The organism is Conyzicola nivalis (assembly GCF_040548875.1).
Classification (GTDB): Bacteria; Actinomycetota; Actinomycetes; order Actinomycetales; family Microbacteriaceae; genus Conyzicola; species Conyzicola nivalis_A.
Window position 1 is genome coordinate 617898 of the sequence record NZ_JBEPSJ010000002.1, and the last position, 55664, is coordinate 673561.

56 protein-coding genes (2 of these 56 cut by a window edge) are annotated in these 55664 nt (G+C 70.1%); 22 read left to right on the top strand and 34 right to left on the bottom strand.

Annotation, left to right across the window (positions count from 1 at the left end; all coding sequences use genetic code 11):
* The 5 genes from ABIE21_RS11690 to ABIE21_RS11710 form a co-directional block, all read left to right on the top strand.
* Positions 1–118, top strand: partial view of an ATP-binding protein gene (locus ABIE21_RS11690; protein ID WP_354024981.1) — the final stretch only. It extends 554 nt beyond the left edge of the window; the window shows 118 of its 672 coding nt (coding positions 555–672); its start codon lies off the left edge, out of view; the stop codon is at positions 116–118.
* A 24-nt stretch (positions 119–142) separates the two neighbouring features.
* On the top strand, positions 143–1000 hold the full coding sequence (locus tag ABIE21_RS11695; protein ID WP_354024982.1) for a spermidine synthase: 858 nt from the start codon (positions 143–145) through the stop codon (positions 998–1000).
* 178 nt (positions 1001–1178) lie between these two features.
* Positions 1179–2444 carry a PQQ-dependent sugar dehydrogenase gene (locus ABIE21_RS11700; protein ID WP_354024983.1) on the top strand — a complete coding sequence of 422 codons (1266 nt, stop codon included), beginning with the start codon at positions 1179–1181 and terminating at the stop codon, positions 2442–2444.
* A 33-nt stretch (positions 2445–2477) separates the two neighbouring features.
* The gene (locus ABIE21_RS11705) at positions 2478–2999 is read left to right on the top strand and encodes a hypothetical protein (RefSeq protein WP_354024984.1); all 522 of its coding nucleotides are present in this window, start codon (positions 2478–2480) and stop codon (positions 2997–2999) included.
* Between the two features lie 9 nt (positions 3000–3008).
* On the top strand, positions 3009–3458 hold the full coding sequence (locus ABIE21_RS11710) for a SprT-like domain-containing protein (RefSeq protein WP_354024985.1): 450 nt from the start codon (positions 3009–3011) through the stop codon (positions 3456–3458).
* A 24-nt stretch (positions 3459–3482) separates the two neighbouring features.
* Here ABIE21_RS11710 and ABIE21_RS11715 read toward each other — a convergent pair whose 3' ends face one another.
* On the bottom strand, positions 3483–3911 hold the full coding sequence (locus ABIE21_RS11715; RefSeq protein WP_354024986.1) for an SRPBCC family protein: 429 nt from the start codon (positions 3909–3911) through the stop codon (positions 3483–3485).
* A 21-nt stretch (positions 3912–3932) separates the two neighbouring features.
* Between ABIE21_RS11715 and ABIE21_RS11720 the strand changes: the two genes are divergently transcribed.
* Positions 3933–4517: a CGNR zinc finger domain-containing protein gene (locus ABIE21_RS11720; RefSeq protein WP_354024987.1), complete on the top strand. Its 585-nt coding sequence runs from the start codon at positions 3933–3935 to the stop codon at positions 4515–4517.
* A gap of 55 nt (positions 4518–4572) precedes the next feature.
* Here ABIE21_RS11720 and ABIE21_RS11725 read toward each other — a convergent pair whose 3' ends face one another.
* Both ABIE21_RS11725 and ABIE21_RS11730 read right to left on the bottom strand, forming a co-directional pair.
* The gene (locus ABIE21_RS11725) at positions 4573–4875 is read right to left on the bottom strand and encodes a DUF427 domain-containing protein (protein WP_354024988.1); all 303 of its coding nucleotides are present in this window, start codon (positions 4873–4875) and stop codon (positions 4573–4575) included.
* Positions 4876–4911: 36 nt separating this feature from the next.
* Positions 4912–5430 carry a hypothetical protein gene (locus ABIE21_RS11730; RefSeq protein ID WP_354024989.1) on the bottom strand — a complete coding sequence of 173 codons (519 nt, stop codon included), beginning with the start codon at positions 5428–5430 and terminating at the stop codon, positions 4912–4914.
* A 33-nt stretch (positions 5431–5463) separates the two neighbouring features.
* Between ABIE21_RS11730 and ABIE21_RS11735 the strand changes: the two genes are divergently transcribed.
* The 4 genes from ABIE21_RS11735 to ABIE21_RS11750 all read left to right on the top strand — a co-directional run bounded on the left by ABIE21_RS11735 (position 5464) and on the right by ABIE21_RS11750 (position 8939).
* Complete coding sequence (locus ABIE21_RS11735; RefSeq protein ID WP_354024990.1) at positions 5464–5961, top strand: hypothetical protein; 498 nt, start codon at positions 5464–5466, stop codon at positions 5959–5961.
* 40 nt (positions 5962–6001) lie between these two features.
* On the top strand, positions 6002–6610 hold the full coding sequence (locus ABIE21_RS11740; protein WP_354024991.1) for a DUF1684 domain-containing protein: 609 nt from the start codon (positions 6002–6004) through the stop codon (positions 6608–6610).
* 249 nt (positions 6611–6859) lie between these two features.
* Entirely contained in the window at positions 6860–8344 is a 1485-nt protein-coding gene (locus tag ABIE21_RS11745) for a DEAD/DEAH box helicase (protein ID WP_354024992.1), read from the top strand.
* Positions 8345–8459: 115 nt separating this feature from the next.
* Complete coding sequence (locus tag ABIE21_RS11750) at positions 8460–8939, top strand: GNAT family N-acetyltransferase (protein ID WP_354024993.1); 480 nt, start codon at positions 8460–8462, stop codon at positions 8937–8939.
* Positions 8940–8954: 15 nt separating this feature from the next.
* Here ABIE21_RS11750 and ABIE21_RS11755 read toward each other — a convergent pair whose 3' ends face one another.
* From ABIE21_RS11755 to ABIE21_RS11790, 8 genes are all read right to left on the bottom strand, one after another.
* Positions 8955–10403 carry a GH1 family beta-glucosidase gene (locus ABIE21_RS11755; RefSeq protein WP_354024994.1) on the bottom strand — a complete coding sequence of 483 codons (1449 nt, stop codon included), beginning with the start codon at positions 10401–10403 and terminating at the stop codon, positions 8955–8957.
* Positions 10396–12738: an alpha-xylosidase gene (yicI, locus tag ABIE21_RS11760; protein WP_354024995.1), complete on the bottom strand. Its 2343-nt coding sequence runs from the start codon at positions 12736–12738 to the stop codon at positions 10396–10398. The genes ABIE21_RS11755 and yicI overlap by 8 nt, the downstream gene beginning before the upstream one ends.
* Positions 12735–14792, bottom strand: coding sequence for a beta-galactosidase (locus ABIE21_RS11765; RefSeq protein WP_354024996.1), 2058 nt, complete (start codon positions 14790–14792; stop codon positions 12735–12737). Before ABIE21_RS11765 ends, yicI begins: the two co-directional genes overlap by 4 nt.
* A gap of 57 nt (positions 14793–14849) precedes the next feature.
* The gene (locus tag ABIE21_RS11770) at positions 14850–15815 is read right to left on the bottom strand and encodes an aldo/keto reductase (RefSeq protein WP_354024997.1); all 966 of its coding nucleotides are present in this window, start codon (positions 15813–15815) and stop codon (positions 14850–14852) included.
* Complete coding sequence (locus tag ABIE21_RS11775; RefSeq protein WP_354024998.1) at positions 15812–16681, bottom strand: carbohydrate ABC transporter permease; 870 nt, start codon at positions 16679–16681, stop codon at positions 15812–15814. Before ABIE21_RS11775 ends, ABIE21_RS11770 begins: the two co-directional genes overlap by 4 nt.
* Positions 16678–17565, bottom strand: a complete 888-nt coding sequence (locus tag ABIE21_RS11780) for a carbohydrate ABC transporter permease (protein ID WP_354024999.1) — start codon at positions 17563–17565, stop codon at positions 16678–16680. Before ABIE21_RS11780 ends, ABIE21_RS11775 begins: the two co-directional genes overlap by 4 nt.
* A 135-nt stretch (positions 17566–17700) precedes the next feature.
* Positions 17701–18999 carry an ABC transporter substrate-binding protein gene (locus tag ABIE21_RS11785; protein WP_354025000.1) on the bottom strand — a complete coding sequence of 433 codons (1299 nt, stop codon included), beginning with the start codon at positions 18997–18999 and terminating at the stop codon, positions 17701–17703.
* A 98-nt stretch (positions 19000–19097) separates the two neighbouring features.
* Positions 19098–20117 carry a LacI family DNA-binding transcriptional regulator gene (locus tag ABIE21_RS11790; RefSeq protein ID WP_354025001.1) on the bottom strand — a complete coding sequence of 340 codons (1020 nt, stop codon included), beginning with the start codon at positions 20115–20117 and terminating at the stop codon, positions 19098–19100.
* Positions 20118–20253: 136 nt separating this feature from the next.
* Here ABIE21_RS11790 and ABIE21_RS11795 point away from each other — a divergent pair, with 136 nt between their 5' ends.
* On the top strand, positions 20254–20991 hold the full coding sequence (locus ABIE21_RS11795; RefSeq protein ID WP_354025002.1) for an alpha/beta hydrolase: 738 nt from the start codon (positions 20254–20256) through the stop codon (positions 20989–20991).
* A 54-nt stretch (positions 20992–21045) separates the two neighbouring features.
* Here ABIE21_RS11795 and ABIE21_RS11800 read toward each other — a convergent pair whose 3' ends face one another.
* Positions 21046–21588, bottom strand: coding sequence for an NUDIX hydrolase family protein (locus ABIE21_RS11800; RefSeq protein ID WP_354025003.1), 543 nt, complete (start codon positions 21586–21588; stop codon positions 21046–21048).
* A 99-nt stretch (positions 21589–21687) separates the two neighbouring features.
* On the opposite strand from ABIE21_RS11800, the gene ABIE21_RS11805 reads away from it, so the two are divergent.
* Both ABIE21_RS11805 and ABIE21_RS11810 read left to right on the top strand, forming a co-directional pair.
* Positions 21688–26424 carry an ATP-dependent helicase gene (locus ABIE21_RS11805; RefSeq protein WP_354025004.1) on the top strand — a complete coding sequence of 1579 codons (4737 nt, stop codon included), beginning with the start codon at positions 21688–21690 and terminating at the stop codon, positions 26422–26424.
* Between the two features lie 8 nt (positions 26425–26432).
* Complete coding sequence (locus tag ABIE21_RS11810; protein ID WP_354025005.1) at positions 26433–27209, top strand: Fpg/Nei family DNA glycosylase; 777 nt, start codon at positions 26433–26435, stop codon at positions 27207–27209.
* A 285-nt stretch (positions 27210–27494) separates the two neighbouring features.
* On the opposite strand, the gene ABIE21_RS11815 is transcribed toward ABIE21_RS11810, so the two are convergent.
* Positions 27495–27986 carry a CarD family transcriptional regulator gene (locus ABIE21_RS11815; RefSeq protein WP_188511323.1) on the bottom strand — a complete coding sequence of 164 codons (492 nt, stop codon included), beginning with the start codon at positions 27984–27986 and terminating at the stop codon, positions 27495–27497.
* A gap of 238 nt (positions 27987–28224) precedes the next feature.
* Between ABIE21_RS11815 and ABIE21_RS11820 the strand changes: the two genes are divergently transcribed.
* Entirely contained in the window at positions 28225–28863 is a 639-nt protein-coding gene (locus tag ABIE21_RS11820) for an alpha/beta hydrolase (protein WP_354025006.1), read from the top strand.
* A gap of 60 nt (positions 28864–28923) precedes the next feature.
* On the opposite strand, the gene ABIE21_RS11825 is transcribed toward ABIE21_RS11820, so the two are convergent.
* Entirely contained in the window at positions 28924–29376 is a 453-nt protein-coding gene (locus ABIE21_RS11825) for a hypothetical protein (protein ID WP_354025007.1), read from the bottom strand.
* 167 nt (positions 29377–29543) lie between these two features.
* On the opposite strand from ABIE21_RS11825, the gene ABIE21_RS11830 reads away from it, so the two are divergent.
* A complete protein-coding gene (locus ABIE21_RS11830; RefSeq protein WP_354025008.1) occupies positions 29544–30239 on the top strand; it encodes a hypothetical protein in 696 nt (231 codons plus the stop codon).
* A gap of 57 nt (positions 30240–30296) precedes the next feature.
* On the opposite strand, the gene ABIE21_RS11835 is transcribed toward ABIE21_RS11830, so the two are convergent.
* The 3 genes from ABIE21_RS11835 to ABIE21_RS11845 form a co-directional block, all read right to left on the bottom strand.
* The gene (locus tag ABIE21_RS11835; protein WP_354025009.1) at positions 30297–31172 is read right to left on the bottom strand and encodes an EamA family transporter; all 876 of its coding nucleotides are present in this window, start codon (positions 31170–31172) and stop codon (positions 30297–30299) included.
* A gap of 45 nt (positions 31173–31217) precedes the next feature.
* Positions 31218–31634 carry a MerR family transcriptional regulator gene (locus ABIE21_RS11840; RefSeq protein WP_354025010.1) on the bottom strand — a complete coding sequence of 139 codons (417 nt, stop codon included), beginning with the start codon at positions 31632–31634 and terminating at the stop codon, positions 31218–31220.
* Positions 31635–31726: 92 nt separating this feature from the next.
* Complete coding sequence (locus ABIE21_RS11845; RefSeq protein ID WP_354025011.1) at positions 31727–32338, bottom strand: LysE/ArgO family amino acid transporter; 612 nt, start codon at positions 32336–32338, stop codon at positions 31727–31729.
* 71 nt (positions 32339–32409) lie between these two features.
* Between ABIE21_RS11845 and ABIE21_RS11850 the strand changes: the two genes are divergently transcribed.
* The gene (locus ABIE21_RS11850) at positions 32410–33294 is read left to right on the top strand and encodes a LysR family transcriptional regulator ArgP (protein WP_354025012.1); all 885 of its coding nucleotides are present in this window, start codon (positions 32410–32412) and stop codon (positions 33292–33294) included.
* A 27-nt stretch (positions 33295–33321) separates the two neighbouring features.
* Complete coding sequence (locus ABIE21_RS11855; protein WP_354025013.1) at positions 33322–33825, top strand: GNAT family N-acetyltransferase; 504 nt, start codon at positions 33322–33324, stop codon at positions 33823–33825.
* Positions 33826–33954: 129 nt separating this feature from the next.
* Here ABIE21_RS11855 and ABIE21_RS11860 read toward each other — a convergent pair whose 3' ends face one another.
* A complete protein-coding gene (locus ABIE21_RS11860; protein ID WP_354025014.1) occupies positions 33955–34683 on the bottom strand; it encodes a DUF72 domain-containing protein in 729 nt (242 codons plus the stop codon).
* 66 nt (positions 34684–34749) lie between these two features.
* On the opposite strand from ABIE21_RS11860, the gene ABIE21_RS11865 reads away from it, so the two are divergent.
* The gene (locus tag ABIE21_RS11865) at positions 34750–35952 is read left to right on the top strand and encodes an alpha/beta fold hydrolase (RefSeq protein WP_354025015.1); all 1203 of its coding nucleotides are present in this window, start codon (positions 34750–34752) and stop codon (positions 35950–35952) included.
* A 20-nt stretch (positions 35953–35972) separates the two neighbouring features.
* Here ABIE21_RS11865 and ABIE21_RS11870 read toward each other — a convergent pair whose 3' ends face one another.
* Complete coding sequence (locus ABIE21_RS11870; RefSeq protein WP_354025016.1) at positions 35973–36797, bottom strand: siderophore-interacting protein; 825 nt, start codon at positions 36795–36797, stop codon at positions 35973–35975.
* A gap of 51 nt (positions 36798–36848) precedes the next feature.
* Positions 36849–38354, bottom strand: coding sequence for a SulP family inorganic anion transporter (locus tag ABIE21_RS11875; RefSeq protein WP_354025017.1), 1506 nt, complete (start codon positions 38352–38354; stop codon positions 36849–36851).
* 69 nt (positions 38355–38423) lie between these two features.
* Between ABIE21_RS11875 and ABIE21_RS11880 the strand changes: the two genes are divergently transcribed.
* Positions 38424–39332 (top strand): ABC transporter ATP-binding protein, encoded by a 909-nt coding sequence (locus ABIE21_RS11880; RefSeq protein ID WP_354025018.1) that lies wholly within the window; start codon positions 38424–38426, stop codon positions 39330–39332.
* Positions 39329–40963 carry an ABC transporter permease gene (locus tag ABIE21_RS11885; RefSeq protein ID WP_354025019.1) on the top strand — a complete coding sequence of 545 codons (1635 nt, stop codon included), beginning with the start codon at positions 39329–39331 and terminating at the stop codon, positions 40961–40963. The genes ABIE21_RS11880 and ABIE21_RS11885 overlap by 4 nt, the downstream gene beginning before the upstream one ends.
* A gap of 3 nt (positions 40964–40966) precedes the next feature.
* Here ABIE21_RS11885 and ABIE21_RS11890 read toward each other — a convergent pair whose 3' ends face one another.
* The 11 genes from ABIE21_RS11890 to ABIE21_RS11940 form a co-directional block, all read right to left on the bottom strand.
* The gene (locus ABIE21_RS11890; RefSeq protein WP_354025020.1) at positions 40967–41188 is read right to left on the bottom strand and encodes a hypothetical protein; all 222 of its coding nucleotides are present in this window, start codon (positions 41186–41188) and stop codon (positions 40967–40969) included.
* 159 nt (positions 41189–41347) lie between these two features.
* The gene (locus ABIE21_RS11895) at positions 41348–41608 is read right to left on the bottom strand and encodes a hypothetical protein (RefSeq protein ID WP_354025021.1); all 261 of its coding nucleotides are present in this window, start codon (positions 41606–41608) and stop codon (positions 41348–41350) included.
* A gap of 352 nt (positions 41609–41960) precedes the next feature.
* Positions 41961–42761 (bottom strand): SDR family oxidoreductase, encoded by an 801-nt coding sequence (locus tag ABIE21_RS11900; RefSeq protein WP_354025022.1) that lies wholly within the window; start codon positions 42759–42761, stop codon positions 41961–41963.
* Positions 42761–43516, bottom strand: a complete 756-nt coding sequence (locus tag ABIE21_RS11905) for an SDR family oxidoreductase (protein ID WP_354025023.1) — start codon at positions 43514–43516, stop codon at positions 42761–42763. Before ABIE21_RS11905 ends, ABIE21_RS11900 begins: the two co-directional genes overlap by 1 nt.
* 73 nt (positions 43517–43589) lie before the next feature.
* The gene (locus tag ABIE21_RS11910; RefSeq protein ID WP_354025024.1) at positions 43590–44348 is read right to left on the bottom strand and encodes an SDR family oxidoreductase; all 759 of its coding nucleotides are present in this window, start codon (positions 44346–44348) and stop codon (positions 43590–43592) included.
* A 93-nt stretch (positions 44349–44441) separates the two neighbouring features.
* Positions 44442–45332, bottom strand: coding sequence for a sigma factor-like helix-turn-helix DNA-binding protein (locus ABIE21_RS11915; protein WP_354025025.1), 891 nt, complete (start codon positions 45330–45332; stop codon positions 44442–44444).
* Positions 45333–45364: 32 nt separating this feature from the next.
* Positions 45365–46258: an RNA polymerase sigma-70 factor gene (locus ABIE21_RS11920; RefSeq protein WP_354025026.1), complete on the bottom strand. Its 894-nt coding sequence runs from the start codon at positions 46256–46258 to the stop codon at positions 45365–45367.
* Positions 46259–46622: 364 nt separating this feature from the next.
* Positions 46623–47807 carry an ROK family transcriptional regulator gene (locus tag ABIE21_RS11925; protein ID WP_354025027.1) on the bottom strand — a complete coding sequence of 395 codons (1185 nt, stop codon included), beginning with the start codon at positions 47805–47807 and terminating at the stop codon, positions 46623–46625.
* Between the two features lie 66 nt (positions 47808–47873).
* Entirely contained in the window at positions 47874–48875 is a 1002-nt protein-coding gene (locus ABIE21_RS11930; RefSeq protein ID WP_354025028.1) for a sugar phosphate isomerase/epimerase family protein, read from the bottom strand.
* Positions 48872–50038: a Gfo/Idh/MocA family protein gene (locus tag ABIE21_RS11935; RefSeq protein WP_436232338.1), complete on the bottom strand. Its 1167-nt coding sequence runs from the start codon at positions 50036–50038 to the stop codon at positions 48872–48874. Before ABIE21_RS11935 ends, ABIE21_RS11930 begins: the two co-directional genes overlap by 4 nt.
* A 118-nt stretch (positions 50039–50156) precedes the next feature.
* On the bottom strand, positions 50157–51200 hold the full coding sequence (locus ABIE21_RS11940) for a substrate-binding domain-containing protein (protein WP_354025030.1): 1044 nt from the start codon (positions 51198–51200) through the stop codon (positions 50157–50159).
* Positions 51201–51418: 218 nt separating this feature from the next.
* On the opposite strand from ABIE21_RS11940, the gene ABIE21_RS11945 reads away from it, so the two are divergent.
* Together ABIE21_RS11945 and ABIE21_RS11950 are read left to right on the top strand one after the other, a co-directional pair.
* Complete coding sequence (locus ABIE21_RS11945; RefSeq protein ID WP_354025031.1) at positions 51419–52939, top strand: sugar ABC transporter ATP-binding protein; 1521 nt, start codon at positions 51419–51421, stop codon at positions 52937–52939.
* Complete coding sequence (locus ABIE21_RS11950; RefSeq protein ID WP_354025032.1) at positions 52936–53964, top strand: ABC transporter permease; 1029 nt, start codon at positions 52936–52938, stop codon at positions 53962–53964. Before ABIE21_RS11945 ends, ABIE21_RS11950 begins: the two co-directional genes overlap by 4 nt.
* A 1-nt stretch (position 53965) precedes the next feature.
* Here the strand turns inward: ABIE21_RS11950 and ABIE21_RS11955 are convergent, their stop codons facing one another.
* The 3 genes from ABIE21_RS11955 to ABIE21_RS11965 form a co-directional block, all read right to left on the bottom strand.
* On the bottom strand, positions 53966–54490 hold the full coding sequence (locus ABIE21_RS11955; RefSeq protein WP_354025033.1) for a hypothetical protein: 525 nt from the start codon (positions 54488–54490) through the stop codon (positions 53966–53968).
* Positions 54433–54753 (bottom strand): PadR family transcriptional regulator, encoded by a 321-nt coding sequence (locus tag ABIE21_RS11960; protein ID WP_354025034.1) that lies wholly within the window; start codon positions 54751–54753, stop codon positions 54433–54435. Before ABIE21_RS11960 ends, ABIE21_RS11955 begins: the two co-directional genes overlap by 58 nt.
* A 249-nt stretch (positions 54754–55002) precedes the next feature.
* Positions 55003–55664, bottom strand: the 3' portion of a protein-coding gene (locus ABIE21_RS11965) for a transglycosylase domain-containing protein (RefSeq protein ID WP_354025035.1). Its footprint extends 1918 nt past the window's final position; the window shows 662 of its 2580 coding nt (coding positions 1919–2580); its start codon lies off the right edge, out of view; the stop codon is at positions 55003–55005.

The window sequence follows — 55664 nt, forward strand, 5'->3', positions numbered from 1 at the left end:
GCTCACCCTGCTCGGCGAGCGCGGCCAGTTCGTGCACGGCAACCGCGAAGACAGGCTGGCCGAGAGCATCGGCCTCGTCGACGCCGTGCTGGCCGAGAGGTCGGCGCAGCTCGACTGAGGCAGGGTGTGGCAAGGTCGAGGGATGAACGAAATCCCGTCGATCGTGCTGGCCACCAGCGGCTACCGCGCCGTGATCGAACCCGACCGCTGGGTGCCGGGCTCGTTCACGCTCATCGTCGACGGGACACCCCAGTCGCACGTTAACATCGACGATCCGTCTGAGTTGTTCTTCGAGTACATCCAGCGCATGGGGCACGTGATCGACCAGATCGGCATGCCCGGGCAGCCGATCACGGCCGTGCACCTCGGCGCAGGAGCGTTCACCCTCCCCCGCTACGTCGAAGCCACCCGCCCCGGTTCGCGCCAGCAGGTGGTCGAGCTCGAGAGCGACCTGGTCGACTTCGTGCGCACCAACCTGCCGTGGTCTCCGCGGGCGCAGATCAAGGTGCGTCACGGCGACGCCCGTGCCGTGCTGGGCAAGTTCCCGGCCGGGCTCCGCGGATCGGTCGACCTGCTCGTGATCGACATCTTCAGCGGTGCCCGCACTCCGGCGCACGTCACGAGCCTCGAGTTCTACACCGAGGCCGTGTCGCTGCTCGCCGACGACGGCGTCGTGCTTGTCAACGTCGCCGACGGCCCCGGCCTCGTGTTCGCCCGCGGCCAGGCTTCGACGCTCGCGTCGGTCGTCGCCGACGTGGCGGTGCTCGCCGAGACGCAGATCCTCAAGGGACGCCGCTTCGGAAACGTCGTGCTGGTCGGCTCGAAGAGCGACCTGCCCCTGGAGTGGATGCCGCGGCTGCTGGCAGGCGGACCGCACCCGTCGAAGGTCGTGGCAGGCGCCGAGCTGCGAGCGTTCATCGCGGGCGCGCCCATCGTGACCGACGCGACCGCGATCCAGTCGCCGCCGCCGGCGAAGAGCATCTTCCAGGTGCGTCCGTAGCGCTCTGCCGACCTGCGGGGCAAACAATCGACGCTGAACGGGGCGCCGAGTGTCGATTCATTGCCCCTCGGCTCGGTCCGCCAGGCGCCGCAGAGCTGCGTGGCAATCAATCGACCTTGAAGCACGCCGTGAAGGTCGATTCATTGCCCCTCTGGTCGGGCGGCGGGAGACTGGGAGCATGAACATGAGCCGGTGGATGCGTGGGGTCGCCGTCGCGGCGACCGTCGCCACGCTCGCGGCGTGCGCGGGCACCGGGGGCGGCGAGCCCGCGCCCGTGCCGACCTCGAGCGCCAGCCCGAGCGCCACGCCGGAGCCGCCGGCGCTGCCGAGCGGAGATCCGACCGTCGTCGCCGAGGGCTTCACCTCGCCGTGGTCGGTCGTGCGCCTCGCGAGCGGGTCGGCGCTGGTGAGCGAGCGCGACACCGGTCTCGTCAAGGAGCTGACCGCCGACGGGACGATCCGGGTTGTCGGCGAGATCGCCGGCGTGCAGCCGGGCGGCGAGGGCGGGCTGCTCGGGCTCGCGGTGCGGGAAGGGGTGGCGGCTGCGACGGGGTCGGGCCCTTCGACAGGCTCAGGGACCGAGACGGGCGATGGCCCTTCGACAGGCTCAGGGACCGAGACGGGCGATGGGACCGAGACGGGGTCAGGGACCGAGACGGCCGACGGGGCCGACGGCTCGCCGTGGCTCTACGCGTACTTCACCGCGGCATCCGACAATCGCATCGTGCGCGTCGCCCTCGACGGCGAGGCGGGCTCGTACTCTCTCGGCGCGGTCGAGCCCGTGCTCACGGGCATCGCTAAGGCCGGCAACCACAACGGCGGACGCATCGCGTTCGGGCCCGACGGGCAGCTCTACGCGACGACGGGCGACGCGAGCGACCCCGACGCCTCGCAGAACGCCGGCTCCCTGAACGGCAAGATCCTGCGGATGTCGCCGACCGGCGCCGTGCCCGCCGACAACCCGATCGCGAACTCGCTGGTCTACTCGCTCGGCCACCGCAACCCGCAGGGCCTGGCCTGGGACGCGGCCGGGCAGCTCTGGGCCGCCGAGTTCGGGCAGAACACCTGGGACGAGCTCAACGCGATCACCCCGGGCGCGAACTACGGATGGCCGACTGTCGAGGGGGTCGGCTCCGACCCGGCGTTCGTGAACCCGGTGGCCCAATGGGCGACCGACGAGGCGAGCCCCAGCGGGCTGGCGTTCGTGCGCGGCACCTTCTACCTCGCCGCCCTCAAGGGTCAGCGGGTGTGGTCGGTGACGACCGTCGACGGCGTCGACGCGCAGAGCTGGTTCGCGGGGAGCTTCGGGCGCATCCGCGACGTCGCCACCGGTCCCGACGGGACCCTGTGGATGCTCACCGGCAACACCGACGGCCGGGGAGTGCCGCAACCGGGCGACGACAAGCTGCTCCAGGTTGTCCTCGAAACGGCAACCCCGGGTTAACCTTGACTCGCACGTCAATCTAAGGAATTCCCCGTGGCTATCGTTTTGGGTTACGACCCCACCACCCTTCGCGAACAGGTCGACCCCGTCGCGCTCGAAGAGCGTCTCGTGGAGCTCGGCGAGCTTCGCAGTGCCGCGGCCCTCGACGAGAAGGTCGGCCTGCTGCGCCTCGCCGGCAAACTCGACGAGGCGTGGGACATCGCCAACCAGGCGGTGCGCCAGGCCCGGTTCGGCGGCGACCGCGAGATGCTCGCCCTCGCCCGTGTGCGGCGCGCCCAGGTGCAGCAGGCGCTCGGCAAGCTCGAGCCCGCGCTGGCCGACCTCACCGACTGCGTCAACGAGGCGCACGGCCACGACTGGTCGGCCACCGAGGCGTTCGCCCTGCAGCAGCGCGGCCGCGTGAACTTCGACATGGAGAACTACGACGCCGCCCGCCGCGACTTCAGCGACGCGCTCAAGGTGCACGTGCGCATCAAGTCCTCCCCAGACGAGGTCGACGCGGCGATGATCGCCATCCAGATCACCGAGACCTTCATCGACGGTGCCGGGAGCTAATCTCAGCAGGTGGCAGAACTAGTACGTGTGCGGCAGTGGGCGAACGCCCTCATCGCGCTGCACCTCGACCCCGCCGTGTGGAGCTTCGGCTTCGACAACGCGAAGACCCGCGCGGGCCTGTGCAACTACACGACCAAGCGCATCTCGGTGTCCAAATACCTCGCCGCCAAGTACGAAGACGACGAGGTGCATCAGATACTGCTGCACGAGGTCGCCCACGCCATGGCCGGCTCCCGCGCGGGCCACGGCGCGCGATGGAAGGCGACGGCGGCCGAGCTCGGCTACGAGGGCTCGCGGCTGCACGACGGGGCGATCGCAGACGAGCTCGCGCCGTGGGTCGGCACGTGCCCGATGGGGCACATCCACTATCGCTATCGCCAGCCCAAACGGCCGCTCGCCTGCGGCAAGTGCTCGCGCCGGTTCGATCCCGCGAACGCGATCGACTGGGTGCGCCGGTAGAAACGGAATGCGCGAACGGGAGGCCTAGCGGCTGGCGAGCGCCTTGGTGATGCTCGCGACCACGTTCTTCCAGTGGCCGAGCATCATGCGGCGCTCTTCGCGGCCGGAGAGCTCCTGGTGGTGGATGGCGATCGTGGTGCCCTCCTCGACCTCCTTGACGCTGAGCACGAGGACGGTGTCGTGCGGCCAGTCGTCGGGACGCCAGCTGACGCGGATCTTCGAGCCCTCGGCGTAGGCGAGCACCTCGCCGTGCACTCCGTCGGCCATCGAGTACTTGAAGCCTTTGGTGCCGCGGAACTCGCCGTCGCCGAGCCAGAGCGGGATGCCCCGGCTGACCAGGAACTGCCAGACGACGGGCAGCGGCACGTCGATCGTCTCGCGTACTCCGACCTCCCACCCGGCGTCCTTCTTGGAGCCTGTACTGTCGGGAGTCGTGTTCGGAGCGGCATTCATGTAACCCACTATATTGGTTACGTGCAGTCAACGAAAACTACTGGTCAGTGGTTCCGCTCGGGCGACGGACACCAGTGGTGGTTCGACTCCGGCGCGGTCTCGCTCGACTTCGCCTACTCGGGCGCCATGGGCGAGAACCCCGAGTGGGAGACGCTGCACACCGCCGACGACCTCGCCGCCTGGCTCGACGGTCGCTTCACCGGGGTGACCCCGGCCACCGAACGCGACCTGAAGGACGCGCTCGCGCTGCGCACCGCCATCGCCCACAGCGCCATGGCCGCGAGCCGCGACGAGCCGCCGGCACCGGGCGACGTCGACATCATCAACCTCTTTGCTGCGACCCCCGACATCCCGCCCGCCCTCGACGGCGGCTCTCGACAGGCCGGACGCTCGAACGCCCGCGCCGGCCAGGCCCTCTCGGCCATGGCGCGCGAGGCGGTCGAGCTGTTCGCCCCGCAGCAGCGGGAGCGGATCCGGCCGTGCGCCGCCGACGACTGCGGCCTGGTCTTCTACGACGAGAGCCGGTCGAACAACCGGCGCTGGTGCTCGATGAAACGCTGCGGCAACCGCGCGAAGGTGCGCACGCACCGCGCGAACAACCGCTGAGGCCCGACCTCGTCGAACGGTCTCAGAGGCCGGGCCCCGCGGTCGAACGTCGTGACTAGTCGACGACCCGGACTTCCTTCCAGAAGGCGACGTAGTTCGAGAAGTCCTTGCCGACGCGGTCGAACGCGGTCGGGAGCGGGTTCGGGTAGCTAAAGGCGCGGTCCTGCAGCAGGGTGTCGCCGGAGCGCACCGAGAAGTACTGGCAGTCGCCCTTCCACGGGCAGTGGTACGGGGTCGGGCTCTCGACGAGAAACTCGCTGTTGACGCTCGACGGCGGGAAGTACCAGTTGCCCTCGATCGAGATGAGGTCTTCTTTGGGGGAATCTGCGATGACTACATCGCCCAGCATTGCCTTCACGGTGTGCTCCTTTGGTGGCTTTACTCAGGGCAAACGCTACGGTCCGACCCTGAATTCCCTCAGCACGGCGACCTCGCTGACCTCGTCGAGCGTGAGGGTCGGCCGGCCGAGCGCCTGACCGCTCGCCGACGACGAGATCAGGTGGCTCGTTGCGTTGCTGAGCCCGGTGTACGCCGCCGCTGCCGCCGCGGACTCCGGTGAGCAGTAGTCGATCCCCACGTCGGCGAGGGCGTCGATCACGGCTCCTGCGGCGAGCAGGTCTTCGACCGCGAACCTGAGGCTGCCGTCTGGCCGGTGCTCGCCCGCCGCGACGACGGCGATCGTGAAACGGTCGCCGCGGTCGCCCTGACGGGCGAGTGCCCAGTCGGCGAGCGCCCGGCGGCTCTCGATCGTGCCGTGCACCACGTCGTGCTCGGGCAGCGTCGCTTCGCTCTCGACGAATCCGAGCTGGTCGACCCAGACGACGACGTCGGCGCCGCCAGAGATGGTCTGCGCACCGGCGAACCCCCAGTCGAAACGAACCTGATACTGGTTCTGTCCGTGGGGTGTTGTCACGCGAAAAAGCCTAACGGAGAGCACACTGGACAAATGCGGGTTCTGTTGAAGATGGTGCTGGACTGCGATGCGGATGCCGCGTGGTCGGCCCTGCGCAGCCCCGAGGTGTTCCGCCGAGTGTCGGCGCCCCTCATGTCGTTCACGTCGCTCGACGACGCCGGCTTCCCCGACCGGTGGCCCGACGGCGAGCACCGCGTGGCCGCCAGGGCGTTCGGGCTCGTTCCGGCCGGCGAGCAGATCATCGACATCCGCACCGAGACCCGCCTCGACCACGTGCACGGCCGGCATGAGAACCCGGTGGAGGTGCGCATCGTGCACGACACCGGGCGGGGACTCACCTGGCCGCTGACGCTCACCCGCGGCTGGCACCATCGGATGGCCGTCTCCGCGCAGCCCGACGGACGCACGCTCTACCGCGACCAGCTCGAGTTCACCGCGGGGCCGATCACCCCGCTGGTATGGCTGGCCTACTGGGGTTTCTGGCAGTGGCGCGCGATGGCGATCCGGCGTCTCGCTCCGACCTGGCGCTGACGCCGGGGCGCGGCCCGGGCCCGAGGTCTAGCCTGAGACCATGACCGCTCTCGAAGTCGCCGACTGGCGTCGGCAGGTATTCGCCCTCTACGAGACGGTGCGCGCGACGCCCGACGTGGCGGAGGGGCACACGCTGTGGCGCGAGGGTCGTGACCGGCTCTTCGCGCAGCATCCGTCCACTCCGGTGATGGCGGCCGACCTGCCGTCGTTCGCCGGCCTGCCCGTCGAGCCGTACGACCCCACCTGGCGGTTCGAGCTGCCGATCATTCCCGCCGAGCCCGCGCACTTCGACTTCGAGACCGGCACCGACGGCATCGTGCCGTTCGATCGGCTCGGCATCGTCGAGGTGCCGGGTGTCGGGTCGCTCGACGTCTGGCGGCTCACGACCTACGGCGGCGGGATCTTCGTGCCGGTGCGCGACGCGCTGGCGGGCAGGCACGGCGGAACGTACGGCGGCGGGCGGTACCTGATCGACTCGATCAAGGGCGCGCTGCTGCAGACCGGCGCGGACACGCTCGTGCTCGACTTCAACTTCGCCTACAACCCGTCGTGCGCGTACGACCCCGCGTGGGCGTGCCCGCTCGCGCCGCTCGGCAACCGGGTGCCGGTCGAGATCCCGGTGGGAGAGCGCTACTTCGGCTCGTACTAGCCGCGGTTCGGGGGCCGGTAAGGGCCGTGTGCTAGCCTGAGAGCACTCGCGGATCCATGACGGATTCCTTGCGTCGTTGAACGCTTACTCTTCTCGCACGCCGTGCTCATCAGAAACACGGCAGGTGCTCGCAGAAACTTTCTCCGGCGAACGGATGTGGCCATCGCCACCTTCGCCACAGCACCTCTCCGCTGCACCATTGCCGGTCGGGGGCGTGCACACCGATGCCCGAAAGGCACCACCACCCCTATGTCTGAAAACTCCTTCGCCGCGCTCGGCGTTCCGGCTCCCCTCGTCGCGGCCCTCGCCGCCCAGGGGATCGACTCGCCGTTCCCGATCCAGGTCGACACGCTCCCCGACACCCTGTCGGGCCGCGACGTGCTCGGCCGTGGAAAGACCGGCTCCGGCAAGACCCTCGCGTTCTCGATCCCGATGGTCGCGCGCCTCGCCGGCAAGCTCGCCGGCGGCAGCCGCCGCCCGAACCGCCCGCTCGCGCTGATCCTCGCCCCCACCCGCGAGCTCGCCACCCAGATCACCGTCGCGCTCACCCCGCTCGCCGACGCCTACGGCCTCAAGTCGACCACCATCTTCGGCGGCGTCAGCCAGCAGCGCCAGGTCGCGGCCCTCAAGGCCGGTGTCGACATCGTCGTCGCCTGCCCCGGCCGCCTCGAGGACCTCATGAAGCAGGGCTTCGTCAACCTCGACTCGGTCGAGATCTCGATCCTCGACGAGGCAGACCACATGGCCGACCTCGGCTTCCTGCCCGTCGTCACCCGCATCATGGACAAGACCCCGTCGAGCGGACAGCGCATGCTGTTCAGCGCGACCCTCGACAACGGCGTGGACAAGCTCGTCCGCCGCTACCTCCACAACGAGGTGCTGCACTCGGTCGACGAGGCCACCAGCCACGTCTCCGCGATGACGCACCACGTGTTCGAGGTCGACTCGGTCGAGGCCAAGCGTCTCCTCATCGAGAAGCTCGCCTCCGGCCAGGGCCGCCGCATCCTCTTCATGCGCACCAAGCACCACGCCAAGAAGCTCGCGCGCCAGCTGACCGACGCCGGCATCCCCGCCGTCGACCTGCACGGAAACCTCTCGCAGGTGGCCCGTGACCGCAACCTCGCCGCGTTCGCCGCCGGCACGAGCCGCGTGCTCGTCGCCACCGACGTCGCAGCCCGCGGCGTGCACGTCGACGACATCGAGCTCGTCATCCACGTCGACCCGCCGGCCGAGCACAAGGCCTACCTGCACCGCTCGGGCCGCACCGCCCGCGCCGGCAAGGAGGGCGAGGTCGTCACGCTCGTCCTGCCCGAGCAGCGCAAGGACACCGCGCAGCTGCTGCGCAAGGCTGCGATCACCGTCACGCCGCAGCGCGTGACCGCCGACTCGCCCGCCGTCACCGCGCTCGTCGGCGACGTCGCCGAGTACGTCAAGCCGCTCCCCCGTGCCGCAGAGCCGGCCCGCGGACAGAGCCAGGGCGGCCGCAGCCAGGGCGCCAACGCCCAGCGCAAGCGCAGCAATCGCGAGGGTGGCGGCGCAGGTCGCCAGACCGACAACGCCGGCTCTGGCCAGCCGCGTCGTGACCGTGCCCCGCGCGCCGAGGGCGCATCCGCCCCCCGCACCGGCGGCGCGCCGCGTCGTTCCGGTGCCCCCGCGGGCAACGGCGGCGGCAAGATCGCCGTCGGCGGCCTCGTGCGCATGTCGCAGGGCGGCGCCGCGCGTCGCGGACGCTGACCCGGCACAGCCCCGGCACAGCTCGACCACCGGTGGGCCTCGCACAGATCTCGATCTGCGCGAGGCCCACTTTCGGGTGGTGCCGACGTTCGCCGGTGACCAGTAGCCTGTCGGCATGACGACGGTGATACGCCGGGCGCAGCTCGAAGACACGGGCCGTCTCGGACAGCTGCACTCCCAGTGCTGGGTCGAGCTGTACTCGCGGGTTCTGCCCCCCGACGTGCTCGCCGAACTGAGCCCGCCCGTGATGGCTCAGCTGTGGCAGCGATTCGTCACCCGCGGCGATGCGTATGCACAGTACGTCGCCGAGCTCGACGGCGAGATCGTGGGGTTCGCAGGCTTCGGTCCCGGTCGCGACGAGGGCTTCGCAGAGCTGCGCGAGGTCTACTTCGTCTACGTGCAGCCCGGCAAGCAGCGCTCGGGCATCGGCAGCCAGCTTCTCGCCGCCGAGCCCGACGCCTCGTACCTGTGGGTCTCGGAGCGCAACCGCGGCGCCCACAAGTTCTACCGACGCAACAGGTTCGGTCCCGATTCCCGGCGCCGCATCGGCTCGCTGTTCGGAACGGACCTGCCGGAGATCAGGATGGCCCGCTAGCCGGCGCTACCCTGTCTAGGCGACGGCCGGGATGCTCCTCGTCGCGATGAGCTCGGAGTACCACTTGGCGCTGTCCTTGAGCACGCGCTCCTGCGTCTCGAAGTCGATGTAGACGATTCCGAAGCGCTTGGAGTAGCCGTAGCCCCACTCGAAGTTGTCCATCAGCGACCACACCTGGTACCCGCGCAGGTCGACTCCGCGCTGCATCGCCCGGTGGGCGGCGGTGAAGTGACGGCGCAGGTAGTCGGTGCGCAGCGGGTCGTGCACGACCCGGCCGTCGGGCCCGTCAGCCACCTCGTCGGCGAACGCAGCCCCGTTCTCTGTCACCATGAGCGGCAGCTCCGGATACTGCTCGTGCAGCGAGAAGAGCAGCTCCTCGAGGCCGGCCGGCTCGATGTTCCAGCCCATCTCGGTGTACGGCCCCGGCTGCGGCAGGAACTCGATGCGGTCGGCGCCCGGCCACGCCGATCCGCCCATGTCCTTGTGGCCGTCGTTGTTCTGCCGCGGCGAGACGCCGTCCCAGACGCGCACGAGAGTGGTCGAATAGTAGTTCACACCCAGCAGGTCGAGTGGCTGGTGGATGAGTTCGAGGTCGCCCGGCTGCACGAACGACCAGTCCGTGACATCCGCTGTGTCGGCGATCACGTCGGCGGGGTAGACGCCGTCGAGCAGCGGGCCGAGGAACACGCGGTTGGCCAGCCCGTCGATCTGACGCACCGCCTCCGGCCCGGTCTCGCCCTCCCCGCGCAGCACGTGCAGGTTGAGCGTGATCGAGAAGTCGGGGTCGTTCGTGACGACCTCCCTCAACGCCGCCACGGCCAGGCCGTGGGCGAGGTTCAGGTGGTGCACTGCGGCGAGGGCCGCCGCCGCCTCGGTGCGTCCGGGGGCGTGGGCACCGGAGCCGTAGCCGAGGTAGGCCGAGCACCACGGCTCGTTGAGCGTGGTCCAGGTGACGACCCTGTCGCCGAGCGCCTCGCCCATGATGCGCGCGTAGTCGGCGAACGCGTGGGCCGTGGCCCGGTTGGCCCAGCCGCCCTCGTCTTCGAGCGCCTGCGGCAGGTCCCAGTGGTAGAGGGTCGCGATGGGGCGGATGCCTCGGGCGAGCAGCCCGTCGACGAGGCGGGTGTAGAACTCGATCCCCTTGGCGTTGGCCGGGCCTCGACCGGTCGGCTGGATGCGCGGCCACGCGATCGAGAAGCGGTAGGCCTCGAGCCCGAGGCGCTTCATCAGGTCGAGGTCGTCGTCGAGCCGGTGGTAGTGGTCGTCGGCGACGTCTCCGGTGTCGCCGTTCCAGATCTTGCCCTCGGTGTGGCTGAAGGTATCCCAGATCGACGGGCCGCGGCCGTCTTCGTTCGCCGCTCCCTCGATCTGGTACGAGGCGGTCGCCGACCCGAACACGAAGCCGTCGGGGAAGACGAGTCCGGCGTCGCGGTAGTCGGCGTTGCCGGTCGAGGTGTCAGTCATTGAGAAGTGTCGCCTTTCCATCGATGAGATCGGATGCCTCGCCGCCGGCCAGCCGGACGTGCACGGTCGCTCCCGCCGGGGCATCCACCGACACCCGCACGTCGCTCTCGCCACGCACGGTGGTGACGATGGCGGTCTGGCCGGTCTCGGGGCTCGTGACCCGCGTCACCGTGGTGCCTGCCGGCCCGGGGTAGACGGTGAGCAGCAGGTCGTCGAGGTAGTCGTAGTCGGGGCGGTCGGTGCGTGCGCCGGTGGCGAGCACCGCGCCCTCCCGTACCCACAGCGGGAGGCTGAGAACGTCGTGGGTGTCGCGGCGCCAGGCGGGCCCCTGTGCGGTCTCGCCGGTGAGGTAGTTCGTCCAGGTGCCGGCGGGCAGGTAGTACTCGACGCTGCCCTCGGCGCTGAACACGGGAGCCACCAGCAGGTCGGCGCCGATCATGTACTGGCGGTCGAGGTGTGCGCAGGAGGGGTCTGCCTCGAACTCGATCTGCATCGGTCGCATGTACGGCAGGCCGCGGTCGTGGGCCTCAAGGCCGACGCCGTAGAAATAGGGCATCAGCTCGATCTTGCGCTGGGCGAAGAGGCGGGTGACCTCGACTGCCTCGTCGTCGAACGCCCACGGAACCCGGTAGCTCGACGAGCCGTGCAGCCGGGTGTGGCTGGAGAACATGCCGAACGCGACCCAGCGCTTGAACACCTCGGGGTCGGGCATGCCCTCGAAGCCGCCGATGTCGTGGCTCCAGAAGCCGAAGCCGCTGAACGCGAGCGAGAGTCCGCCGCGGAGCGTCTCGGCCATCGACTCGAACGACGACGAATTGTCGCCGCCCCAGTGGATGGGCATGCGCTGCCCGCCGGTGGTGGCCGAGCGGGCGAAGAGCACGGCGTCGCCCTCGCCGCGGTGCTCCTCGAGCACCGAGAACACCGCCTCGTTGTAGAGCTGCGTGTAGAGGTTGTGCATCGCCTCGGGGCTGCTTCCGTCGTGCCAGACGACGTCGGTGGGGATGCGTTCGCCGAAGTCGGTCTTGATCGCGTCGATGCCCTGGTCGAGCAGCACCCGCAGCTTTCCTTGGAACCACGCGGTGGCCTCGGGGTTGGTGAAGTCGACGATGCCCATGCCGGCCTGCCACTGATCCCACTGCCAGACCGTGCCATCCGCCCGCTTCACCAAGTATCCGGCAGCCGCGGCCTCGGCGAACAGCGACGACCGTTGGGCGATGTACGGGTTGATCCAGGCGCTCAGCCGCAGCTCGCGCTCGTGCAGGCGCGCGAGCATCCCCTCGGGGTCGGGGAAGACGCGTTTGTCCCACTCGAAGTCGGTCCAGTTGAACTCGCGCATCCAGAAGCAGTCGAAGTGGAACACCGAGAGCGGGATGTCGCGGTCGCGCATGCCGTCGATGAAGCTCGACACGGTCGCCTCGTCGTAGTCGGTGGTGAAGCTCGTCGAGAGCCAGAGGCCGTACGACCAGGCGGGCACCTTCGCGGGACGCCCGGTGAGCGCCGTGTAGCGCTGGAGCACGTCCTTCTGGGTGGGCCCGAGGACGACGAAGTACTCGAGGGCCTCTCCCGCGGTGGAGAACTGCACCCGCTCGACCGTGCTCGACCCGACCTCGAACGAGACATGCTCCGGCTGGTTGACGAGCACTCCGTAGCCGCGGTTCGTGAGGTAGAAGGGGATGTTCTTGTACGACTGCTCGCTCGAGGTGCCGCCGTCGGCGTTCCAGATGTCGACGGTCTGGCCGTTCTTGACGAGCGGGCCGAACCGTTCGCCGAGGCCGTAGACGAGTTCGCCGACGCCGAGGCTGAGCTGCTCGTGCACGTAGTGCTTGGCGGGGGCCAGACCGGTCTGGGTGATGCCCACCTCGCCGACCGGCTCCGTCGCGACGGGTGCGCCGTCGGCGAGGGTCATGTAGCCGATGGACTTGTGGCCGCTCGACGTGAGCACGCGCCCCTCGGACTCGAAGGTGAGGTTCCACGGGGCGCCCGGAGTGATGCGGGCGGTGAGCCCGCCGGACGTGAGCGTCCCCGCGCTGAGCGCGCCGTCGACCTCCTCGGTCGCGGCCACGCCGACTCCCTCCGTCGCCCCGACCAGGTCGAACCCCTTCGAGGGCACACCGCCGGTGTGGTGCTCGATGCGCACGCGCACCACTCCCTCGAGCGGCGACGACAGGGTCACGGAGAGCATCGGCCGGTTGAGCACGTCGCCCCGGCGTTCGATGACCTTGGTGGGCGCGTAGATGCGCAGCGTGTCACCCTCGGCGTCGATGTCGTACGCCTCCTGGGCGAACAGCGGGGTCACGCCGACGCGTGGCTCCCAAAAGCCGTTGGTGAACTTCATACTCGGGGGTCCTCTCGGATTACCGCGACGGCACCGGCGGCGATGACGCCGGCACCCTCGTGGCGGGTGCCGGAAACGAGGTCGATTCCGGCGGCGGTGAGCGCCAGCGGCGCCGTGGTGTGGTTGATGGCGAACAGCCAGCTGGTGGATGCCCCGTCGCGGTCGCCCACGCGGCGCACGAGTTCGAGGCCGCGATCGGCGGATGCCACGGGCGTGATGCCCGCGCGGGCGATCAGCCCCTCGATCAGCACGCCGGTCGAACGCCGGTCGAGGTGGGTGGACACGTACTGCGCGGTGCCGCGGCCGGCGACGGCGACGGTGACCGCGGGGCCTCCGGCGAGCTCGCCGCCGGAGTAGTGGGCGAGGGCCTCCGCGCCGGCGAGCTGTAGCAGCTCGCTCCACACGGTGCCGGTCGAGCCGTCGCTGAGCGTGACCGTCTCGCCGTCGAACAGCGGGAAGAACTCCTCGACGCGCACGCCGAGCAGGTCGCGCAACGCGCCGGGGTAGCCGCCCTCGACCACCCGGTTGTGCTCGGTGACGATGCCGGAGAAGCTTGTGACGACGAGGTGCCCGCCGTTCTCGACGTAGCCGCGCAGCGCCTCAACGGTGGCGGCGGTGACGAGGAAGAGGGTGGGGGCGATGACGGCCGCGTACCCGGAGAGGTCGGACGCCGGGTGCACGACGTCGACCTGGACGCCGCGGGCCGTGAGCTCGCGGTGCATCGAGAGTGCGACGTCGAGTGAGTTGACGTCGATGCTCGGCTTCGCGCCGGAGCGCAGGGCCATCGCGGCGTCGTAGTCGGCGAGGATCGCGACTTGGGAGCGCTCGACCCGGCTGCCGACGACCTCGCGGATCTTCTTCAGCGTGGCGCCGAGCTCTGCCACCTCGCGGAAGATCTTGGTCTGGGCGCCGGCGTGCGGCACGACCGAGGAATGGAACTGCTCGCTGCCCGCGGTGGACTGCCGCCACTGGAAGAACAGGGCGCCGTCGGCCCCGCGGGCGATGTGGGAGAGACTGTTGCGCCCCAGCTCGCCCGGCGACTTGGCGCGATTGCGCGCCTGCCAGTTGACCGCCGAGGTGGAGTGCTCGATGAGCAGCCACGGGTCGCCGCCCGACAACCCGCGCACGACGTCGGCGCTGTAGGCGAGCTCGCCGTGCCGTTCGGGGTCGATGCCGAGCGTGTAGTGGTCGTTGGAGACGAGGTCGACCTCGTTCGCCCAGCCCGCGTAGTCGAGCCCGTTCGGGTGGTTCTGGATCATGAAGTTGGTGGTGACGGGGATCGCGGGGGTGACCCGCCGCAGCACCTCGCGCTCGGCGAGGTAGTGGCCGAGCAGCGCGTCAGAGGTGAAGCGTTCGAAGTCGAGCAGCAGACCCGGGTTGTGGCTCGTGCCCGTGAACCGCGGCGGCTGCAGCTGGGCGAAGGACGTGTAGTGGTGACCCCAGAAGGCCGTGCCCCAGGCGTCGTTGAGGGCGTCGACGGTGCCGAACTTCGTCTCGAGCCACACCCGCCAGGCGGCGCCGGTCTCGTCGCTGTAGCAGTGCGCGTTCTCGTTGCCGAGCTCGTTGCTGACGTGCCAGAGGCGCAGCGCGGGGTGGCTGCCGTAGCGTTCGGCGATGGCCTCGACCATGCGCAGGGCGTAGCGGCGGAACGTGGCCGAGCTGGGCGACCAGCCGAGCCGGCCGCCCTGGGCGACCCGCACGCCGTGCTGGGTGACCGGTGCGATCTCCGGATGCGCCTGCATCAGCCAGATCGGCGGTGCGGCGGTCGGCGTGGCGAGGTTCACGCCGATGCCGCCGGCGTGGAGGAGGTCCATGATGCGGTCGAGCCATCCCCACTCGAAGACACCGTCGGCCACCTCGAGCAGCCCCCAGGAGAAGACGCCGACGTTCACCGAGTTGACGCCCGCCTCCCGCATCAGGGCGATGTCCTCCTCCCACACCGACTCCGGCCACTGCTCGGGGCTGTAGTCGCCGCCGAAGGCGAAGCCGTCGGCGATCCACGGGAAGGAGGTCTCGGCCGGGAGGTCGGACGAACGGGATACGAAGGTGGTCATGTGGTGCAGCTTTCTCGAGGCGTGCCTCGGTGGTACGGGTGTTCGGGAGCGGGCGGTCTAGCCCCAGACGCTCCCTGGCGGGTCCTGCCAGAGCCGCGGCGAGGGCGCGAGCGCATCGAGCTCCGACCAGAGCGCCGCGGGGATCTCGACGGTGTCGGCGGCGATCGCCTCGCGCACCTGCGCGGCGGTGCTCGCGCCCACGACCGTCGAGGTCACCCTCGGGTCGCGGGTGCTCGCCTGCAGGGCGGCGGCGGCCAGACCGACGCCCGCGCGCTCGCAGGCCATGCCCATCCGCTCGATCGCGTCCGCCATCGCGGGATCCGCGGGGCGGTAGGCGTACCGCTCGACCGGGGCCGGCCACTTCGCGAGCGCGCCGCCGCCGTAGACGGCCGCGTTCACGACGCTGATCGAACGGGCGGATGCCTCGGACAGCAGTTCGTCGGCCGACCGGTCGACGAGCGTGAAGCGGTTGTGGGTGATGACGGCGTCGAACAGGCCGGTCTCCACGTAGCGCAGCAGCATGGGCGCCGGGCCGCCGGAGATGCCGATCGCGTCGACGAGGCCGCGCTCCTTCATCTCGACGAGGGCGCGCACCGGGCCGTCGGCGGCGAAGGCCTCCTCCCAGCCGATGTGCTCCGGGTCGTGCAGGTAGAGCATCGGCAGCCGGTCGAGGCCGAGGCGTGCGGTGCTCTCGAGCAGGCTGCGCCACATGCGCCGCGACGAGAACGAGCCCGTCTCGGTGTCGCGGTCGAGCTTCGACTGCACCACGACGGGCGAGCCGGCCCTGCGCCTCAGCGCGTCGCCGACGAAGGCCTCGCTGAAACCGTCGCCGTACTCGTTCGAGGTGTCGATCAGGGTGATCGGCGCCCCGGCGGTCTCGGCCAGGTCGAGCACCGTCTCGAGCGGCTCGACCGGGCCGAGGCCGAACCGGGTGCGGCTGAAGTTCGAGGTGCCGAGGCAGAGGCGCGACACCTCTGGCCCGGTCGCGCCGAGGGTGCGGGGCCGCGCTGCGGTGCCGGTCATCCCTTCAGCCCGCCGGAGAGCAGGTCGAGGCGCCAGAAGCGCTGCAGGAAGAGCATGAGCAGGATCAGCGGAATGATCGAGACGGCGGCGCCGGTGATCGCGACCGAGTACAGGGCCGGGGTCCCGGAGCCCTTCGACAGCAGCGTGTAGAGGCCGACCGTGAGCGGGTAGCTGTCCTGATTGCTGAGCATGATGAACGGCAGCAGGAAGTTGTTCCAGATACCCACGAAGGTGAGCATGAACACGGTCACCATGCCGGGCAGCATCATCGGCAGGCCGATGCGCATGAAGATCTTCCACTCGCTCGCGCCGTCGAGCCTGGCCGCCTCGATGGTGTCCTGGGGCACGGCGGATGCCGCGTAGACGCGGGAGAGGTAGATGCCGAACGGGCTGATCAGGATGGGGAGGAGCACCGAGACGTAGCCGCCGGCGAGGCCCACCTGCGAGAGCAGCAGGTACTGCGGGATGGCCAGGGTGATGCCGGGTATCAGCACGCCGCCCAGGATCGAGAAGAAGATCAGGTTGCGGCCCTTGAACTCGTACTTGGCGAGTCCGTACCCGGCCATGGTGGAGATGAAGGTTGATAGCACCCCGCCGAAGCCGGCGTAGATGACCGAGTTGAGCGCCCACAGCCCGTACTGGCCTCCGCCGTAGCTGAACAGGTCGGTGAGATTGTCGACGAGCCCGGTTCCCGGTGCGAACGAGAACGTGGTGAACAGCTCGCCCGGCGACTTGGAGGTCGCCATGAACACCCAGAGCACCGGCACGAGGCAGTACGCCGCGCCGATGAGCAGGATGATCGTGGGCCAGACCTTGCCCCGTCTGGTGCTGAGCTTCGCGGTCTCGCGGGTGGCGATGGCGGTCATGACTGGGCTCCCTTGTTGCGGCGGTTGGTGAGCCACAGGACGAGTGCGGAAACGGCGACGGTGCCCACGGCGAGCACGACCGAGAGAGCTGCGGCGCCCGGCAGGTCGTCGGTGAGGAACGCGTTGCGGTAGATGGTCATCAGCGGAACCCAGGTCTGGCTGATGACGTCGGTCATCGGCTTCAGGGTGGTCGGCTCGCTGTACAGCTGGAGTGCGCCGATGAGGGAGAAGATGCCGGTGAGCACCAGCGCGGGCACGACGAGGGGGATCTTGATGCGCAGGGCGATCTGCAGCTCGCCGGCGCCGTCGAGACGGGCCGCCTCGTAGATCTCGTCGGGGATCCCGCGCAGCGACGTGTAGATGATGATCATGTTGAAGCCGACGCCGCCCCAGATGGCGATGTTGGCGATCGAGCCGAAGATGCCCGGGTCTTCGAGGAAGGGGATCGTGCCCCAGCCGAGTTCGCGGCTGATGTACGAGAACGGGCTCGTCGACGGCAGGTACATAAAGCCCCAGAGCAGCGCGGCGACGACGCCGGGCACCGCGTAGGGGATGAAGATCGCCGTCTGCGAGAAGCGCTTGGCGCGGGCGGCGGGCACGTCGAGCAGCAGCGCGAAGAGCAGCGCCAGCCCGAGGGTCAGCGGCACCGCGATGATGCCGTAGAGCCCCAGGTGCCCGAATCCGGTCGCCAGCGCGGGGTCGCTGAGCACGGAGATGTAGTTGTCGAGCCCGGCGAAGACCTGCACGCGGGTGCCGAGAATGCCCCCGCCCTCGAGCTTGTACGACTGGAAGCTGAGCCAGGCCGCGTAGAGGATCGGCACGAGCATAAAGACCACGAACAGCACGACGGCTGGCGCGACGAAGATGTAGGGAGCCAGGCGCATGCGTTGGCGCTTGCGAGGCCGCGTAGCGACTCGAGCGGTCATGGGGGTTCCTTCCTCAGGTCTCGCGGGTGCGTGCGCCGGCCGTAGGCCCGCGCACGCACCCGACGGGACGCGTGCAACGGATGTTGCGGGGACTTACTTGTTGGAGAGCTCGAAGCCCGACTTCGCCATGTCGGCGACGACGATCTCCTGCACCTTGGTGAACGCGTCGCGCCACGGCGTGCCGGCGTTGATGGCCTTGTTCAGCTCGTCGGTGAAGGCGCTCTCGGCGACGTTGACGTTCGGCCCCCAGACCACGGGAATGGTGTCGGAGGCGATGGTGGCGGCGAGATCGTAGTAGTCGGACTGCTGCGGCATGAGCTTCGGGGCCTCGCTCGACTTTGCCTCCTCCTGGCCGGAGGTGGCCGCGGGGTAGCCGTTCTGCACGGTGAGGATGAGGTTGGCGCCCTCTTCGCTCGCGTTGAGCCAGGTGGCGAACTTCACCGCCTCCTCGGGGTGGTCGGAGTTGTTGGTCACGACAACGGCCGAGCCGCCCTGGAACGCGACCGCCGCGTCGCCCGCGGTCCACTGCGGGAAGTTCGTCATGCTCCACTTGCCGATGGTGTCGGGGGCGACGCCCTCGATGACGCCGGGAGCCCACAGGGCCGACGGCCAGGAGAGCATGGTGCCGCCGTTGGCCTTCGCGTTCCACTCGGGCGTCAGGATCGGCTCGGTGCTGATGACGTCACGCTCGACCAGGTCCTGGAAGAAGTCGGCCACCTCGAGCGACGCCTCGTCGGCAATGCCGACCGTCCACTCGTTGCCGTCGAGCGACCACCATTCGGCGCCGGCCTGGGTGGCGACGCCGGCGTAGAACGCCCACTGGTCGGCGGGCAGCGACGCGAGGTACGCGTTGGGGTCGGCGGCCCGCACGGCCTCGGCGGCGGTGGCGAACTCGGCCCACGTGGTGGGCACGGGGATGCCCCACTGCTCGAGTAGGTCGGAGCGGTAGACGAGGGCCATCGGTCCGACGTCCTGCGGCAGCCCGAAGACGTGGCCGTCGATGGTGGTCTGCGCGAGGGTGCCTTCCGCGTAGGCGTCGGTCACCTCGTCGCCGACCAGGTCGGTGATGTCGAGCGCGACGTCGGCGACGATGAGCGACGGCAGGGTCGGGTACTCGACGGCGGCCAGGTCGGGGGCGTTGCCCGCACGGCTGGCGGTGAGCAGCTTGGCGGAGGAGTCCTTGCCGCCGCCGGCGTCGGTGTACTTGACCTGAATGTCGGGGTTCTCCTCGTTCCAGACATCCACCAGCTCCTGCGTGTTCGGCGCCCACGACCAGAAGTCGAGCGTCACCTTTCCGCCGGAGTCGCCGCCGCCGCCGGCGGAGCAGGCGCTGAGCAGCAGGGCGCTGGCGCCGAACACGGCGATCGACGTGATGAGCTTTTTCTTCTTCATGGTTCTACTTCCTTGTAGCCGAGGGGTTCTCGTCGGTGTGTTGGATTGTCGAAGCGCTTCGATTGATGATCGGACGCCGGGTCGGTCGGTCGGAGGGGTCAGAGAGCGGCAGCCGCCGGGGGAGCGGTGGATTGCTTGCGCTGGTAGGTCGGGGCGATGAGCTCGACGTGGGGGTCGACGAAGCCGGCCAGCTGCTGCACGACGAGCTCGACCGCGCGCTGTCCCGATGACTGGGCCGGCAGCGGGATCACGTCGATCGGGGGCAGGAAATGCTCGGTGGAGAAGCTCGAGCACGCGGAGACGATCGACAGCGCGGCCGGAACCGCGACCTCCCGCTCGCGCAGCACCTCGAGCAGGATTCCGTGGATGTTCTCGTTGCAGTTGAGTACGACCGCGGTCATGTCCGGCAGCTGCGCGCGGAGCCCGTCGAGCGACGCCTCGACGCCCTCGCGTGTCGCCTCCGTCGTGTGGAATGCGGTCGCGATTCCCGATTCGCCGCCCGCCTCGAGGAACGAGTCGCGGAAGCGCGGGGCGTAATTTGAGCCGCGCCCGTAGAGCTGCTCGGCGTGGCCCATGAGTCCGACCGACGTGTGCCCGAGCTCGACGAGTCGTGCGAGCGACAGCCGGGCCGCCGCCTCGAAGTCCAGGTCGACACAGGTGAGGCCCTCGGTGTCGCCGGGGATGCCGATCAGCACCGACGGGAGTCCGAGCTCGCGGACGACGGCGGTGCGCTCGTCGTCGGTGGTGACGTCGAGCATCACGATTCCGTCGACGAGCGAGCTGGATGCGACCCGGCGCAGACCCGTGGTGGCCTCGCCCTCGGTGAGCAGCAGCACGTCGTAGTCGAAGCTGCGCGCCGCCGTGACGACAGCGAGCACGAATGCCATGAGCGCCGGCGGATGGGTGTCTTCGTGCATCGGAGCGGTGAGCGCGAGGATGTTGGTGCGGGACCCGGCGAGCATGCGGGCGCCGGCGTTCGGCCGGTAACCGAGCTCGTGCACGGCCTCGGCGATGCGGGTCTTGGTGGCCTCGGCGATCGGACGCTTGCCCGACAGGGCGTAGGAGACGGTGCTGATGGACACACCGGCGACGCGTGCCACGTCGGTGATGTTAGCCATGTGAACTCCGTTGTCTAAGCGCTTCGATGAATGCCTGCAGGCCACGCTAGGTCATCGAAGCGCTTCGCGCAAGCAAATTGTGGTTCTGTACAACAAATTGAATTTGCCTCGCGGCAGCACCGGCTAGCATGACGGCATGACCGACACCGCCGCCGCCCCGCTCGCCGACGACCTCGACTTCCGCGCGGCCGACGGGCCCGCTGCCACACCCCGGCCGCTTATGCTCGTGCTGCCGGGCGGCGGCTACGTCGCCCACGCCGACCACGAGGGGCGGGTGATCGCCGACTGGCTGGCCGGGCTCGGCGTCAACGCCCTGACCCTGCGCTACCCGGTGGCGCCCGCGCGTCATCCCGACGCCCTGCTGCGCGCCCAGGAGGTCGTCGCCGCGGCGCGAACCGGCACCCTCGACCTCGGCGAGAACGTCGACCGCTCGCGCATCGGCGTCATCGGCTTCTCGGCCGGCGGGCACCTCGCGGCGCAGCTGTCGACAGCCGCGCAGTCGGCCGCGCGCGTCGACCTCGCCGTGCTCGCCTACCCCGTCGTCTCCATGGTGCACGAACCGCACGCGGGCTCGCTCGAGAGCCTCCTCGGCCCTGCCAGCGCCCCGCACGCGCGGCGCGAGCTGAGCCAGGAGCTGCGCGTCGACCGGTTCACTCCCCCGACGTTCCTCTGGCACACCGGCGAGGACGACGCCGTCCCCGTGAGCCACTCGCTGCGCTACGCGAGCGCTCTCGCCGAGCACGACGTGCCGTTCGAGCTGCACGTCTTCGAGGGCGGCGGACACGGCAGGGGGCTCGCGCGCGGCGAGGGCCCGCTCGAGCAGTGGGCGCCGCTGTGCGCCCTGTGGCTGGGGCAGCGCGGCTGGCTCGGCTAGCGGCTGGCTCGGCTAGCGGCTGGCTCGACTCGCGGCCGACCCGGCCGTCAGCGGCTAGGGCAGCACGCCGACCGACGCGAGCGCCGCACGTACGAGCGCGCCGCGGCCGCCCTCCATGTCGGCGCTGATGCCGGGCGAGACGGCCTCGGCGGGGGTCATCCACGTCATCTCCAACGCGTCCTGGCGCGGGTCGCAGGTTCCCGTGACGGGCACGACGTAGGCCATGGCGACCGCGTGCTGGCGGGCGTCGGTGTACGGGCTGTCGTTCGGCCAGGGGAAGTACTCGGCGATCGAGAACGGGGTAGGGCTGGCGGGCAGCAGCGGGAATGCCATCGGACCCAGGTCCTTCTCCAGGTGCCGGAAGAGCGCGTCGCGCAGCGTCTCGCCGTACATCACGCGCCCGGAGACCAGGGTGCGCGTGATGGCCCCCTCGTCGGACGCGCGCAGCAGCATGCCCACCTCGGTGACGCGGCCGAGGCCGTTCACGCGAACGGGCACAGCCTCCACGTAGAGGAGGGGGAGCCGGCGCCGGGTCTCGGCGAGCTCCTCTTCTGACAGCCAGCCGGAATTGGGATCTGGGGTGCCTACGGAGCTCATGCTCCATTGTTACTCATCCGCGCGCCCGACTGCTGCGCAGACGCGGGGCCGGTAGGCAATAGCGGGCGGATGTCGGGGGTTCGCGAGAAGATGGGGAATATGGGCGACGTGCTGTCGAGATTTTCCCCAGCGACCAGGGAGTGGTTCGACGGCGCCTTCAGCGAGCCCACGGCCGCGCAGCTGGGCGCGTGGGAGGCGGTCTCGAGCGGCAGCCACGCGCTCGTCGTCGCGCCCACCGGATCGGGCAAGACGCTCGCCGCGTTTCTGTGGGCCATCGACCGGCTCGCATCGACTCCCCCGCCGCAGAACCCGCTGCACCGCACCCGCGTGCTCTACATCTCGCCGCTCAAGGCGCTCGGCGTCGACGTGGAGCGCAATCTGCGCGCGCCGCTGGTCGGCGTCACCCAGACCGCGAAGCGCCTCGGGGTGCCGGCGCCCGACGTGACCGTCGGTGTGCGCTCGGGCGACACCACCCCCGGAGACCGCCGGGTGCTCGCACGCACACCTCCCGACATCCTCATCACCACCCCGGAGTCGCTGTATCTCATGCTCACGAGCGCCGCGAAGGAGACCCTCGTCGGCATCGAGACGGTCATCATCGACGAGGTGCACGCCGTGGCCTCGACGAAGCGCGGCGCGCACCTCGCCGTGTCGCTCGAGCGGCTCGACGCCATGCTCGAGAAGCCGGCCCAGCGCATCGGGCTCAGCGCCACCGTGCGCCCGCGCGAGGAGGTCGCGCGCTTCCTCGCCGGCGCCGCGCCGGTCACCATCGTCGCCCCGGTCTCGAGCAAGAAATTCGACCTGACCGTGGTCGTGCCGGTGGAGGACATGACCGAGCTCGGCGCCGCGCCCGCCCTCGAGGGCTCGGCCGCGGGCTCCACCCCGCAGGGCTCGATCTGGCCCCACGTTGAGGAGAAGATCGTCGACCTGATCCTGGCGCACCGGTCGACGATCGTGTTCGCGAACTCGCGGCGCCTGGCCGAGCGTCTGACGGCGCGGCTGAACGAGATCTACGAGGAGAGGGAGGCGGCGGCCGCCGAGCTCTCGGTCGCTGAGCTTGTCGAAGCGGGTGTCACGACAAGCTCAGGCCCTTCGACAAGCTCGAGCCCTTCGACAAGCTCAGGGACCGTACGCAGCGCGCCCGCCCAGATGATGGCGCAAGCAGGTGCAACATCCGGCGCCGCCCCGCTGCTGGCCCGCGCCCACCACGGCAGCGTGAGCAAAGACCAGCGCGCCGGCATCGAAGACGACCTCAAGAGCGGGCGCCTGCGCTGCGTGGTCGCCACGAGCTCGCTCGAGCTCGGCATCGACATGGGCGCCGTCGACCTCGTGGTGCAGGTCGAGTCGCCTCCCTCGGTCGCGAGCGGACTGCAGCGCATCGGCCGCGCCGGCCACCAGGTCGGCGAGGTGTCGAAGGGCGTGATGTTCCCGAAGCACCGAGCCGACCTGCTGCACATCGCCGTCACGAGCGAGCGGATGCTCGCCGGACAGATCGAGTCGATCTCCGTGCCCGCCAACCCGCTCGACGTGCTCGCTCAGCAGACCGTCGCCGCCGTCGCCCTCGGCCCGCTCGGCGTGGAGGAGTGGTTCGAGACCGTGCGGCGCAGCGCGCCGTTCGCCGCGCTCCCGCGCAGCGCATACACCGCGACCCTCGACCTGTTGAGCGGCCTGTACCCCAGCGACGAGTTCGCCGAGCTGCGGCCCCGCATCGTGTGGGACCGCGTCAGCGGAACGATCACCGGTCGCCCCGGCGCGCAGCGGCTCGCCGTGACATCCGGAGGCACGATCCCCGACCGCGGCCTGTTCGGCGTCTTCATGGTCGGCGAGAAGGCGGCCAGGGTCGGCGAGCTCGACGAGGAGATGGTCTACGAGTCGCGCGTCGGCGACGTGTTCGCGCTCGGAGCCACGAGCTGGCGCATCGAGGACATCACGCACGACCGCGTGCTGGTCTCGCCCGCCTACGGGCAGCCTGGCAAGGTTCCGTTTTGGAAGGGCGACGGCCTCGGCCGCCCCGCCGAGCTGGGGCGCGCGATCGGCGCGTTCACCCGCGAGATCGCGTCGGGGCCCGCGACGGGCTCAGACCCTTTGACAGGCTCAGGGACCGGGGCGGGCTCAGGGACCGCTGCGGGCTCGGGGACCGTGAAGGAACGGATGGAGGCGGCCGGCCTCGACGAGTTCGCGGCCAACAACCTCATCGCCTTCGTCGCCGACCAGAAGGCGTCGACCGGCTACGTGCCCACCGACCAGACCCTCGTGGTCGAGCGCTTCCGCGACGAGCTCGGCGACTGGCGGGTCATCCTGCACTCCCCCTACGGCATGCCGGTTCACGCACCGTGGGCCCTCGCGGTCAGCGCCCGCGTGCGCGACCGGCTCGGCATGGACGGCGCGGCGATGGCGAGCGACGACGGCGTCGTCGTGCGCATCCCCGACACCGACGCCGAGCCGCCCGGCGCCGAGCTGTTCGTCTTCGAGCCGGGCGAGCTGCAGGACATCGTGACCGAGGAGGTCGGCGGCTCCGCGCTGTTCGCCGCCCGCTTCCGCGAGTGCGCGGCCCGTGCGCTGCTGCTGCCCCGCTACAACCCGGGCAAGCGCAGCCCGCTCTGGCAGCAGCGACAGCGTGCGTCGCAGCTGCTCGACGTCGCCCGCAAGTTCCCGAGCTTCCCGATCGTGCTCGAGACGGTGCGCGAGGTGCTGCAGGACGTGTACGACCTGCCCGCGCTCGTCTCCGTCGCCGGAGAGATCGAGAGCCGCAGCATCCGCATCGTCGAGACCGAGACGGAGGTTCCCTCGCCCTTCGCGCGGTCGCTGCTGTTCGGCTACGTGGCCGCGTTCATGTACGAGGGCGACTCCCCCCTCGCCGAACGCCGGGCCGCGGCGCTCTCGCTCGACTCGACCCTGCTCGCCGAACTGCTCGGCCGGGCGGAGCTGCGCGAGCTTCTCGACGCCGGCGTCATCGAGCAGACCGAGCTCGAGCTGCAGCGGCTCGCGGCCGACCGCCGGGCGAAAGACGCCGAGGGCGTCGTCGACGTGCTGCGCCTTCTCGGCCCGTTGTCGACCGAGGAGATCGTGGAGCGCGCGGTCCCCGAGCTGTTCTCGGTCGCCGGGCTGGTCGAAGGTACTGCGCTCGTCGAAGGGGCCGCGCTTGCTTCGCCGGGCTCGGCGACCGACACGGCGACCGCGATACTCACCAGGCTGGCACGCGACAACCGAGTGCTGCGCGTCACGATCGCCGGCACCGAGCGCTGGGCCGGCATCGAAGACGCCGCCCGCCTGCGCGACGCCCTCGGGGTGCCGCTGCCGATCGGCGTCCCCGCCGCGTTCATCGAGCCCGTCGCCGACCCGCTCGGCGACCTCGTCGGCCGTTTCGCCCGCACGCACGGGCCGTTCACCGTCGCGGCCGCCGCCTCCCGCTTCGGGCTCGGCGTCGCCGTGGTGCTCGATACGCTGACCCGCCTCGCCATGGAGCGCCGGGTGGTCGAGGGTGAGTTCCGTCCGGGCGCCGCCGGCAGCGAGTGGTGCGACGTCGAGGTGCTGCGACGCCTGCGCAGCCGCTCGCTCGCAGCCCTGCGGCACGAGGTCGAGCCGGTCGACCAGCCCACCCTCGGGCGCTTCCTGCCGGCGTGGCAGCACGTCGGCTCCAACCTCACCGGCATCGACGGCCTCGTGCAGGTCATCGACCAGCTCTCCGGGGTCGCCCTGCCGGCGTCAGCGTGGGAGACGCTCGTGCTGCCCGCGCGGCTGCGCAACTACTCGCCCGCCTGGCTCGACGAGCTCACCCTCACCGGCGAGGTCGTCTGGTCGGGGCGCGGATCGCTGCCGGGCAGCGACGGCTGGGTGAGCCTGCACCTCGCCGAGAACGCCCCGCTGACCCTCGCCGACCCCAGCGGCGACGAGACGACCGAGCTGCAACGATCGATCCTCGCCTCGCTCGCCGGAGGCGGAGCGTTCTTCTTCCGCCAGCTCTCCGGCGCCGTCGGCAGCATGGACGACAAGGAGATGACGACCGCCCTCTGGGATCTCGTCTGGGCCGGGCTCGTCACCAACGACACGTTCTCGCCCCTGCGCTCGTACCTCGGCGGGAAGGCCGCACCGAAGCGTGCCCCGTCGCGCGCCCGCGCCTACCGCGGCCGGTCGCGCCCGAGCCTGCCCAGCCAGTCCGGCCCGCCGAGCGTCGGCGGGCGCTGGTCGCTGCTGCCGCTCGCCGAGGGCGACACGACGATCCGCGCCAAGTCGATGGCCGAGATGCTGCTCGAGCGGCACGGCGTCGTCACGCGCGGCGCGGTCGTCAGCGAGGGCATCCGCGGCGGCTTCAGCCTCGCCTACAAGGTGCTGAGCGGCTTCGAGGAGATCGGGCGCGCGCGTCGCGGCTACTTCGTCGAGTCACTCGGGGCCGCCCAGTTCGCCACCGGCGCGACCGTCGACCGGCTGCGCGCCTTCAGCCGCGACGAGGCGACCAACGCACCGCCCGCCGCGCTCACGCTCGCCGCGACCGATCCGGCCAACCCGTACGGCGCCGCCCTGCCCTGGCCGGCGGCCGACCCCGACGAGCCCCGCGGGCACCGCCCCGGACGCAAGGCCGGCTCGCTCGTGGTGCTCGTCGACGGCGAGCTCGCGCTCTATGTCGAGCGCGGCGGCAAGACCGTGCTCACCTTCGGGCAGAGCGACGAGGCCCTCGCCGCGGCATCCGTCTCCCTCGCCGCCATCGTGCGCACCGGACTGGGCAAGCTGCGCATCGAGCAGGTCGACGGCGTCTCGATCACCGGCACGCCGCTCGGCACAGCCCTCAGCGACGCGGGGTTCAGCGCGACTCCGCGCGGGTTGTCGCTGCGTGCATAGGGGCGTCCGTGCCTGAGGGCGACACCGTCTGGCTCACCGCCAGCAATCTGAACAAGGCGATCGCCGGCCAGGTGCTCACCGGCTGCGACGTGCGGGTTCCCGCGTTCGCCACCGTCGACCTCACCGGCGAGGTCGTGCACGACGTCGAGAGCCGCGGCAAGCACCTGCTGCACCACGTGGGCGACATGACGATCCACACGCACCTCAAGATGGAGGGGTCGTGGCACCTGTACCGTCCGGGGAGCCCGTGGCGTCGGCCGGCGCACCAGGCACGGATCATCCTGAGCACCGCCGACTGGGTGACCGTCGGCTTCTCGCTCGGCGTCGTGGAGATCGTGCCGACCGCCGAGGAGGACACGGTCGTCGGGCACCTCGGCCCCGACCTGCTGGGCGACTTCGACGCCGACCTCGCGATCGCGCGCATCACGGCGGCACCCGGGATTCCGGTGTTCGTCGCGCTGCTCGACCAGCGCAACCTCGCGGGCATCGGCAACGTCTACGCCAACGAACTGTGCTTTCTGCGGGGCATGCTGCCGACGCGGCCGGTCGCCGACGATGCGGATGTCGCGGCCACCGTGAATCTCGCACGCAAGCTGCTCGGGGCGAACCGTGGACGCGTCGACCGGTCGACGACGGGCGACCTGCGTTCCGGACGCAACGCGTGGGTCTACGGCCGCGCCGGGAAGCCGTGCCTGCGCTGCGGTACGCGCATCCGCCGCGGCAAGCTCGGCGCGACGCCGCTCACCGAGCGCGACACCTTCTGGTGCCCGCGCTGCCAGACCTAGCGGGGCACGCCCGGCCGTGCTTGCGCGCCCGCCTGTTCCCCGGCCACGCTTGCGCGCCCGCCTGTTCCCCGGCCGTGCTTGCGCGCCGGTTCGGTACACGCGCGCCAGCTCGACATGGCGCGCGTGTACCGGGATGTGGCACATCCCGTAGGGCTGCACCCCGGGCGTCGGGCTGCAGCGCGCGCTGTAGCCGGGCGCCCGAACTGTAGCCCTACGGGCATCCGGCAACGCGGAAGGGCCGCCCCCGGAGGGACGGCCCTTGCGCGTGAAACGGGTGACGGCGGGTTACGCCGGAATGCTCGCGAGAACCTCGTCGAGGGCCGCGGTGGCCTCCTCTTCGGTGCTCTGGCGGGCGAGCGCGAGCTCCGAGACGAGGATCTGACGTGCCTTGAGGAGCATGCGCTTCTCGCCGGCCGACACGCCCTTGTCCTGATCGCGGCGCCACAGGTCGCGAACGACCTCGCTCACGCTGTAGACGCTTCCGCTGCCCATCTTCTCGGTGTTGGCCTTGAAGCGGCGCGACCAGTTGCCCGGCTCCTCGACCCACTCGCTGCGCAGCACGTCGAACACGGCCTCGACACCGGCGGCGTCGATGACGTCGCGCACGCCGATCAGCTCGACGTTCTCCTGCGGGAGGTCGATCATCAGGTCGCTCGCGTGCACGTTGAGCGTGAGGTAGGTCTTGTCGACACCCTTGACGGTTCGCGTCTTGACCGCGGTGATGGTGGCTGCACCGTGGTGCGGGTAGACGACGGTTTCCCCTACTTCGAAAATCATGTGGGCTGCCTCTAATCAGTTGTTGGTGTCGGACACGTTGGCCGAGCGGTGGCCCGGTGGCGTGCGCCTGGATGGAAGATCGTGTGACGAGCGCGCGGCATCATTGCGGTGCATCCGTCGGGATGGGGGAGGGAAGGGTAACAATTCTACCACTCGGGCGGCGAACGCACGCCGGGTGCGTTATAAGGGGCCGACGGCACCCGCTCCGCCCGGCCTCGCAGGGGCTAGCGTGGTCGATATGGTTTCCATCGATCCGACCGCTGTCCTCTGGTCGGCGCCCGAGCGCGAGCGCGCCGGCCGCCCCCTCCTCGTCCTGCTGCACGGCTTCGGATCGCACGAGGGCGACCTGTTCGGGCTGTCGCCACAGCTTCCGCTGGCGCCCGTGGTCGCCTCCGTGCGCGCGCCGATCGCGCTGCAGCAGGGCGGCTTCGCGTGGGCGCCGCTGGCGAGCCAGGCGGATGCCGCGGCCGTCGCCGAGGCCGCCAACGAGACGGCGGTCGCCCTGCTGGCATGGCTCGACACCACCGAGTCGACGTCGATCGGCCTGCTCGGATTCTCGCAGGGCGGCGCGCTGGCTCTGCAGCTGCTCCGCCACGCTCCGGAGCGCTTCGCCTTCGCGGTCAACCTGTCGGGCTTCGCGGTGCTCGAGGACAACGGGGGCGACCAGCGGCTCTCGCACGTGCGTCCGCCGGTGTTCTGGGGCCGCGGCACGGTCGACGACGTTATCTCGCCCGACAAGATCGAGTACACCGAGGGCTGGCTGCCCGACCACTCCACGCTCACCGCCCGCATCTACGAGGGGCTTCCGCACTCGATCTCGCGGCCAGAGCTCGACGACGCCAACGCGTTTATGCGCGAGGTCTGGGCGGCGGTCTAGAACCTCGGCCCGGGGAGGTCGGCCCACACGGCACGGGCGCCCCGGCTGGCGGAACCCCTGCTAGCGGCGCTTCTGCCAGTCGACGGCGAGCACGAACACGATTCCGATGGCCGTGGCCACGCCCAACGCGATCGCCGCCGGCGCCAGGCCGCCCAGGATCTGCAGGAAGACGAAGTCGACGTTGGCTGCGGCATTCGTTCCGTCGAACGGGGCGCGCGCGATCTGGATGATCCAGACCCCGGCCACGACGAGGGCGACGCTCACCACCGCCAGCGCGATGAGGAACGGATTGCGTCGCGTCTGCCGGTCGTCGTCGGCCGCGGCATCCGTCGTCTGGGGCGTCGACGGCACGGCCTCGCCGGCGCTCGCCGGCGTCGGCGGGAGACCGATCGGAGGGGCGGTGGGTGCCGCGTCGACGGGCCGGCTCGGAGCGCGCAGGCCTTCACCGTCGAAGCCGCGCTGGAACGCCGGGTCGAATCTCGGATCGAACTCGTCGCCGGATTTCGCGGTCATCGGCATCCCCTCTGTTCGTCTTCGAGGGTATCGCGAGCGGCCGCGCGAGCACGGGAATTCCGCCCCGAAATGGGGGAACGCGACAGTGGATAACGTCTTCGGCCGGACCGTAAACTGGCGCAGCCCCAGCCAGACCGGCCCACGAAACACCCCGAATCCGGAGCACCTTGTCTAACGAAACCCCACCCCAGGCCGCCAAGAAGAACATCTTCGGCACCTTCACCACCAACCTCGAACTCGTCATCGCCATCCTGCTCGGCGTCGTGTCGATCGCCGTGGCCTACGCCTCGTTCCAGGCGGCGCTCTACGGCGGAGCGGGCGCGACCGCCTACGCGGTAGGCAACAACCTCTCGACCGAGGCCGAGTCGCTCTACCTCGAGGGCAACCAGCAGTACGCGCAGGACAACCAGCTCTGGGACAACCTGACCCTGCTCACCATCGACATCGACGGCACCGACCCTGCGGCCGCCGAGCTCGCGCAGGAGAAGTACGACACCCTCGTCTTCCAGTCGGTCTCTGAGGACTTCCAGGGCGCAATCGACCGCGCGACAGCCGAGAACGAGGCCGACCCGGAGTTCTACACCAGCCCGCTCGACGACGAGGACTACCAGGACGCGCTGTTCTCCGGCTACGCGGACACCAAGGAGGACGCGGTCGCCAAGGTCGAGGAGGGCGACAAGCTCGGCGCCGAGGGCGACAAGCTCACGCTTTACACGGTGCTGATGTCGATCTCGCTGTTCCTGCTCGGTGTCTCGGCGCTCGTGCGGCAGACACGCACGCAATTCGTGCTGATCGGTACATCCGTCGCCATCTTCGCCGTCTCGGCGGTACTGGCCCTGTCGATCCCGTTCATGGCGATCTAGGCGCACGAACGCCGCTGCCGGTCGGCGTCGCCGGCCGTTTCCGCGTCGCCGCCCGGTTCAGACCGCGAGCGGCTCGGGCGGCCGCGCTCCGGCTGAGCGCACGGCGCCGATGCTCGCGATGATGACGAGGCCGATCGCGATCGCGCCCACGACGGTGAACTCCTGGCCGAGGATGACGAGACCGGCGATGGTGGCGATCGCGGGCGCGAGGCTCATCAGGATCGCGAAGGTCGATGCGGGGAGCCGGCGCAGCGCGAGCAGCTCGAACGCGTACGGCAGCGTCGACGACAACAGGGCGACCGCCGCGCCGAGCAGCAGGATGCCCGGCTCGAACAGCGCGCTGCCGGTGAACCCGATACCGAACGGCAGCGTGATGAGCGCGCCGACGCTCATCGCGATCGCCAGCCCGTCGAAGCGCGGGAAGTGCTCGCCCGTGCGCGCCGAGAGCAGGATGTAGCCCGCCCAGGTGGCGCCGGCGCCGAACGCGAAGACGACTCCGAGCGGGTCGAGGTGTCCGAAGCTGCCCTGGCCGAGCAGCACGACCCCGGCGAGCGCGATGATCGCCCAGACCCACCGGGAACGTCTGCGACTGGCGAGCACCGAGACCGCGAGCGGGCCGAGAACCTCGATCGTCACGGCGGCTCCGAGCGGGATACGGGCGAGTGCCTCGTAGAACAGGAAGTTCATGGCCGCGATGGCGAAGCCGAACGCGACCACGGTCGCCCAGCTCGAGCGCCCGTAGCCGCGCAGGGTGGGCCGGCTGACCGCGAGCAGGATGAGCGCCGAGAAGCCGAGCCGCAGCGAGACGACGCCGAGCGCGCCGATGGCGGGGAAGAGCAGCACCGCGAACGACGCCCCGACCTCCTGCAGCGCCAGCCCGCCGACGACCAGCCCGACCGACCCGAGGGGAAGCGCCGAGCGCGGGGAAGCCATAGAGCAACCGTAGGCGCTCGCGCGGGTCCGCCCGTGCGCGGCCGGCTAGCTCGGGATGGTGCCGCGGTAGAACTCGATCTTGCTCTGGATCTCCTCCAGCTCGAGCTGCATCACCGCGATGCGGTCGATGACCCGGTCCCGGTGCTCCTCGAGCACGGCGAGACGTTCCGGCTCCGTCCCCGCCTCCCGGGAGAGCTCGGTGAACGCCCGCACGTCACGGATGCGCATCCCTGTTCTGCGCAGCATCGCGAGGGCGCGGATCCAGCTGATGTCGCGCTCGAAGTAGCGCCGGCGGCCGGCGGAGTTGCGGTCGAGCGGGTGCAGGGTGAGTCCCTCGCGCTCGTAGTAGCGCAGCGCGTCGACGGTCAGCCCCGAGACTGCGGCCGCTTCCCCGATCGACAACCCTCCCAGCACCGGCTGGCTGTTGTCCTCCACGGCAGGCGGAACGACCGTTTGCAGCATGTGACCCCCCATAGGCTGCGGCGAAGTGCGCCGTCAGCCACAGCGTAGCGAAGAACCCTCAACACGAGCAACGCCCGCGGGCGACGGCGCTCTCAGTGCGCGGCGCCGACCACGAGCGAGACTGCGATAGCGACCATGGTCACGGCGATGACGGCGTCGAGCACCCGCCAGGCGGCTGGCCGCGCGAAGACCGGCTGCAGCAGGCGGGCGCCGTAGCCCAGGGCGGTGAACCAGACGATGCTGCCGAGCGCCGCTCCGAGCCCGAACCACCACCGGTCGTCGCCGTGCGCGTTCGCGACCGAGCCGAGCAGCACCACGGTGTCGAGGTACACGTGCGGGTTGAGCCAGGTGAGCGCGAGGCAGGTGGCGAGGGCGGCGGCGAGCGACGTACGCACCGCGGGCACGCCCGCCTCGAGTGCGGCGGGGCGCCACGCCCGACGGGCCGCGAGGAAGGCGTAGACCAACAGGAAGGCGGCTCCCGCGTACCGCACGACCACGAGCGCCGCCGGGAATGCCGCGAACACCGCGCCGGCCCCCGCGATGCCGAGCAGGATGAGGGCGGCGTCCGACAGCGCGCACACCAGCACGACCGCCAGCACGTGCTCGCGCCGCAGCCCCTGCCGCAGCACGAAGGCGTTCTGCGCGCCGATGGCGACGATGAGCGAGAGGCCGAAGCCGAAGCCGGCGAGTGCTGAGAGGATCATGTGCCAAAGCTAGGGCGGCACTGTCGTGTAGTCCAGCTACGGATTCTTCACAAGCATTAGCATTGCTAATCATGGATCTCGATCTCGCCCAGCTGCGCGCGCTCAGTGCGACCGTCACCGAAGGCACGTTCGAGGCGGCGGCTCGCAGCCTCCACGTCACGCCGAGCGCCGTGAGCCAACGGATCAAGGCGCTCGAGTCGTCGGTCGGCCGCGTGCTGCTGCAACGCACGAAACCGGTCGTGGCGACCGAGTCGGGAGAGGCGATCCTGCGGCTCGCGCGCCACATCGACCTGCTGACGGCGGATGCGCGTCTCGACCTCGGCGACGACGAATCCCGCGTCGCCCCGGTCAGCATCCCGATCGCGGTCAACGGCGACTCTCTCGCCACCTGGATCCTGCCCGCCCTCGCCTCGCTGCCGACGTCGATCTGCTTCGACCTGCACCGCGACGACCAGGAGCACACGACCGCTCTGCTGCGGGCGGGAACGGTGATGGCCGCCATCACCGCGGTGCGCGACCCCATCCAGGGCTGCACCTCCGTCGCGCTCGGCAGCATGCGGTACCGCGCGATGTGCACGCCCGGGTTCGCCGAGACGTGGTTTCCGCGCGGCGCGACACCGGCCGCCCTCGCCGCCGCGCCCGTCGTGGTCTTCGACCGCAAAGACGATCTGCAGGACGCGTATCTCAGGCGGCAGGCGCCGGGATCGCCGCATCCGCCCCGGCATTTCATCCCCTCGTCTGCGGACTTCGTCGCCGGCATCACCCACGGCCTCGGCTGGGGAATGGTACCCGACCTGCAGGGCGAGCCGTTCGAACGTGCGGGCGTGCTCGTCGAACTGTCGCCGGGAGACGCGGTGCACGTGCCGCTGTACTGGCAGCAGTGGCAGCTGCAGTCGGCGAGCCTCGAGCTGGTGGCCGCCGCGGTTCGGGATGCCGCCGCCGCCGAACTGCGCTGAGTCACCCCCGGTCGTAGGATCGAACCCGTGCCATTTTCGAGTTTCACCTTTGAGAACGTGTCGTGGGACGACCACCGAGCCGCGCGCCTGCGCTCCGTCATGGACGCCGAGATGTCGGTGCGCTACGCGAACCACACCCCCGAGCCGGAGCCCGCAGAGGTGACAGCGCGCCGCACGGCCTCGCTCGCCGTCGACCCCGCCGACGTGCGCGCGGTCGTGCTGGTGCTCGACGACGACGGAACCCCCATCGCGCACGCCGCCCTGCGCGAGCTGCGCGGCGACTGGGAGGTCAAGCGCGTCATCGTGTCCGACGCCCACCGCGGGCGTGGCATCGCGCGGGCGCTGATGAACCACCTCGAGTCGCTCGCCAGGGCGGCCGGAGTGAGCCGTCTCATCCTGCAGACCGGCGACCGCCAGCCCGACGCGGTCGCGGTCTACGAGCGCGTGGGCTACACGCCGATCCCGATCTACGAGCCCTACGTCGAGACGATCCCGAACTCGCTCTGCTTCGAGAAGGTTCTCGCCGCGTAACACGTGCGGCGGCCCGCGCGGCGGCGAGTTGTCACCAACGGGGGTATCCGGCCCGCAGACGGCCCCGTTTGCGACAAGTCGCGGCGCTTCGACGGGCTCAGCCGCCGACGCGCGCGGGCGGCCGACTGGTCAGCGGCCCAGCATGCCGCGCAGCGTCAGGGCGTTGCGCACCGCGTTGCCCTCGCCGTCGTTGTTGAAGTAGGCGAACACGTCGCGGCCGGATGCCTCCCACTCGCGGATGCGGTCGGCCCACCAGGCGAGGTCGGCGTCGGAGTACAGCCCTCCGTAGAGGGCGTCGTGGTCGGGCCCGTGCAGCCGCAGGTAGACGAAGTCGGCGGTCGCCCGGAGGATGCACGGAAGGCCCGCGCCGCTCATCACGCAGTACGCGGCGCCGTGCCGTTCGAGCAGGGCGAACACCTCCTCGGTGTGCCAGCTGTCATGCCGAAACTCGACGGTGACACGGATCCAGTCGGGCAGCGCCCGGAGGAAGTAGTCGAGCCGGGCATCGTCGCGCGGCATGCCCGGCGGCAGCTGCACGACGAGCACCGCACGGCGGTCGCCGAGCTCGTGCCAGCAGCGGGCCATCCGTTCGATCCAGACGTCGGGGTCGTACAGCTTCCTGGCGTGGGTGAGGCCGCGCGGCGCCTTCACCGACATGAGGAAGCCCTCCGGCAGCCGCTGCCGCCAGCCTGCGAAGGTGGTGTCGCGGGGCCAGCGGTAGAAGCTCGCGTTGAGCTCCACGGTGTCGAACTGCGACACGTAGACGCCGAGCCGTCTCGCCGTCGGCAGCCCCGGCGGGTAGAGCACGTTCTGCCAGTGGTCGTAGCTCCAGCCCGAAGTACCGATGCGCGTGGTCATGACCCAACGCTAGAGCCGCGGCATCCCGGCCTTGCCGAGCGTTGCTCCAGCGGACAGAATGTGCCCATGCCCCGCCTGCTGCGTGCCTTCTCGGTGGCCGCGCTGTGCGGCCTGCTGCTGAGCGGCTGCTTCGAGGCCGACCGCCGGCTCGTCGAAGGCGTCATCGAAGAGAGCGAGGCGCCTTCCTTCTACGAGGCGCCCGACCCGCTCGAACCGGGACCCCCCGGCGAGCTCGTGAGGTCTGAGCCGATCGCCAGCACCATGACCGGCTCGGTCGCATGGCGCGTGCTCTACCACTCGCGCGACCTGAACGGGGTCGACATCCTCGTCTCCGGTGTGGTCGTCGCCCCGGCGGGAACGGCACCCGCTGGCGGCCGCCCGGTCGTGTCGTGGGCGCATCCGACCACGGGATCGGCGCCGCGCTGCGCGCCGTCTGTGGGGGCCGACCCCTTCGACTTCATCGAGGGTCTGCGGGCGTTGCTCGACGCGGGATACGTCGTGGCGGCGACCGACTACCCGGGCATGGGCGCCGCGGGACCGGACTCCTACCTCGTCGGCACGAACGAGGGAAACAGCGTTCTGGATGCGGCCCGCGCCGCACGCGCCATCGACGAGGCCGGGGCGAACGACGACCTGCTGCTCTGGGGCCACTCGCAAGGCGGGCAGGCGGCGTTGTTCGCCGCGCAGGACGCGGCCGCCTACGCGCCTGAGCTGCGGCTCGAGGCCGTCGCGGTCGCCGCCCCCGCCACCGACCTCGCCGCCCTGCTCGAGCGCGTCATGGCCGACGTCTCGGGCATCACGCTCTCGTCGTATGCGCTGCAGTCGTACTCGACCGTCTACGCCGACCGCGGCGCGACCCTGGAATCGCTGCTCACGCCGGCGGGGGTCGCGGCCACCCCGAAGATGGCCTCGCTCTGCCTCATCGGTCAGAACTCGGCGATCCACGACATCGCCGGTCCGCTCGTGGGCAACTACTTCAGCGGCGACCCCGCGACCGTCGACCCCTGGGCGACGCTGCTGGCCGAGAACTCGCCGGGCGCCGTGCCGCTCGCGGTTCCCCTGTTCGTGGCTCAGGGCGACACCGACACCCTCATCGACCCGGCCACCACGAGATCGTTCGCCGACCACGAGTGCGCGATCGGCTCCGAAGTGACCTACCTGCCCATCGCCGACACCGGGCACGGGCTCGTCGCTCTTCGGGCGGTCGACCGGGTCATCGCCTGGTTCGACGACGTGCGTGCCGGCCGGCCGGTCGACTCGCACTGCTGAGAGGCACGGTCGCGGCCGGCTCAGTCGGCGATCACACCGATCGGCTCGCGCTTCTCGGCCTGGAACCGGTCTTCGGTGCGCCCGTAGGCCCAGTACCCCGAGAGCGAGAAACGGTCGCGGGGGATGCCGCGGCGGGCGAGCACGGCGCGCACCGCCTTCATCGCCTCGCGCTCGCCGTGCGCGAACACCTGCGCGTCGACGCCCTCCGGCCACTCGGCGTCGTCGACGGCGGTCGCGAGCAGGTCGGGAGTGCGGGCTCCGTCGCGCAGGATCCAGTTCAGGATGACTCCGGCCGGGGCCGTGAGCAGCTGCACGTCGGTGTCGTCGTCGACCTCGATGTGGGCGACGCCGCGGGCGTCTTCCGGCATGGCCTCGAGCGCCGACGCGATCGCCGGGATCGCCGACTCGTCGCCCGCGAGCACGTGCCATCCGGTGTCGGCGCGCGGCGCGTATGCGCCCCCCGCGCCGCCCAGCACGAGGGTGTCGCCCGCGACGGCGCCCGCCGCCCACGGCCCGGCGACGCCCTCTGTGCCGTGCACCACGAAGTCGATGACGACCTCGCGGGCCTCGGAGTCGATGCGGCGGATCGTGTATGTGCGAACGACGGGCCAGTCGTGCTGCGGCAGCGACTCGCGCAGCGCCGTGAGGTCGTAGGGCGGTTCGAGCCCCAGTTCGGGCTTGACGAAGATCACCTTCGTGTACTTGTCGGTGAACTCGTTGCCGATCAGGTCGTCGAAGCCGGCGCCGCCGGCGACCACCCGCACCATGCGCGGCGTGAGCCACTCGGTGCGTACGACGGACAGGACGATCTGCGAGCGCGCGGGACGCGGAGTCTGGGTGGTCATGTCTCTAGCCAATCATCTGAAGGAGGGGAGCGTGATGAGGTCGCCGTGCGGTCAGTTCAGGTGCCCGGTGATGCGCCCGTGGAAGTTCGCGCTGCGCTCGTCGAGCCCGCGCACCTCGACGGTGGCCCCGTTGCCGCGGTACTTCTCCTCGATGGCGTCGAGGGCGGCGACGGACGACGCGTCCCAGATGCGCGACTCGGTGAGGTCGATGACCACGCGCCCGGGGTCGTCGGCGCGGAAGAACCGGTCGGCGAGGCCGCTGCTCGAGGCGAAGAAGAGAGCACCCCGCACGCGGTACACGACGACCGCGCCGTCCTCAGACAGCTCCCGCACCACGTCGAACGCCGAGGCCGCCCTCTGCAGCAGCAGCAGCGCCGCCAGAACGGCGCCCACCCCGACGCCGATCGCGAGGTTGCTGGTGATGACGACGGATGCGACGGTGACCACCATGACGACGGTCTCGGAACGCGGCATCCGCCTGACGACGCTCGGCCGCACCGAGTTCCAGTCGACGGTGCGCACCGCGACGACCATCATGACGGCGGCGAGCGCGACCATCGGGATGACCGCCATCACGCTCGAGAACACGGCGACGAACAGCAGCAGGTAGACACCGGCGAACAGGGTCGACAGGCGGGTGCGGGCGTGCCCGATCTTCACGTTGACCACGGTCTGGCCGATCATCGCGCAGCCGGCGACGCCGCCCCACAGGCCGGAGAGGATGTTGGCGACGCCCAGCCCCCACGACTCGCGCTTCTTCGACGACGGACTGTCGGTGAGGTCGTCGACGAGCTTCGCGGTGAGCAGCGACTCGATGAGCCCGACGAAGGCGACGGCGATCGCCGTCGGCGCCACGAGCAGCAGCGTCTCGATGGTGAACGGCACCGCGAACGGGGTGATGCCGGGAAGGCCGCCGGTGACATGGCCCTCGTCGCCCACGGTCGGAACGGTGATTCCGACCGCGACGGTGAGCGCCGTCACCGCGACGATCGCGACGAGCGGTGCCGGCACGACGGTGGTGAGCTTCGGGAACAGCCAGATGATGAGCAGCGTGAGCACGAACAGCGGGTACACCTGCCACGGCACGTTGACCAGGCTGGCGATCTGGGCGACGAAGATCAGGATGCCCAGGGCGTTGACGAAACCGATCATGACCGAGCGCGGGATGAACCGCATCGCCCTGGCCAGGCCGGTGACGCCGAAGACGATCTGGATGACGCCGGCGAGGATCACCGTCGGCAGCAGGTATTCGACCCCCTCGGCGTGCACGAGCGGTGCGACGACGAGGGCGACGGAGCCGGCCGCGGCCGTGACCATCGCGGGCCGCCCGCCGAGGAACGACATCGAGATGGCCAGGACGGCGGATGCGACGAGCGCGTTGACGGGGTCGACGCCGGCGATGATCGAGAACGAGATGACCTCGGGGATGAGCGCGAGCACGGTCACGGCGCCGGCGAGCGCCTCGACCCCGATCAGGCGGGGGTCGCGCAGGATCGCGCGCAGCGGGCGGGATCCGCGGGCGTTGATCTCGCGGGGTGTGAGGCGGGTCTTGGGCACCCTTCACTGTAGGCGAGCGTCGCCGTGGGGAGTTCCCAAGACCGCGGAACCGGCGTATCTTCGTGGCTCATGAACGCATCGGTCATCGAGGCGAGCGGCCTCGAGAAGCGGTTCGGGCGTGTGCGCGCCCTCGACGGTCTCGACCTGAGCGTGAGCGCCGGCGAGGTGCACGGTTTCCTCGGGCCGAACGGCGCGGGAAAGTCGACGACGATCCGCATCCTGCTCGGCCTCGCCCGGGCCAGCGCGGGCTCCGTCGCCCTGTTCGGCAGGGATCCGTGGCGCGACGCCGTCGCCCTGCACGACCGGGTCGCCTACGTTCCCGGCGACGTGAGCATCTGGCCCAACCTGTCGGGCGGCGAGACGATCGATCTGCTGGGCAGGCTGCGTGGCGGAACGACCGACGCCAGGCTCTACGAGAGCCGCAAGGCCGGCCTGATCGAGCTGTTCCAGTTCGACCCGACGAAGAAGGGCCGCGCCTACTCGAAGGGCAACCGCCAGAAGGTGGCGCTGATCGCCGCCTTCGCAACCCCCGCCGAGCTGTATATCCTCGACGAACCCACGAGCGGCCTCGACCCCGTGATGGAGGCGGTGTTCGACGGCGAGATCCGCCGCGTCGCGGCGGAGGGCGCCACGGTGCTGCTGTCGAGCCACATCCTGAGCGAGGTGGAACAGCTGTGCGACCGGGTCACCATCATCCGGGCCGGCAGCACCGTCGAGACCGGAACGCTCGAGAGCCTGCGGCATCTCACCCGCATCGAGGTCTCGTTCGCCGCTGGACCGTCGGATGCCTCGCTCGCCACGATCCCGGACGCCCACGACCTGCACGTGGCCGGCGGGCGTGTGCGCTTCACGGTCGACGACGAACGGTTGCCCGCCGTGCTGCCCGTGCTCGGGAGTCTCGGGGTGCGCGCCCTCGTGGTCGAGCCGCCGTCGCTCGAGGAGCTGTTCCTGCGCCACTACGGCGACCCGAAATCGTGAGCACTCCGGGCTGGGTGAGCACCCTCGGTGCGCTCGTGCGCCAGCGGGCTCGACGCGACCGCCTGCAGATCGCGGTCTGGGCGGTGAGCACCGGGCTCCTGGCACTGACCGCGGCGACCGGGGTCGCGCAGACCTACGGCGACGACGCCGAACGTGCCGGGATCATGCGCCTCGCGGTCGCGAACCCCTCCATCCTGCTGCTGCGCGGCCTGCCGCAGGGGGCCGAGCTCCCGGCCTTCGTCTTCTTCCAGATCTTCACTTACCTCGCGCTGATGTGCGCGTTCATGGCCGGTTTCCTCGCGGTGCGGCACTCGCGGGCCGAGGAGGAGTCGGGTCGCGCCGAGCTCGTCGCGTCGACGCGGGCCGCCCGCACTCTGCCCACCGTGGCGACCGTCGTCCACGGCGTGGCGGCGAGCGTCGCCCTCGGCGTCGCCGTGGCACTGGGCTTCGTCGCCGGAGGACTGCCCGTCGCCGGGGCTCTCGTGTCCGGGGCGGCGACGGCGGCCGTGGGCGTGGCCTTTCTCGGCGTGGGGCTGCTGGCCGCCCAGTTCGCGCGCACCTCGCGCGGGGCGAACTCCATCGGGGCGGCCGCGATCGGGGTCGCCTTCCTGTTGCGCGGGGTCGGCGACGCGCTCGGCACCCCGTCGGACGACCGTCTCTCGATGACGAGCGCGTGGCCGAGCTGGCTCTCCCCCATCGGCTGGGCCCAGCACACCGGGGCGTTCACCGCGGACGACCTCGCACCCCTGCTGCTCTGCCTGGCCCTAGCGACCGCCTGCATCGCCGCGGTCTTCGCCGTGCAGGCATCGCGCGACAGTGGTGCGAGCCTGCTGCCGGAGAGGATCGGCCGCCGCGCCGCCGCTCCGTGGCTCTCGGGATCGTTCGCGCTGGCATGGCGCCTGCAGTGGCCGTCGATCGTGGGCTGGACCCTCGGCGGCGTAGCGACCGGCCTTCTCGCCGGCTCCCTGGCGGGCGTGGTGATCGAGGCGGCACGCACGAACCCCGAATTGGCCGCCACGCTGCGGTCGATCGTTCCCGACGCCGACGCCTCGGTGGCGCAGGTGCTCATCTCCGCCATGTTCGCGATCGCGGGAGTCGTGGCTGCCGGCTGTGCGATCCAGGCGGTGATCCGGCTGCGGCAGGAGGAGACGGGCGGCACAGCGGAGCCACTCCTCGCGGCACGGCTCGGGCGGGTGCACTGGCTCGCCGACTATCTGGTGCTCGGCGTCGTGGCCATCTCGCTCGTGCTTCTGGGCGCGGCCCTCGCCTCGGCCGCCGGCGTGCTCGTCAGCGGCGACGACCCCGCGCTCATCGCGGACTCCTTCGCTGCGGCGGCGGCCCAGCTGCCGGCAGCGCTCGTCTATCTCGGCGTGCTCGCGCTGGTCTTCGTGCTGCTCCCGTCCGCGACGTCGGCGCTCGGCTGGACACTGCTCGCCGCGGGCAGCTTCCTCGGCATCTTCGGCGCACTCGTCGGCGCCCCGGAGTGGCTGCGCGACGTGTCGCCGTTCTCGCACACGCCGGTGGCTCTCGGAACGTCGACCGACTGGAGCGGCGGGGCGTGGCTGGCCGTTGTGGCCGTCGCCGCGGCATCCGTCGCCCTTCTCCTCATGCGCCGCCGGGAGCTGCGCTGACCGCTAGGCCCGTGCCCGCGTGTAGTAGGCGCGAGCGCTGCCCACGTCGAGGTAGAGGAAGCGCCAGTCGCCCTGAGCCGGATGCAGGCTGATCAGATCGGGCTCGCCGAGCAGGTCGGGCGGATCCTCCCCCGCCGAGAGAAACACGACGAGGCTCTCACTCGTGGTGTCGAGCACCGTCGGCTCCGAGAGCTCGGCGAGATAGGCGTGTGCGATCACAATCACTCCCCATGGGCATCGTGAAAGCGTCAGCGGTCGCCTGCGGACTCGCCGAGCGGGTAAGCAGGCGAACCAGCGGTGACACCAGACACTTCGACCGGTCGGGATAACTCGGTCACGCCACAACCTACGCGGCTCTGTGTGCCGCGTCCATAGAAATGTTGGCTAGGCGGCGTAGCGCAGCCCGTGGACAGCGCACAGGGGCGAGTCGGTCAGTTCGAAATGACTGTAGAAGGCCTGCGCCCCGTCGCGGTCGAAGTAGACCAGACACCAATGGCCGGCCGCCGGGCGCACACTGATCACCGTCGGGTCGAGCAGGCAGGTCTCGGGCTCGTCGCCGGCGGTGAGGAAGAGCACGAGGCACTCACTCGTCGGTCGGGACTGCGAAGACTCCTCCACAGCGGCCAGGTATGTCGTTCCGCTCACGTCGTGCTCCAGATTGCGTGTGCACGGGTCTCTCGACAGCACCTGATCGTCCTAGGGAGACGTCGTGGTGCGGCAGAGAGTTCGGGCAACTCCGGTGGTCGAGATACCTCGACCATGCGTCACATTACGTGAGAGCGCTTCGCCAAACCATACATTGACAATTTGTTTTGTGCCTCTGATCAGCGATTTCGTCGCGAGAAACCAACTGCCCGGTTTCCTTCTGACCTCGCGCGACATCGCCGAGGTGGTCCGGCGGCGGGTGGGACCAACCGTGCTCTGCTTGGCGCTGCCCTGCCGGGCCGCCTGAAACCCAGTGCTCCCGCTCTTAACTCACGGTTCGGCCGGACCCGGCTCAACTCCCCTCGTCGCCGAACAACAACGGCGCGGCGTGGCGGCCATGGGCGTCGTCCACCGCGGCGACACCGTCGAGCCACATGGCCAGGGTCGTCTCGGTGAGGATCGCCTCCGGGCCGGGGGCGAGGAGCCGGCCCTCGATGTTGAAGCCGACCGGGCGAACGTCGGGCGCGCGCACCACGTAGCGCTCGTCGTGGTGGTGCAACAGCACGCGACGCACGAAATCGTCGAGCGAGAGCCGCTCGGGGCCCGCCACCTCGCTGATCTGCTGGGTCGGCGCCTCCCTTGCGATGCTCACGAGGGCGCCGACGACGTCGTCGGAGGCGACGGGGCGCATCTCGATCGGGGGAAGGTGGATGGTGTCGTCGACGGTGTTCCAGTCGGCGATGAGCCGTGCGAACTCGAAGAACTGCGTCGATCGCAGGATCGAGTAGGGCACCCGGCCCCGGCGCACCTCGTTCTCCTGCGCGAACTTGGCGAGGAAGTAGTCGCTCGTGTCGACCCTGTCGACGCCGACGATCGAGAGCACGATGTGATGGCGCACGCCGGCGTCGAGCTCGGCCGCCAGGAGGTGGCGGGTCGAGGTGACGAAGAAGTCCTCCTCGCCGCCCACGGCCGAGGGACCGGACACGTCGATCACGACGTGCGCGCCGACCAGCGCCGCCCGCAGGCCCTCCTGGGTCACCGTGTCGACGCCCGTGCTGGGCGCGGCCGCGATGACCGCCTGACCCATGGCACGCAGTTGGTTCACCACCTTGGTGCCGATGAGTCCGGTGCCGCCCACCACCACGATCTTCATCAGGCCGCGTCCTTCTCGATCCACGCCCCGTAGCTCGTGGGGGCGATGACCGCGTCGACGCCGGGGAGCAGCTCGCGTTCGCTCAGGGTGTTGCCGAAGTAGCGGGCGAGCGGATCGGCCACGACGTCGCGGGGGTCGTAGCGGGAACCCAGGTCGCGGCGCACGAGGTCTTCGAGCCGAAACCGGTCTGGCCCGGCATTCTCGACGATTCGCCCCGTCGGGGTGCCGACCGCCGTGCGGGCGACGGCAGCGGCGACGTCGTCGGCCGACATCGGCTGGATGAGCGCCTGAGCGACCCTCACGCGGTTGCCGCTGGTCGCCGAGTCGGCGATGCTGTGCAGGAACTCGAAGAACTGGGTGGCGTGCACGATCGAGTACGGCACGGTCGACTCGGTGACGAGCTGCTCCTGGACGAACTTGGCGCGGAAGTAGCCCTGCTCCGACTCGGCCAGCCGGTCGGTGCCGACCACGGAGAGCACGACGTGGTGCTTCACGCCGGCTGCGGCGCCGTAGGTGAGCAGGTTGAGGGTGGATGTCTCGAAGAACTCGAGTGCGCCCGCCTCGTCTTCGTACGACGAATTCGACGTGTCGACGACGACGTCGGCGCCGGTGAGCACGTCGGCCAGCCCTTCGCCGGTGAACGAGTTGACGCCTGTCGCGCGGGACGCGGCGACGGCCTCGTGGCCGTGCGCTGCGAGCAGCGCCACGAGCCTCGTACCGATGAGGCCGGTACCGCCGATTACTACGATCTTCACGATGTGCCTTTCGCTTGACTTGCGGATGTTCGGTGGCGCGGCGGCCCGGGCACGGGCCGCCGCCGTGCCTGGACTAGTTGGCGGGTACGGGCTGCGCCGCGAGCCAGTCCTCGAAGCGGGTCTCGAAGACGAGCGCGTCGCCGGCGGGCACGAGGGTGCGCTCCTCGAGGACCGCGCCGAAGTACGGGGCCGACGCGTCGACCACGACCTCGCGCGGGTCTCCGCGCAGGGCGAAGGCCTTGCGCACGAGCTCGTCGAGACCGAACTGCTCGGGGCCGGCGATGTCGACGGTGCCGTTCAGCGGGGCGCCGACTGCGGTGCGCCCGACCGCGCTCGCGACGTCGTCCGCGGCCATGGGCTGGACGAGTGCGTGGGACAGGCGCACGGTGTCGCCCCGGGTGGCCTCCTGCGCGATGCTCTTCACGAACTCGAAGAACTGGGTGGCGTGCACGATGGAGAACGGCACGCCCGACTCCCTGATGAGTTTCTCCTGCGCGACCTTGGCCCGGAAGTAGCCGCTGTCGGGCAGACGGTCTGTGCCGACGACGGACAGCGCGACGTGGTGGCCTACTCCCGCGGCCTTCTCGGCGGCGAGGAGGTTGCCGGTGGAGGTGCGGAAGAACTCCATAACAGCGTCAGCCTCGAACGAGGGCGAGTTCGACACGTCGACGACGACCTGCGCGCCGTCGAGCACCTCGGCGAGGCCTTCGCCGGTGAGGGTGTTGACACCCGAGTTCGGCGATGCGGCGATCGCCTCGTGGCCGTGCTCGGTGAGCTTGGATACGAGCTTCGAGCCGATCAGTCCGGTTCCGCCGATAACTACGATCTTCATGGTGAGCCTTTCGATGCGTGCCTGCGGCGTTCTCGCCTTCGGTCAATCAGCTATGACCGGGCAGCTCATCGGTTCGTGACGGGGTGCTCCAATTCAGCCCCGGTTCCACCGTTCGAGCTTCTCGGGGTTCAGTACCATCCAGACATCCGTGACGAGGCTGTCGCTGATATTGAAGCTGACCACCCCGACGACCGACAAGCCCCTGCGCACCACGAGGCCCGACTGTCCGTTCACCGGCTGGGTCGTGATCTCGACGTCGCCGGGCTCGTCGAAGACGTGCAGGACGAGCGGCACGACCCGGGTGACACCGCGGAACGGCTGCTCCTCGGCCATGACCCTGCCTCCGCCGTCGGCGAGGGCGACGACGTCGGGCGCGAGCAGCGCGGCGAGCGCGGTCGCGTCGCCCGACTCCCACGCCTCGCCGAAGGCGCGAACGACGGCGGTGTGCGCCTCCGGAGAGGTCTCGTGGGAACGCAGACGATGGATGTTCCGGCGCGCGTTCGATGCGAGGGTGCGGCTCTCACGGGCGGTGCGTCCGACGATGTCGCCGATGGCGTCGAACGAGACGCCGAAGACGTCGTGCAGCACGAACGCCACGCGCTCTTCGGGGGCGAGGGAGTCGAGGAGCACGAGCAGCGCCATGCTCACCGACTCGTCGAGGGTGATGCGGTCGAGCGGGTCGGCCGGCGGGGCGTTCCGGCCCACCGAGGTGTGGGGCACGGGCTCGGGGAGCCACTCGCCGACGTAGCCGTCGCGGCTGCCCCGCCGGCTGGCGAGGATGTCGAGGCAGATGCGAGCCGCGGTGCGCGTGAGCCAGGCGCGAGGGACGGCGATCGCGTCGCGCTCGGTCTCCGGCATCGTGTACCAGAGCGCGTAAGCCTGCTGGACCACGGCCTCCGCCTCGGCCGTGGAGCCGAACATCCGGAAGGCGAGGTTCACCAGGTGCGCGCGTTCGCGCGCGACGTCGCGCGGCGACTCATCCATTTCCATTCCTCCCGGGGATCGACCCGGCACCGTCACGCCGAAAGGGCACTCACGCCGACGATCTTGGCGGGGTTCATCATCCAGAGCAGCTGGTCGATGCCCTCGGCCGAGGCGGTGACGGTCACCACCGTGAACGCCTCACCGTCGCGGGAGATCACCACCGAGGCCTGCCCGTTGGTCTCGATCCAGCGCAGGTCGACGTCTTTCCAGAAGTGCGATGAGAAGGCGGAGACGAACTTGGCGACCCGCGCGCGACCCGCGACCGGGATGCGCGCCGCGAGTTTCACGCCGTTGCCGTCGGAGTAGCTGACGACGTCGGCGGCGAAGAGGCCCTCGAGTTCGGAGAGGTCGCCCGACTGGGCAGCGGCGAGGAAGGCGCTGAGCAGCCTGCGTTGCTCGGGTGCGCTCGCGGGTGTGCGTCGCTCGGCGGCGAGGTGTTTGCGCGCGCGGCTGACCAGCTGGCGCACGGCGGGCTCGGAGAGCTGCACGACGTCGGCGATCATGCGGTACGAGTAGTCGAACGCCTCACGCAGCACGTACGCCGCGCGTTCCGTCGGTGTGAGCTTCTCCAGCAGGATCAGCACCGCGAACTGCAGCGCCTCCCCGCGTTCGGCGCCGAGCTGCGGGTCTGCACTCGTGTCGACTGGCTCGGGGAGCCACGGCCCGATGTACGTCTCGTGCCGCGACCGGGCGGACTGCAGCACGTTGATCGAGAGGCGCGTGGTCATGGTGGCCAGGAAGGCGGGCGGGTTCTCGACGAGCGCCCGGTCGTAACGCTGCCAGCGCACCCAGACGTCCTGCACGATGTCCTCCGCCTCGGCGGCGCTGCCGAGCATGCGGTAGGCGATGCCGAACAGGCGCGGCCGCACGCCGCCGAAGTCTGCCGCGGCCTGCTCCAGCTCCTTGTCTGCCGAACCTGCATTCATGTCGAGCCTGCTTTCCTGACCGAGTGCCTTCTGCCGGGGTGGTCCCCCTGTGCCGGATCGCGCATAGAGCGGGCCGTCGCAGGCTACGACAACGCAGCATCCGCTTCTGTGACGCATTCTTCGAAAGACGTCTCCGGCGACCCCGACCAGACACTGCCACGATGGCAGAGGCGACCGCACGCTGGCAATGAGTAGGGCCCCGGCCGGCCGGCCGACCCACGCTGGGTGGCCAGTTGTGGCGGGCATGCAGGCGCAGACAGGTGCCGAAGTGGCCAGCCAGCTGAGGCGAGGCGGGCCGGGCGGGGCGGGGCGGGGCGGGGCGAGGCGGGCGGGGCGGGGCGGGGCGGGGCGGGCGAGGCTCTGCCTAGAGCGACATGCGGTCGATGCCCTCCGGCGAGAGGGAGTGGTGGATGGCGAGGATGCTGGCACCCAGCACGGCCGCGTTCACGCCCGCCGCGGACTGCACGATCGTCAGCCTGCTCGTGGCGAGCGGCATCGACCGGGTGTAGATGATCTCGCGCACCCCGGCGATGAGGTGGTCGCCGACCGCCGCCATCGATCCGCCGACGGCGATGACCGAGGGGTTCATGAGGCTCACGCACGCGGTCAGCACCTCGCCGAGGTCGCGTCCGGCCTGGCGCACGGCCTGGATGGCCTCGATGTTGCCGTGCTTCACGAGGTCGATGACCGCGCTCGTGCTGCCCACCTCGAGACCCGCGTCGCTCAGCGACCGCGCGATGGCGGGCCCGGAGGCGAGAGCCTCGAGGCATCCGCGATTTCCACAGTGGCAGGCGATGCCGTCGCCGCGGGAGATCTGTACGTGGCCGATGTCTCCGGCGACGCCCTGCGCGCCGCGCAACAGGTGGCCGCCGGAGATGACGCCGGCACCGATGCCCGTGGCGACCTTCACGAACAGCAGGTTGTCGGTCTGCGGCCAGGCGAACGCCTGCTCGCCGAGCGCCATGATGTTCACGTCGTTGTCGACGAGCACGGGCACCTCGAGCTGCTGCTTCACGAAGCCGGGCACGTCGAACTGGTCCCAGCCGGGCATGATCGGCGGGTTGATCGGGCGCCCGGTGCTGTGCTCGACGGGGCCGGGCAGCCCGATGCCGATCGCGATGACGTCTCTCTGCGTGAGCCCGTGCTTCTCGAGCAGGGCCCGACCCGACTCGACCATCCAGTTCAGCACGATCTCCGGGCCGTCGGCGATGTCGATCGTGCCGATGATCTCGCCCACGATCGCGCCGCTGAGATTGGTCACGGCGATGGTCGCGTGAGTGGCGCCGACGTCGGCGGCGAGCACGAACTTCGCCGAGGGGTTCAGGGCGAATTGCGACGAGGGGCGTCCGCCCGTCGACTGCGCGTCTTCGACGGGGCCGATCAGGCCGAGGCTCATCAACTCTTCGACACGCAGCGCGATCGTGGAGCGGGCGAGGCCCGTCTTGGCCGCCAGTTCCGCGCGGGTTCGCGGCGAGCCATCCCGAAGCAGCTGGAAAAGCTCGCTTGCGCCTGTTCCCCCGAGCGTCGAGGCGCGACCGATGTCAACCATGTTTCAAGTGTTGCACGGTCGAGTTAGTGCGGATTGCAGCGGACATCTGACGCCAGCGAACGTAACTCAGCGGTTCTTGAAGGCCGCATCGAAGGCGGCGTCGGGGGCGTCGAACGCGAGCCGCTTGACGAAGGCGAGAGCCTCGGGCGCGCCGACGAGGCGGTCCATGCCGGCGTCTTCCCACTCCACCGAGATGGGGCCGTCGTAGCCGATCGTGTTGAGCATACGGAAGCTGTCTTCCCACGGCACGTCGCCGTGGCCGGTGGAGATGAAGTCCCAGCCGCGACGCGGGTCGGCCCAGGCGAGCAGCGAGCCGAGGCGTCCGTTGCGCCCGTTCGACATGCGCTTCTTCGTGTCCTTGCAGTCCACGTGGTAGATGCGGTCCTTGAAGTCCCAGAGAAAGCTCACCGGGTCGAGGTCCTGCCATACGAAGTGGCTCGGGTCCCAGTTGAGGCCGAACGCCTCGCGGTGGCCGATCGCCTCCAGGGTGCGCACGGTGGTCCAGTAGTCGAAAGCGATCTCGCTCGGATGCACCTCGTGGGCGAACCGAACGCCCACCTCGTCGAACACGTCGAGGATCGGGTTCCACCGGTCGGCGAAGTCCTGGTAGCCGGCGTCGACGAGCTCTTGCGACACGGGCGGGAACATCGCCACGTACTTCCAGATCGACGACCCGGTGAAGCCGATGACGGTCTTCACGCCCATCGCCGCGGCGAGCCGGGCGGTGTGCTTCATCTCCTCGGCCGCGCGTTGGCGCACGCCCTCCGGGTCGCCGTCGCCCCACACCACGTCGGGCAGGATGTCGCGGTGCCGCTGGTCGATCGGGTCGTCGCAGACCGCCTGGCCCTTGAGGTGGTTCGAGATTGCCCAGACCTGCAGCCCGTAGCGCTCGAGCAGTTCGAGTTTGCCGTCGACGTAACCGGGCTCGTCCCAGCGCCACGGGTCGAGGTGGTCGCCCCAGCAGGCGATCTCGAGTCCGTCGTAGCCCCACCCGGCGGCGAGTTTCACGACTTCCTCGAACGGCAGGTCGGCCCACTGGCCGGTGAAGAGGGTGATGGGCCTGGTCATGATCGAACTTCCTTCTGGTCGGTGTCGATGGTCGTCCATGCGCTGCCGTCTGCCGCACTCGACTCGACGGAGGCGAGCACGCGCTGCACCTGCAGCCCGTCGGCGAACGAGGGGCGCGGCTGGGTCTTCGAGGAGATCGCCTCGACGAAGTCCTTGGCCTGGTGCGAGAAGCCGTGCTCGTAGCCGAGGGTGTGGCCGGCGGGCCACCAGGCCGCGACATACGGATGCTCGGGCTCGGTGACGAGGATGCGTGTGAATCCCTGCGTCTCGATCGGCGCGGTGGCGTCGAAGAACTGCAGGGAGTTGAGGTCTTCGAGGTCGAAGGCGACGGCGCCCGTGGAGCCGGAGATCTCGACGCGCAACGAGTTCTTGCGTCCGGAGGCGAACCGGCTGGCCTCGAAGCTGCCGAGGACTCCCGATTCGAATCGCGCCGAGAACAGCGCGAGGTCGTCGACGGTGACCGTGCCGCGTTCCGTCGACGCCGTGCCCGACAGCCCGCGCGACTCGGCGAGCAGCGGCCGTTCGCCGACGATGGTCTGCAGCACGCCGGAGACGGCGGCGATGCGCTGCCCGGAGATGAACTGCGCGAGGTCGATGGCGTGCGCCCCGATGTCGCCGAGCGCGCCCGAGCCGGCGCGTGCCTTGTCGAGCCGCCAGGTCATGGGCGAGTCGGCGTCGGAGAGCCAGTCCTGCCGGTAGCTCGCGCGGATCTGCCTCACCTCGCCGATGCGGCCGGCCGCCACGAGGTCGCGGGCGAGGGTCGCCGCCGGCACCCGGCGGTAGGTGAAGCCCACCATCGCCATGACCCCGCTGTCCGCGGCGCGAGCCGCGGCATCCGTCATCGCCTTCGCCTCGTCGACGCTGTTGGCCAGCGGCTTCTCGCACAGAACGTGCTTGCCGGCGTTCAGTGCCGCGATCGCGATCTCGGCGTGGGAGTCGCCCGGCGTGACGATGTCGACCACGTCGATGTCGTCACGCTCGATCACCGACCGCCAGTCGGTGGCGGTCTCGGCCCAGCCCCAGGTGTCGGCGGCCGCACGCACGGCCTCTGCCGAACGGCCGACGAGCACCTGCATCTCGGGCCGAAGCGGCAGGTCGAAGAACCGCGGTGCCGTTCTCCAGCCCTGCGAGTGGGCCGCGCCCATAAATCCGTGGCCGATCATCGCTACGCGCAATGGGGCGGTGTCTCGTGACATTCCTGAGCCTTCCGTAGAGGGGCACCCACGCCGATGCGGCGTGGGCACCCCTTCGATACGACGTACCTTCGGTCGCTGGTGCTTGTTACGACTCGAATGCGGTCGGCAGGTACTTGTCGACGTTGTCGGCGTCGACGACCGGTGCGTTGAGCACGATCCGGTTGGGTACCTCGACCTCGACGAGGTCGCTGAGCGCCTTGCCCTGCGCGACCAGTCGGGCGAGACGGATGCCGTCGGCCGCCTGCGTGGACGGGTAGATGACGGTGGCCTTCAGCACGCTGTCACCCGACTTGATGAGGTCCATGGCGTTCTTCGAACCGGCGCCACCGACCATGATGAACTCGTCACGGCCGGCCGACTCGATCGCGGCCATGACGCCGAGGCCCTGGTCGTCGTCGTGGTTCCAGATCGCGTCGATCTGCGGTGCCGCGGCGAGCAGCTGCGAGGTCACGGCCTCGCCGCCGGCAACGGTGAAGTCTGCCGCGACACGGTTCGAGACCTCGAGGCCGCAGTCGTCGAGTGCGTCTGCGAAGCCCTTGCTGCGGTCCTGGGTGAGCGGGAGCGAGTCGATTCCGGCGATCTCCGCGACGATCGCGTCGGGGTTGTCACCGACCTGCTCGCAGATGTAGGTGCCGGCGCTGACGCCCATGCCGTAGTTGTCGCCGAGGATGGTGACGCGGGCGGCGAAGGTCGACGAGAACTCGCGGTCGACGTTGATGACCGGGATACCGGCCTCCATCGCCTTGGTCGCGACGTCGGTGAGGGCCGCGCCGTCGGTCGGCAGCAGCACGATGGCGTCGACCTTGTCGTTGATGAAGCCCTCGACCTGGCTGATCTGCAGGCTGGCGTCGTTGGTGCCCTCGGCGACTCTCAGGTCGATGTCGGGGTACTTCTCCGCTTCGGCGACGGCCGCCGAGTTGATGGCGCCGAGCCAGCCGTGGTCGGCGGCGGGGCCGGAGAAGCCGATGACGATGGTCTCGCCCGACTCCTCGTTATCGGCGTTGTTGGTGGGGCCGGTGTTGCCGCCGTCGGTGGTCCCGGTCGTACAACCGGCGAGAAGTGCGACTGCGACGAACGATGTGCCGATGAGTCCGAGCGTCTTACGACGCGGGGAGCGGTGTGTAAGCATGTGGTTCCTCCTGTGGGTGAAAGCGGGTGCCTCTTCGCGAATGCCTCGAAGACGCCGGCTTTTCTCCGGCCGCTTTGCCAGATCCAGTCCCACACGTCGACAGTGACATTGGATGCAACGTAGCAGAGCGTTGCCGTCAAAGGAACGACTTTCTCCGACAAATGTTGAAAGTTGCATTTTGCGCGACAAGTTATGTCTGCCTCTGCTAGATTGCCGGAATGATCACTGTCGACCATGGCTCGCCCCTCCTCGAGGTGCGCGGCGTAACCAAGTCCTTCGCTGGCGTCGCCGCCCTCAAGGGCGTCGATCTGTCGATCGTCCCCGGCGAGGTGCACTGCGTCCTCGGCCAGAACGGCGCGGGCAAGTCCACCCTGATCAAAGTTCTCTCCGGCGCGTACACGCCCGACGGCGGCGAGCTGATCTGGCAGGGCGAGAGCGTCGAGATCTCCGGTCCGACCGCCGCCCTCCACCTCGGCATCGCGACCATGTACCAGGAGCTCGACGTCGTCGACGGTCTCACGATCGCCGAGAACATCTTCCTGGGGCACGAGCTGTCGAACGGCGGCGTGCTCAAGGTGCGCGAGGCGCACAAGCGCACGAAGGCCATCCTCAAGCGGCTCGGGCACCCCGACCTGTCGCCCTCGCGCGAGGTTGGGTCGCTGTCGCCGGCCAACAAGCAGATTGTCTCGATGGCGAGGGCGCTCTCCCGCGACATCCGTCTCATCGTCATGGACGAGCCCAGCGCCGTCCTCGACTCCGAAGAGGTCAAGAACCTGTTCCGGGTCGTGCGCGAGCTGACCAAAGAGGGCATCGCCGTCATCTACATCTCGCACCGGCTGGCCGAGATCCGCGAGATTGGCGACCGCATCACCGTCATCAAAGACGGGCGCACGACGGCGAGCGGCCTGGAGGTCGCCTCCACCCCCACCGCGCAGCTCATCACGCTGATGACGGGTCGCGACGTCGAGAACGTGTTCCCTCCGGCGGTGCCGATCCCGGATGACGCGGCCGAGGTGCTGCGGGTCGAGAACCTGTCCGTCAAGGGCACGTTCGACCCGCTCTCGTTCTCGGTGCGCGCGGGCGAGATCTTCGGACTGGCCGGGCTCGTCGGCTCGGGTCGCTCCGAGATCCTCGAGACCATCTACGGCGCGTTCAAGCCGTCGACCGGCGAGGTGTACATCCGCGGCACAGCGGTGCGCAGCGGCTCCGTGCCCGCCGCGGTCGCGCGCGGCATCGGGCTCTCGCCCGAGGAGCGCAAGAGCCAGGGCCTGATCCTCGAGCAGCAGATCTACCGCAACGTCACCCTCTCGTCGTTCGGGCGCTTCGCCCGCGGCGTGTTCCTCAATGAGAAGCTCGAGCGTTCGACCGCGCGCGCCCAGCTGGAATCGCTCGAGCTGCGGCCGGCCGACCCCGACCGCGCGGTGGGCCTGCTCTCCGGAGGCAATCAGCAGAAGGTGATGCTCGCCCGATGGCTCGTGCACGGCACCGACCTGCTGCTGCTCGACGAGCCCACCCGCGGCGTCGACGTCGGCGCCCGCGCAGAGATCTACTCGCTCATCCGCCAGCTGTCGGCGGCAGGGACCGCGATCGTCGTGGTCTCGAGCGAGATCGAAGAAGTACTCGGACTCGCCGACCGCGTTCTCGTGATCGCGGAGGGCGAGACCCTCGCAATTCTCGACGCCCGAGAGATCGACGAGCCGGGCGTACTCGACCTGGTTATGAAAGGAAGCGCCGAATGAGCGATCACACCGCGACATCCACTGGATCCGCCCCCGGCCCCAACCGGGCGTCCGCCGCCGTCAAGTCGGTGCTCGGCAGCGCTGCCGGGCGCAACATCGGCCTGGTGATCGCGCTCATCGTGCTGATCATCGTCGGCACGGTCACGAGCGGCGACCGGTTCACCAACATCAACAACGTGCTCACGATCGTGCGGCTCGCGTCGGTGACCGGGGTGCTCGCGATCGGCATGACCTTCGTCATCATCGCCGGCGGGATCGACCTCTCGGTCGGCTCCGTGCTCGGACTCTCGTCTGTGGTCGCCACACTGGCCGCCGTGCAGGCCGCCGCCGCGTCGTTCTGGCCGCTGATGATCATCGTCGCCCTCGCGGTCGGACTCGCGGCCGGGGTGATCAACGGCATCATCATCGCCTACGGAAACGTGGTGGCCTTCATGGCCACGTTGGCGATGCTGATAGCCGCGCGCGGATTCGCCGAGATCCTCTCGAACCGCACCACCCAGACGGTGAAGGTGAAGGGCTTCCTCGAGTTCTCCGACGGCAGCTTCCTCGGCATTCCCACGCTGGTCTGGATCTTCATCCTGGTCTCGGCCGCCGGTTGGGTTCTGCTCAACCGCACCACCTTCGGCCGCCGCACCGTGGCGATCGGCGGCAACCGCGAGGCGGCCCGTCTCGCCGGCATCAACGTCAAGCGCCACCTGCTCTACCTGTACGCCCTGAGCGGCCTCACCGCCGGAATCGCCGGAATCATGCTCACGGGACGCACGACCTCGGGCACGTCGACGCACGGCACGCTGTACGAGCTCGACGCGATCGCCGCGGTCGTCGTCGGTGGAACGCTGCTGGTCGGCGGTCGGGGCAGCATCGTCGGCACCGTGCTCGGCATCCTGATCTTCAACGTGCTGACCAACATCTTCACGCAGAACAACCTGAACACCTCGGTGCAGGCCATCACCAAGGGCGCCATCATCGTGGTCGCGGTGCTGATCCAGCAGCGCTTCGCCAACCGCGACGTGCGGCGGTCGTAGCTCAGGCGTCGACGGCGTGCGTGGCGGCGTGCGTTGCGTCGGCGGCGGCGTGGAAGAGCCGGAGCGAGCGGTAGCCGAACCCGGCCGCCAACGCTCCGACGACGGCCCCGCCGACCATGAACACCGGGATCACGTCGATGACGGCGCCGCCTGGGAAAGCGAACGACACGTTGCTGCCGGAGACCGAGAGGTGCGTCCCGTGGACCCACACCCAGAGGGCGGATGCCACGATCGTGGCGACGTAGAGCACGAGCCGCAGAGCGTGCCTAGTGTGTTCGGTCATTCCGTATCCGTTCGTCGGGGCGGGTCGGTAGGCGAGGGTCGACGCGACCGCCCCGATCGCGATGTGCCGGGGCGGGATACCGAGCTCCTCGCAACCCGCCAGGTCGGCCAACCACTCTTCGAGCCGTTCCTCGCGGTGCGCGGCGGGCACGGTCGACGCCAGACGCCGCACGATCCACTCGGCGTTCACGCCTGGGCCGTCCTGGGCGAGCGGGAGGCCGGGCGGACCGCCTTCGCGTCCCACGTCGCCAGCGTCGCCGCGGCTCGATCGGCACCGTCGGCGGTCAACGCGTAGGTTCGGCGGCGCGGGCCGACGCGCTCGTCGTCGTCCTCCCATTCGCCGACGATCCAGCCGGAGTCTTCGAGTCGCGCGAGGATCGGGTAGATGCTCCCGGGTGCGCGGCCGGTGAGCTTCGCGAGTCGGAGGCCCCACACGGGCTCGTCGCTCTCGAGCAGCACGCGGAGAACCGCGACCGTCGGCTGCGTGAGTCGTTGTATCGGATCCATCCCCTTATTCTGCATATATAGGATAGGGAGCGCAAGGGGTGTTGGCGAGCCGAGTGGCCACTTCGGGCGGTTACCACCGCGGAGGAGTGTGCGCACCTGGCCACCCAGCGCCACCAGGCCGCCCCGCCCGAGCGGCCCGCGTCGGCCGCGCCGGCCCCGCCGACTACCCTCCCGCGCCACACGCCGAGAGTGCACTTGTGCACCTTTCCGGCGCGCAATCGGGGGCACAAGTGCACTCTCGGGGCCCCGTCAGCACCGCGTCGCACCGACCGCGAGCCGCACCTCGTCGCTCGCGCGCACGGCTGCTCCCGCCGCCGGGTTGCTCGACACGACCAGGCCGAGACCGCCCGGGGCGTTGTCGCCGACAGCGACACAGGTGCGCGCGACCGAGGTGAACCCGGCGGCTGCGAGCGTCGCGGCGGCGGCGGACGGGTCGACGGATGTCACGTCGGGCACGAGCCTCAGGGCGCCGTTGCTCGTGACCACGGTCACCGCCTGCCCGCGCGACAGCACCGCGCCCGCGCCGGGCGTCGTGACCGCCACGACACCCGCGGGCAGCATCGAGTCGGCCTGCCCGCCGTCGGTGTAACCGAGCCCGAACCCGCCCAGGATGGATCTCGCGTTGTCGACGGTTCCGCCGACGAGGTCGGGCAGGGTCGCGCCCGTGCCGGAGATCAGCTTCGGCGCGGGAGCGTCGAACGCGGCGCCGGGATAGAGCGCGTTCGCAGCCGCATTGATCGGCTTGGCGATGAGGTGCCGGTTGTTGATGCCGCCCGGATAGCGGGTCACCGCGAACTTTCCGCTCACGTTGCCGAACCAGACCGCTGTGGTCACGGCGGTCGTCGAGCTCATCAGCCAGGTCTGGTCGAAGTCGTCGGTCGTGCCGGTCTTGCCGAAGATCGGCACGCCGT

Excerpts from the sequence above, each read along its gene's own strand:
- ABIE21_RS11695 (WP_354024982.1), top strand. The coding sequence starts at position 143 with ATGAACGAAATCCCGTCGATCGTGCTGGCCACCAGCGGCTACCGCGCC.
- ABIE21_RS11700 (WP_354024983.1), top strand. The coding sequence starts at position 1,179 with ATGAACATGAGCCGGTGGATGCGTGGGGTCGCCGTCGCGGCGACCGTC.
- ABIE21_RS11715 (WP_354024986.1), bottom strand. The coding sequence starts at position 3,911 with ATGAATGCCGCTCCGAACACGACTCCCGACAGTACAGGCTCCAAGAAG.
- ABIE21_RS11735 (WP_354024990.1), top strand. The coding sequence starts at position 5,464 with ATGCGGGTTCTGTTGAAGATGGTGCTGGACTGCGATGCGGATGCCGCG.
- ABIE21_RS11740 (WP_354024991.1), top strand. The coding sequence starts at position 6,002 with ATGACCGCTCTCGAAGTCGCCGACTGGCGTCGGCAGGTATTCGCCCTC.
- ABIE21_RS11745 (WP_354024992.1), top strand. The coding sequence starts at position 6,860 with ATGTCTGAAAACTCCTTCGCCGCGCTCGGCGTTCCGGCTCCCCTCGTC.
- ABIE21_RS11750 (WP_354024993.1), top strand. The coding sequence starts at position 8,460 with ATGACGACGGTGATACGCCGGGCGCAGCTCGAAGACACGGGCCGTCTC.
- ABIE21_RS11755 (WP_354024994.1), bottom strand. The coding sequence starts at position 10,403 with ATGACTGACACCTCGACCGGCAACGCCGACTACCGCGACGCCGGACTC.
- yicI (WP_354024995.1), bottom strand. The coding sequence starts at position 12,738 with ATGAAGTTCACCAACGGCTTTTGGGAGCCACGCGTCGGCGTGACCCCG.
- ABIE21_RS11765 (WP_354024996.1), bottom strand. The coding sequence starts at position 14,792 with ATGACCACCTTCGTATCCCGTTCGTCCGACCTCCCGGCCGAGACCTCC.
- ABIE21_RS11770 (WP_354024997.1), bottom strand. The coding sequence starts at position 15,815 with ATGACCGGCACCGCAGCGCGGCCCCGCACCCTCGGCGCGACCGGGCCA.
- ABIE21_RS11775 (WP_354024998.1), bottom strand. The coding sequence starts at position 16,681 with ATGACCGCCATCGCCACCCGCGAGACCGCGAAGCTCAGCACCAGACGG.
- ABIE21_RS11780 (WP_354024999.1), bottom strand. The coding sequence starts at position 17,565 with ATGCGCCTGGCTCCCTACATCTTCGTCGCGCCAGCCGTCGTGCTGTTC.
- ABIE21_RS11785 (WP_354025000.1), bottom strand. The coding sequence starts at position 18,999 with ATGAAGAAGAAAAAGCTCATCACGTCGATCGCCGTGTTCGGCGCCAGC.
- ABIE21_RS11790 (WP_354025001.1), bottom strand. The coding sequence starts at position 20,117 with ATGGCTAACATCACCGACGTGGCACGCGTCGCCGGTGTGTCCATCAGC.
- ABIE21_RS11795 (WP_354025002.1), top strand. The coding sequence starts at position 20,254 with ATGACCGACACCGCCGCCGCCCCGCTCGCCGACGACCTCGACTTCCGC.
- ABIE21_RS11800 (WP_354025003.1), bottom strand. The coding sequence starts at position 21,588 with ATGAGCTCCGTAGGCACCCCAGATCCCAATTCCGGCTGGCTGTCAGAA.
- ABIE21_RS11805 (WP_354025004.1), top strand. The coding sequence starts at position 21,688 with ATGGGCGACGTGCTGTCGAGATTTTCCCCAGCGACCAGGGAGTGGTTC.
- ABIE21_RS11815 (WP_188511323.1), bottom strand. The coding sequence starts at position 27,986 with ATGATTTTCGAAGTAGGGGAAACCGTCGTCTACCCGCACCACGGTGCA.
- ABIE21_RS11820 (WP_354025006.1), top strand. The coding sequence starts at position 28,225 with ATGGTTTCCATCGATCCGACCGCTGTCCTCTGGTCGGCGCCCGAGCGC.
- ABIE21_RS11825 (WP_354025007.1), bottom strand. The coding sequence starts at position 29,376 with ATGACCGCGAAATCCGGCGACGAGTTCGATCCGAGATTCGACCCGGCG.
- ABIE21_RS11835 (WP_354025009.1), bottom strand. The coding sequence starts at position 31,172 with ATGGCTTCCCCGCGCTCGGCGCTTCCCCTCGGGTCGGTCGGGCTGGTC.
- ABIE21_RS11840 (WP_354025010.1), bottom strand. The coding sequence starts at position 31,634 with ATGCTGCAAACGGTCGTTCCGCCTGCCGTGGAGGACAACAGCCAGCCG.
- ABIE21_RS11845 (WP_354025011.1), bottom strand. The coding sequence starts at position 32,338 with ATGATCCTCTCAGCACTCGCCGGCTTCGGCTTCGGCCTCTCGCTCATC.
- ABIE21_RS11850 (WP_354025012.1), top strand. The coding sequence starts at position 32,410 with ATGGATCTCGATCTCGCCCAGCTGCGCGCGCTCAGTGCGACCGTCACC.
- ABIE21_RS11860 (WP_354025014.1), bottom strand. The coding sequence starts at position 34,683 with ATGACCACGCGCATCGGTACTTCGGGCTGGAGCTACGACCACTGGCAG.
- ABIE21_RS11865 (WP_354025015.1), top strand. The coding sequence starts at position 34,750 with ATGCCCCGCCTGCTGCGTGCCTTCTCGGTGGCCGCGCTGTGCGGCCTG.
- ABIE21_RS11870 (WP_354025016.1), bottom strand. The coding sequence starts at position 36,797 with ATGACCACCCAGACTCCGCGTCCCGCGCGCTCGCAGATCGTCCTGTCC.
- ABIE21_RS11880 (WP_354025018.1), top strand. The coding sequence starts at position 38,424 with ATGAACGCATCGGTCATCGAGGCGAGCGGCCTCGAGAAGCGGTTCGGG.
- ABIE21_RS11900 (WP_354025022.1), bottom strand. The coding sequence starts at position 42,761 with ATGAAGATCGTGGTGGTGGGCGGCACCGGACTCATCGGCACCAAGGTG.
- ABIE21_RS11910 (WP_354025024.1), bottom strand. The coding sequence starts at position 44,348 with ATGAAGATCGTAGTTATCGGCGGAACCGGACTGATCGGCTCGAAGCTC.
- ABIE21_RS11915 (WP_354025025.1), bottom strand. The coding sequence starts at position 45,332 with ATGGATGAGTCGCCGCGCGACGTCGCGCGCGAACGCGCGCACCTGGTG.
- ABIE21_RS11920 (WP_354025026.1), bottom strand. The coding sequence starts at position 46,258 with ATGAATGCAGGTTCGGCAGACAAGGAGCTGGAGCAGGCCGCGGCAGAC.
- ABIE21_RS11925 (WP_354025027.1), bottom strand. The coding sequence starts at position 47,807 with ATGGTTGACATCGGTCGCGCCTCGACGCTCGGGGGAACAGGCGCAAGC.
- ABIE21_RS11930 (WP_354025028.1), bottom strand. The coding sequence starts at position 48,875 with ATGACCAGGCCCATCACCCTCTTCACCGGCCAGTGGGCCGACCTGCCG.
- ABIE21_RS11935 (WP_436232338.1), bottom strand. The coding sequence starts at position 50,038 with ATGATCGGCCACGGATTTATGGGCGCGGCCCACTCGCAGGGCTGGAGA.
- ABIE21_RS11940 (WP_354025030.1), bottom strand. The coding sequence starts at position 51,200 with ATGCTTACACACCGCTCCCCGCGTCGTAAGACGCTCGGACTCATCGGC.
- ABIE21_RS11945 (WP_354025031.1), top strand. The coding sequence starts at position 51,419 with ATGATCACTGTCGACCATGGCTCGCCCCTCCTCGAGGTGCGCGGCGTA.
- ABIE21_RS11950 (WP_354025032.1), top strand. The coding sequence starts at position 52,936 with ATGAGCGATCACACCGCGACATCCACTGGATCCGCCCCCGGCCCCAAC.
- ABIE21_RS11960 (WP_354025034.1), bottom strand. The coding sequence starts at position 54,753 with ATGGATCCGATACAACGACTCACGCAGCCGACGGTCGCGGTTCTCCGC.